Here is a 57,671-nt window from a genome sequence, read left to right as displayed (position 1 = left end):
ACAGTGGTGCGTATGGAGGATCGCAGTAAACCACACAGCCTTTGCGCGCGCGGCTAAAGGTTTCATGGTATCCCTCACAGACGAAGGTGGCTTTTTTCGCTTTCTCGGCAAAAAATTCCAGCTCAGCTTCTGGGAAGTAAGGTTTTTTATAAGAACCAAATGGAACGTTAAAACCGCCCTTCTTGTTGTAACGACATAGGCCATTGAAGCCAAATCGGTTCATATACAAGAAAGCCAATGAACGATACATGACGTTATCTGTACCATTGAACTCAGCGCGAATATCTAAGAAGGCTTCTTTACGGTTGTTCTCAGGACAGAACCAGCGCTTCGCTTCCGTGATATAAGTTTCAGGATCGGTTTTAAGCAGGTTGTACAGGTTGATAAGATCGGGATTGATATCTGCAAGCAGGTACTGTTCAAAGTCAGTATTCAGAAATACTGAGCCGGCACCGACAAACGGTTCTACCAATTTACGAGCAGGTGGCAGGTGACGTTGGATGTCTTCAACTAGGCCATATTTACCACCAGCCCATTTTAGAAAGGCACGCTGCTTTTTCATTTACTGCTCTATCTATCAACTCAAAAATAAGGCTGCGGAATGTAACATATTTTGAGGCTAAGCTCAGGGTTATTTCGCACGTTCTATCTCTCGATGCACTTGATTCATCGATTTTGCCCAAGGTTCCAACTGTTGAAGGGGTTTTGATAACGCACTTACCGCGTCTCTCGCCACTTGAATCGTTGGGTAATCTTGATAAGTGATAATAAACCACTTGGTGTCGTTGCGAAGTGTTGGGTAAATACGAACCTTGTTCTCAAGGTCATACTCTTCAATGAAAGACTGTACGTCGTCCAATGAGGTCATCGCACTCAACTGCAAAGTATAAGCTCGCGGAGAGATAGCTTGTAACTCTTCGCGAGAAAATGAGAATGTAATTTTCTTAGTCGGTGGCGTGGACTGTGTTAGGTCTGTTGCTTCATCGGCTGAAGGCTGTGACTCCACTTTGTCTGCATCTGATTGCGAACTCACCGCGGCACCTGTGTTTTCTTCAACAGCAGCATCAATCGCACTGGTATCGGCACTTTCAGGTTTATCATCAAGCAAGGCATCAACCACATCAGAGGTGATTACGACACGCTGCTGATCTTGTTCGACTTCCCCAACACTCGCGGTATCTTCAACGACAGTCGGTGGCAAAGATGAGCTGTCGTCATCAGCACCTTGATAACTCATGTCAGCTTCGGCTTCAGAATCGTCCATTCCGTCGATTCCAGCTTGCTCGGTACCACTTTCCACTTCAAAAGTTGGGATAGCTGTCTGTTCAATCGGAGCGATAAGAGATTGCGCTTTATCGTCAGGGGTTGGTTGACTGAACATCCACCAATAACCACCACCAATTAAAATCAACAGCAAGGCCACCACAATCGCGATATTGATGGGTGAGCCAATAATTGAGCGAATAATAATCCTTTTTTCCACTTTCAATTCTCCTAAAGCCATTAACTCACCGGGCAGAGGTTGCGCTTTATTAAACGCACGTCGCACGCAAGTTTCAGACTCATCATCAACATATCGAATCACCAGTGATTCAAAGAAATGTTCAGCTTCTGGTTGCGAAAGGTCATCGATCTCAAGATCGATAGGTTTGTGTTGTTGACCGTAGCTCAAACGCGTTAATAACGTATCTAAGTGGCCAGGTTCCGAGAAGAGAACGATATTGATCGTCCATTGAGGGTTTGATTGAGCTTCCAGTACCAACATCCATAATTCGGATACCAATAGCTCAGAAAGTCGTTGGGCATCATCAACGACGATAACCACATTACACGGTTCTCCATCCAGTAACCTTGTTAGGCTATCCGATAAAGAATCATGTTGATTAAACAGGGGATCAGAAACAATTTGGCTAAGAATGAGCGCACGGCGTTGTTGATCGTCTTGGCTTGGATGACAAAGCAGTAAACACTGATTTTTTTCTGTCGACCATGCTTCAAGATAACGCTGAGCCAACCAAGATCGGCCAGAGCCAGCTTTGCCCGCCACCGTCACAAGGTTTGAACCAAAGTTAGTCAAAAGCTGTAAGCGCTCTAGCAGCTCAACTTGAGATTCTAACTCTAATACTCTTAATTCATGAGCCAAACTCATTGGGGATCCCTACTGATAAGATCGATCAGTAAAACGCTTCAGTTGCCTAGAGTTTAGCTAGGCAACCTCACAACCAAATTTAAAGAGTACGGCAGAAATCGATCGCTTGTTTAATGATGTCTTGAGGCACATCAGCAACCACTTCAGCAGTACCAATACTTGTTGGTAATACCAAACGCAACTGACCAGACAGCACTTTTTTATCGCGCATCATGTGCTTCATAAAGTCTTCAAAAGACATGCTTTCTGGCGTATGGATTGGTAGTTTCGCATTCTTGAGTATAGAAATAATTCGCTCAAGTTGCTGCTGAGAGATCAGTCCCTGTAATTGAGCTGTTTTAGCTGCCATTACAGTGCCTGACGACACAGCTTCACCATGTAGCCAATTACCATAGCCTAGTTCTGCTTCAATCGCATGACCAAATGTATGACCTAGGTTCAATAACGCTCTGATTCCTGACTCTTTTTCATCTAGAGCCACCACTTCAGCCTTAATTGCACAACAACGAGCAATCGCGGTAATCAGTGCTTCTTCATCAAGTTGATAAAGTTTCTCTAGATTCTGCTCCAACCAATCAAAGAAGGCTTCATCGTAAATGATGCCGTATTTGATCACCTCAGCAATGCCCGCTGCAAACTCACGCTCTGGAAGCGTTGATAAACAGTTGGTATCGATGATCACAGATTTCGGTTGGTAAAAAGCGCCGATCATATTCTTACCAAGAGGATGGTTTACTGCGGTTTTACCACCAACAGAAGAGTCCACTTGAGAAAGAAGGGTCGTCGGGATTTGAATGAAATCAATACCGCGCTGGTAACAAGAGGCAGCAAAACCGACCAAGTCACCGATAACACCACCTCCTAAAGCAATCACCACCACATCGCGGCTGTAATTTCCTTCAAGCATATAGCTCATCACTGAATTGAACGTTTCAAGGGTTTTGTACTGTTCACCGTCTGGCAGCTCGAGAAGAGATGTCTGACAGCCGACTTGATCCAATAGCGATAAAATTTTATCAGCATAAAGAGGCGCTACTGTCACATTACTGATAACAACAACTTTCTGCTTACCTGATAAAAAAGAAAGGTACGCCGGGTCTTCAAATAACCCGGCGCCAATAGAGATAGGGTAGCTACGCTCAGCTAGATTGACCGTAATCCGTTCCATGGGTTTGCTCTCCGAAAAAATGAACTTAACGTTCTTCTAGCATTTTTACGATCTGGTTGGCTACCACTTTTGCACTTTGGTCGTCAGTACGAACTGTGTAGTCCGCCACTTCTTCGTATAGTGCGTTGCGAGATACAGCTAGATCTTCTAGCACATCACGCGGGTTGTCTGTTTGAAGTAGAGGGCGTTTCTTGTCGCGGTTAGTGCGAGCAAGTTGCTTTTCAATTGTTGTCTCTAGGTATACAACAATGCCTCGTGCAGATAGACGGTTACGGTTTTCTTTGCTCAACACTGAACCACCACCTGTCGCAAGAACAATACCTTGTTCTTCTGTCAGATCATTGATTACAGATTCTTCGCGCTTACGGAAACCTTCTTCGCCCTCAACATCAAAAACCCATGCGATGTCTGCGCCAGTGCGCTCTTCGATCACAGTGTCAGAGTCTAGAAACTCCATATGAAGTTGGGAAGCTAGGTGTCTACCAATTGTACTTTTGCCGGCGCCCATTGGGCCAACAAGAAAAATATTGCGTTTCTCAGCCATGTTTTTAGCAGTAATTTACAACGTTAATTCAATGACATCGCCACAAGGTAGGTCAGTACAAGTACTGAAATTAAAAGGCCCGTGGCACCGATTCCTCACAGATAATTCGTGATAAGACCCGAAATTATCAAGGTTAGGTGCCACTAATGCAACTTTATTTTTAATCTAATTGTTCATTACTGAATCACAACTTTGGGTGTGACAAAAATAAGTAGTTCACTTTTACCCACATTTTCATAGCTGCGACGGAACAATGCGCCCAAAACTGGCAGGTCCCCCAACAGAGGAACTTTATCCACTGTACTGCTCACGCTGTGCTGAAATATCCCGCCAAGCACGACAGTTTCACCATTATTAACAAGCACTTGCGTACCTATTCTTTGCGTATCAATGGCGACCGCTTCACCGGTTCCAGTTTTTACCACTTGCCCTGGCCTATCTTGAGTCACGCTCAAATCCAACACCAAACGATTATCGGGCGTGATCTGCGGTGTCACCTTAAGACTCAACACGGCTTTCTTAAATGCAACCGACGTAGCGCCACTTGAAGATGACTCTAAGTAAGGAATTTCAGTACCTTGCTCAATATAAGCCGGCTTTTTATTGGTGGTGATTAAGCGTGGACTAGAAATGATTTCAGCTTTTGACTCTTGTTGCAGTGCCGACAGTTCAAGATCGAGTAAGGTATCTGAACCCAGTTTGGCCACCTGAAACGCAATACTCGAGGCGTTCGGCGATGTTGCCCCTAAATTGACGTTGAGATAGTCATCAATCACGCTGCTGCCGCTATCGTCGTCATACGGCGTAATCGCTGATGGGTGGTTACCTTCGATTGAGCCACCAACGGTGAAGCTTCCGTTGGTTGAGGAAACGCCCCAGCGCACGCCAAGCTCATCAAGATTACCCTCAGTAACCGTGACAATACGTGCCTCTATCTGTACCTGCTTCACGGGAATGTCTAACGATTCAATGATGCCTCGGATCACGGCAATGTTTTCTTCCAATTCACGAATGAGCAGTGAGTTGGTGCGCTCATCAATGGTAATCGAACCACGATCGGACAACATGCTGACCGCACCTTCACCTCCAATCATGTCAGCGATGTCGGTGGCTTTAGCAAAGTTAATCTTGATGATTTCCGATTTAAGCTCCCCTAACTCCTCTTCTAAGCGCGATTTCTCTAACGCTTGTTGCTCTCGAAGGTCGAGCTCCGCTTTCGGCGCGACCAAGATAACATTGCCATCAACACGCTTATCCAAGCCTTTAACTTGCAAGATAATGTCGAGAACTTGCTGCCAAGGTACGCCATCTAAGCGTAACGTCAGGTTTCCGGCTACCGAATCAGACACCACGAGATTGAAGTCGTTGTAATCGGCAATCAGTTGCAGGACATTTCGTACCGGGATATCCTGGAAGTTAATCGATATCAGCTTGCCCTCTTTCTCTAGAACGCTTTTTTCTTTGGTCGCTTCATCGAGCACCGGTTTGCTGATCACCACCTCAATAAAGCGCCCCTTTAGGTTGTATTCATACTGATAGTCATTGCTAATCGTCGCTAGAAGCCGAGTGCTTGGTGTCTCTTTATAGACTTCAATGCCTTCAACCAAGGTAGCGAAATCCTTCACATCCAGCAGGTAGAGCTTGTCATCATCAACTTGAGTATTGATTAGCTCGATACTTAACCCTTCCTGAGCTCGTTGAACATCCACCACTGCTGTGCTGGTCGCCAGCTCAATAATGATGACGGCGTCTTTATCCTTATTGACCCTAAAATCAATATTCTCCAATTTGTTCGGTAAGCTCTCGGCATGGCTGAGCACGCTAACAACCAACATCACAGACACAGCAAAACCTTGTAGAGCCTTGCTCACTAATCCACTTATTCCTTTAATCATATTTACATCTCATATCCACATCATGTGACATTGGTTTACTTCAGAGCCAGCCTAACGTTGCGCTTATGCCAACAACCTAAGCCATCTGGAAGAGTTTCATTAATCTGAACGTATTGGCTCGTCACCTTAGTAACTCGGCCATTGTTTAAGCCGATAAACTGGCCTTTCTTGACGTTTACCACGTTGCCTTTGGGTGTTTGCACTAAGCCAAACACGCTTGAGCCACTGCCCATCACGCCTCTTAAACGAAGCTTACTCAGCGGGTACTTCTCTAACTTGCCATTACGAGAACGGGCGCTGGGTTGCCAACAGTCTTTCTTAACCAAGGGTTGGTTTTGCACAATGGCTTCTTTAGGCAGTTCAAAGGGAGGACGCAAAGATCGGCGCTGATAAGTCGCCGCCGTGAATTCAGTTGCTGGGACAAGTTGCTCGACATCTTTTCTCGCCTTGGCTTCAACCTGCGCCACAAAATCTTGCAGTGAGTCTTGATTAGCTTTGCAGCCTGACAACGCAAGCATCAATACGATTGAGTAAAACGCGCTATTGGGTTTCATCATTAACCTCCGATTTAAACTGGTAGGTATAAGCTCGAACCCTAAAGTGCAGCGTGCTACTTTCTTGACTGACTCGCTGCCAATTCACATCATCAAAGCTAATAATACGCGGCAGCTTGGCGATGGCAGCAGAGAAGTCACCAATCTCGTGATAGTCACCTGTCAGCTCTATATTGAGAGGCAATCGATAGAGAAACTCCTTATTCTGCTTTTGCCCCCAATCGATTCGTGTGAAGGTCAGCGAGTTATCCAAGCCGAGCTCATTCACGGAGGCCAACATGCTCGCTAACTCCTTTTGAACGGGCAGCTGCTCTAATAGATAATCGTAGCGACTAGTTAGCTCATCCAACTGGCTCTGCAACTTAGGCAAGGCTGCAACCTTATTCGCCTTTATCCTCAAGGTCGTTTTTAAGGTCTGCTCCTGTTGCTTCATCTGTTTCAGTTCCTCGTCGAGCGGCAGCAGATACAGCCAAGTGCCAACACCTTGGATTAACACCATCAACACCAGAATCACGAGAAGCTGAGGCAACAATGGCCATTCGGTGATCTCATCAACATCGAGATCTTGCAAGCTCATCCTGTTTTGCCTACTAATCCTATTTTGAAGGTTAGCCATGATGCGCCCCCTTATCTTTTCTGCTCGCGGTTGTGTTTTCTAAAGACACAGGGCTAAACACAAAAGAGACCTTGAAGGTCTGAAACTCTTTATTGAAGCGCTTGCGGTTATGAACGATAGAGTGCATCTCGACCCCTTTCAAAGAATCTGAACGTTCGAGGTTGTCCAACATGGTGGCGAGACGAGCAGTGCTGTCGCTGATGCCCGACATTTCAATCTCCTGACCATTCATCTTTATCTTGTCGACATAGACACCCTCTGGAATCAGCTCCGGCATCAAGTTCATGAAGTCGGTGGTCTTATTACGGCCAAGCTGCAGCGACTCAACCACATCAAGTCGAGTCAGAATGGCTTTGTGTTCTTGCTCTGCGACTTTTAACGACTGAATTTGTCGGTCGAGCTCAGCAATGTACTGATTGAGGTAATTGAGGCGAGCTTGCTGCTTGGCTTGTTGATCGTGAAAATAGTGACCAACCGCCCATTGCCCTATAAGCGCAATGATGACGCCAAGAATGACCAGATGGATAAAACGCTTCTTGTGCTGAGCACGAATCTCATCACGCCACGGCAGCAGGTTAATTTGATGCAACATGCTTCTCTCCCTGCCACTTGAGCCCACTCATCGCCATACCCGCCGCGATACCAAAGTGTTGCCAGTCAATCGGCAGTCGGCGTCTCTTGGCGACCTTATTCTCAAACAGAGACAAAGGATTCAATGACTCGCAGCTCAACTGAAAATGGCGTTCTAGCTCTTCGGTTACCATAGGAATACTGGCGCCCTCGCCCATCAACCAAATCCCAGAAATAGGTTGTTGCGCATTTCCCGATGAATAAAGCTGCAATTGACGCTTGAGCTTCTCAATCAGGTTAACGATGAATTGATGTGTCTCTTCCATCGTACCGAACACGCTCTCGATATCACTCGGGTCATCTGAGCTGCGAAGATCTTGAGTGCCAAAGGCGATGTCTTTATAGAAAGGCGCCGAATTCTGCGGGATAACCCCTAGCGAGGTTTGGTCGATTCCAACATCCACCAGCAACCAGTTTTTCTTATCGGGATACAGGCGCGAGGCCAATTGCCAGATATTAAGTAGCCCATGCGCCTGTGTATCCACCACCACAGGTTTGAAGCCAGCCTTGGTTAATGCATCCGCTCGGCTATCCACAACTTCTTTACGAGTGGCGTATACCTGATAACTGCTTGTCGAACCTTTACCAAATCGTTTGTCTTCCAGCTTTACAAAATCTAAACTCAGCTCCTCGATAGGGAAGGGAGATTGATGGGCGAAGGTTTGATAGATAGAAAACTCTTTTTCTCTGTCTTCTAACTCACTCTCTATTTGCAGTACTTTGCTGATCACCGTGTTATCAGGTACCGAAATGGCGACGTTGCGACAGCCAAAAGGCAGTCCTTTCCTAAGTTCTTTAAGTTTCTTAACAGTTTTCTGATACTCCAAAGTATGGTTAGCTGTAAAAATGTCGTCCGAAATCGGCAGCTCTTTGTATCCCACTAGGGCATACAACTCCCCCACGGGTTTTAGTACCACGGCTTTGATGCTGTGATGATTTATATCTATACCTGTAATTAATGATGAACCCATGTGACCTAGCTCCTGAAGTGCCAAGCATTTCGTTGATTATCTAGGGGTTGTGATTATTAGTTAAATAAGCGTTAATAAACGAAAGCTAAGTTTTTAGCCTAGAGTACAAGGGTTTGCTGCTTATCAGCCTTAACTAATCAGGGATTATCCGGTGAAGTTCATAAAGCGATTATTCATATTTACATTGATTTGCATGATTCTTGGAGTCAGTACAATTTTCGGGTTTTATTTTTACGTAAAACCAGAGTTGCCTGATGTTGCCACTTTGCGCGACGTAGAACTCCAAACGCCGATGCAAGTCTTCAGTCAAGACGGTAAGCTGATCTCTCAATTTGGTGAAAAGCGTCGTAATCCAGTCACTTATGACGAGATTCCTCGCCACTTAGTTGAGGCTCTGATTGCCACCGAAGATAGCCGTTTCTATGAACACCCAGGTATTGACCCAATCGGTATCACACGTGCAGCACTCGTGGTTGCAATGTCGGGTTCAGCCAAACAAGGTGCTAGTACCATTACTCAGCAGCTTGCGCGTAACTTCTTCTTATCTAATGAGAAAAAGATTATGCGTAAGATCAAAGAGATCTTCATTGCGATCCACATTGAGCAACTTCTTAGTAAAGAAGAGATCATGGAGCTTTACGTCAACAAGATCTTCCTTGGTCACCGTTCGTATGGTTTTGGCGCGGCAGCACGTGTTTACTTCGGTAAAGATCTTCCTGATCTCACGCTGAGTGAAATTGCGACCCTTGCGGGTATGCCAAAAGCACCTTCGACAATGAACCCTATTTACTCTGTTGAGCGCGCGACTAACCGTCGTAACGTTGTATTGCGTCGTATGTTAGACGAGAAATACATCACTCAAGCAGAGTTCGATGACGCTCGTAGCGAAGAGCTTATCTCGAAATACCACGGTGCAGAGATCGAACTGAGCGCGCCATATGTTGCTGAAGTTGCACGTGCTTGGATGGTGGAACGCTATGGTGAAGAAGCTTATACATCAGGCATGAAGGTCTACACGACCGTTGATTCGAAACTGCAAAAAGCAGCGAACCAAGCCGCAATTAAGAACCTACTTGGCTACGATGAGCGTCACGGCTACCGTGGTGCTGAAAAAGTATTGTGGCAGACTGCGCAATCAGCGTGGGATCAAGAACAAATCGTTAAACACCTTAAGTCTCAACCAACCTATGGTGACCTAGTCCCTGCTGTTGTTACCGCGGTTGATTCGAAAAGTGCTCAAATTTGGGTTAAGAACCAAGGTGAAGGCACTATCGAATGGCAAGGCATGAACTGGGCGCGTAAATTCCTAACGGATAACCGCCAAGGACCAGCGCCTTCTCAAGCGAAAGAAATTCTGGCGGTTGGTGAACAAATCTGGGTTCGCCATGAAGCCGTTACCGGCGATGAAGTCTCTGAAGAGCCGACAGAAGAGTCAGCGACTGCAGAATCAGAAACACCGATTGTATGGCGACTAAGCCAAGTACCGAATGCGAACACAGCATTTGTTGCAATGAACCCGAACAACGGCGCGGTATTGTCGATGGTCGGTGGCTTTAACTTTGTCCACAACAAGTTCAACCGTGCAACGCAATCTATTCGTCAGGTGGGTTCTGGTATCAAACCCTTTATCTACTCAGCAGCGATTGAGAAAGGCTTAACGCTAGCCTCACTGATCAACGATGCACCGATTAACCAATGGGATAAGAGCCAAGGTACCGCATGGCGACCAAAGAACTCGCCACCGACTTACGTGGGTCCAACTCGTTTACGTATTGGCTTAGCTCAGTCTAAAAACGTAATGGCGGTACGTGTACTGCGCGAAGTAGGTCTAGATGATACTCGTAACTACCTAACTCGATTTGGCTTTGATATTGATGAAGTTCCGCGCTCTGAAACCATTGCCCTGGGTGCGGGTAGCTTAACGCCAATGAAAGTAGCTCAAGGTTACTCAGTATTCGCTAATGGCGGCTACTACGTTGAACCTTTCTACATCAGCCGCATTGAGACACCATTTGGTGAGACTGAATTTGAAGCGACACCAAAAGTGGTTTGTAAAGACGATTGCCAACAGCAAATGACCTCAGACCCAATGGCTGATGAGTTTGCAGAGCAAGATGTGGATGCCAAAGTACAATACGCACCTCAAGTTATCTCTGAACAGAACGCATTCCTTGTTCGTGAAATGATGTACAGCAACATCTGGGGTGGCGGTGATTGGAGCGCAGGTACGGGTTGGAACGGTACAGGTTGGCGTGCACAGCCGTTGAAGCGTCGTGACATTGGCGGAAAAACGGGTACCACCAACGATTCGAAAGATACTTGGTACAGCGGTTACGGCCCTGGCATGGTTGCAACGGTATGGGTTGGTTTTGATAACCACAACCGCAACCTAGGCAGAACCAAAGCGAACTCAAATCTTGGTAAGAACCAAATTACGGGTGCAGAAGCTGGCGCGAAAACAGCAGAACCTGCATGGGTTGATTTCATGGGTACGGCGTTAGCGGGTGTTCCTGCTGAGCGTAAAGAGATTCCTGAGAACATCGTCCGTGTTCGTATCGACCGTGAAACTGGCTTACTGACCAACAAGTTCGATAGCTCATCGATGTTCGAGTACTTCGAGAAAGGCACAGAGCCAACTGAGTACATCACTGAACGTTTCAATGATGACATCTACTCAACGTCATCAGGCGAAGCAGTAGAAGAGCTATTCTAGCTAGGGTTTGTTGAACCTAGTAAGATGAACCAACAAAAAAGGGTTGATATGAATTCATATCAACCCTTTTTTTATATCTACATCTGAACGAACTCAACTCTAAACTCGAGTGCTAAGCCGTTTTTTCCAATTGAGTTCGGATAGCCTCAGCCAGTTGCTCAAAACGCCCCTTTAGCGGAGAGCCCGGTCGGTAGGCAACAACAATGCGACGTGAAGGTGTTGGATTCACCGCTGGCACGTAACACACGCCATCTTTCTGTTTTTCCTTTGGAACCGATAACTGAGGTAACAAGGTAATACCCGCCCCTGCCGCTACCATGTTACGCAGCGTTTCTAAGCTGGTCGCTTTAAAGCGCTCATCATCTTTGGCGCCCGCAGCAAAACAGAAGCCCAAGGCTTGGTCTCGTAAGCAGTGACCATCGCCCAGTGCAAGCACGGTTTGTCCATTTAATTGCAACATATCGACAGCGTCCTGCTGTGCCCATTCATGATCACACGGTACGGCAACGCTTAATGGTTCGTCATAGACATCAATCTCTTTGAACGCAGCCGTTTCATCTACCGCAGCCAGCACCAAGCAATCAAGCTTGCCATCTTCTAACTGGCTCACTAACTGATGTGTCTGAGCTTCATGCAGGTAAAGCTCAAGATCTGGGAAGCTCTCTTTTAGATGAGGAACAATCTTAGGCAAGATGTAAGGACCCACGGTTGGAATAAAACCAATGTGCATTGGCCCCGTCATCGCTTCACCGTGTCCACTCGCCATATCTTTAAAAGTTTTCACTTCATTGAGAATACGCTTGGCTTGTTCAACAAGTTGTAACCCTGATTCTGTAAATATTACCTTCCTTGGACTACGCTCGGTTAACTGAAGTCCAATTTCATCTTCGAGTTTGCGTATTTGACCGCTTAGTGTCGGCTGACTGACAAAGCACGCTTCTGCCGCTTTTCGGAAGTGTTTATGCTCTGCGAGCGCCACCAAGTACTCAAAGTCACGAATATTCATGATCAGTCTCTTACCTCAGGTTTTAATAAGAACAAGGGTTCTAATAGAAACATTTAAAAGAAAAAATGCTCTTGATAGAATTTACCTATCAAAACCATAACATCAAACGATTAGAGCTATCAAAGGATTTATCTAATAATGGGCTCAACGAAACGAAACAGAGCGAAGAAAAACGTTAAGCTCTGATAGAACAAAATTAAAAATACTATTTAAGGAAATCAATATGTTTGCATCTAAAGAAGGTCAATCAATCCCTCAAGTAACATTCCCAACTCGCCAAGGTGATGCATGGGTTAACGTAACTACTGAAGAGCTATTCAAAGACAAGACAGTTATCGTATTCAGCCTACCAGGTGCGTTTACGCCAACATGTTCTTCAAGCCACCTACCTCGTTACAACGAACTACATTCAGTGTTCAAAGAAAACGGCGTTGATGACATCCTTTGTGTTTCTGTAAACGACACGTTCGTAATGAACGCATGGAAAGCAGACCAAGAAGCGGAAAACATCACATTCATCCCTGATGGTAACGGTGATTTCACAGACGGCATGGGTATGCTAGTTGAGAAAAACGACATCGGCTTCGGCAAACGTTCATGGCGCTACAGCATGCTGGTTAAAAACGGCGTGGTAGAAAAAATGTTCATCGAAGAAGACGTACCAGGCGACCCGTTCAAGGTTTCTGATGCAGACACTATGCTGAACTACCTTGCTCCTGAGCACAAAGAGCAAGAGTCAATCACAGTGTTCACTAAGCCAGGCTGTCCTTTCTGTATGAAAGCAAAACAGAACCTAATCGACAAAGGTCTGAACTACGAAGAAGTGGTTCTAGGTAAAGATGCAACAACAGTAAGCCTACGTGCAATCTCTGGTCGCACTACCGTTCCTCAAGTATTCATCGGTGGCAAACACATCGGTGGTAGTGAAGAACTAGAAACTTTCCTAGGCTAATCGCTTCATCGCCGATATAGGCTTAGAAGTATCAGCTAACCCACCCTCTAGTGGGTTAGCTATTCCAAACACTCTTATCTGAGTTTTGGGAAAAAGAATATAGCTGGTGACTCGCCTGTCTTTTACTAACCTATAGTTAGCAATAAAAGCAGAGTCACAAGCTAAACCTAATAAAACAGAATCACAAAACTGACCCGTTATCCTGACTCTCAAAAAAATCACCAGAGTTGGAGGGGTTCGTTCAAACTAAATTCAGCCATTGCGAGAAAATTATTATGAAACAAGTCAATGTAGATGTAGCAGTTATCGGGGGCGGTACGGCAGGTCTAGGTTCTTACCGCGCTGCAAAAGCACACACTGACAGTGTCGTGATGATTGAAGGCGGCCCTTACGGTACTACCTGTGCTCGCGTTGGTTGTATGCCATCTAAACTGCTTATTGCAGCTGCAGAAAGCGTACACCAAATCGAGAAAGCTCCGGCTTTTGGCGTTCACCCACAAGGCGATATCGTGATTAACGGTCGTGAAGTGATGGAGCGAGTGAAGTTTGAGCGTGACCGTTTTGTTGGTTTTGTTTTAGAAGGCGTTGATGAAATCCCAGAGCAAGACAAGATCTCTGGTTACGCAAAATTCTTAGACGATAACACGCTACAAATTGATGACCACACGGTTGTCACCGCTAAGCGTATTGTTATCGCGACCGGTTCTCGCCCTGCATACCCTGCCGTTTGGAATGAGCTTGGCGATCGCCTGATCATTAACGACGACGTGTTCAGCTGGGATGATTTACCAGAATCGATTGCGGTATTTGGCCCTGGTGTTATTGGTCTTGAGCTTGGTCAGTCACTGCACCGCTTAGGTGTGAAGACCAAACTGTTCGGTTTGGGTGGTCAAGTTGGCCCAGTAACTGATCCAGAGATCATGGCTTATGCAGATAAAGCTTTCAATGAAGAGTTCTATCTCGATGCCGACGTGAAAATCGAAAGCATGAAGCGCATTACCACTGAATCGGGTGAGCCACGTGTCGAAATCCAGTTCATCAATAAACAAGGTGAATTAGAAACTAACGTCGTTGAATACGTACTAGCAGCAACAGGTCGTCGCCCTAACACTGACAAGCTTGGCTTAGAGAATACCTCTCTAGAACTTGATGAGCGTGGTGTTCCAATCGCTGACCACTACACGCTTCAAACATCGCTTCCATCAGTATTCATTGCGGGTGATGCAAGCAACCAACTGCCTCTACTACATGAAGCAGCTGACCAAGCACGCATTGCAGGTGACAACGCTGGTCGCTTCCCTGAGATTCGTGCAGGCCTACGCCGCTCTAAAATCTCAGCGGTATTCTCTGACCCACAAATCGCGATGGTTGGTGAAACGTACAAAGAGATCACTACCCGCTTAGGCACATGTGGCTGTTTCGCAACGGGTAAAGTGTCTTTCGAGAACCAAGGTCGTTCACGAGTGATGCTACGCAACAAAGGTATTCTGCACGTTTACGGCGAGCAAGGTACAGGCCGCTTCCTTGGTGCTGAGATGATGGGACCAAACGCAGAACACTTGGCTCACTTGTTAGCTTGGGCACACCAGAACAAGATGACGGTTTCTGAAATGCTAGACATGCCGTTCTACCACCCAGTAATCGAAGAAGGTGTACGAACAGCGCTACGTGACCTGAATGCGAAACTGCACCTAGGTCCAGAGATGGTGAAACACTGTCTGGATTGTGGCCCGGGCTGTTAATCTCAGACTAGCGCCAGTCAATTAGCAGTTAACAAACGTTAGATACTAAAAAGGAAAGCCATTGGCTTTCCTTTTTGTTTTTGGCAACGAGTAAACTATAGATTCCCGATTACGCTCCTTCGTCGCTCTCGGGAATGACAGCAATTTTCATACACGTCTAGGCGAAGCTAACCAGAATAACGGTGCTTTTCAAAACGCGTCTAAACTGAAGCAAATCAAAGTGACGCATCAGCTAAACCAAAACTAAACTCGTCATTCCAGAACCGAGGGACGAGGTATCTGGAATCTCTTGAAGCCATTGCGTCACTAAAAGCTTTAAGCAATTACTTCTCAGCAGCAATCACAGAGATCTCAACCAATAGCGCTTCGCGAGCCATGTCGCCTGTCACACATGCGCGAGCTGGAGCGTGGCCTTCTGGAACCCATGCATCCCAAACTGCGTTCATTTCTTGGAAGTCTTTCATGTCTTTCAAGTAAATCGTTGCTGACAGCATGTGCTCTTTGTCGCTGCCTGCTTGCTCAAGTAGCGCTTCCACTTTATCCAGCATCGTCTGTGTTTGCTCAGTGATGTCTTTGGTTGCATCAGCACACACTTGGCCACATAGGTAGATAGTGCCGTTGTGTTTCACAATACGGCTCATGCGTTGTTTGGTTTCTTGGCGCTCAATCATCGACTTTCTCTCTCTGTGTCACCGTGATCCAATATCTTGTGACGTGTTATTATCAGGGCAACAAGCATAACGCGAATCAAACCCAAGATGACATGCATTCATTGCAATAAAAGTGAAAAAATCCGTAACAAACTCGGTCGCTGCCAGCGTTGCATGAATCAGCTGATGGTGTTGTCGATTTTGAGTTGGGGAGTATGGTGGCTATTTTTCAGAGAAGACCCAAAAACCATCAATGCCATCGCGTTGATGATGGCCGCTTTCGCATTCAGTGGCTTGCTGTCGTTACATTGGATAATGAAGTTTGTCGTGCTGCCTTTAAGGAACAAAAAGCGTTAACAGAGAGACTTTGCTAGATAAGTGATAAAGGCTAGATAAGCGATAAAGGCTAGGTGCCCAATTAAATGACCCGACCTAGCAAGCCATCATCATTTCCCGAACAGCAGATAGAAAAAAGCCCCAGAACCAATCGATTCTAGGGCTTTCTTAGAAAATTCTAAGAAAAAGCAGTGGTACTTTAATAGACCGGGCTTTTCTTAGTTTGTTCCCAAAAAAGATCAGATTTTTGATCTTTTTTTTAGGAGCTATAAAATCAATGCCTTATGCAACATTAACCTTAGCAATTATCTGCTCTACCAAGTTCACTTCCAATGCCACTTCATCACACGCATGTTGACGAGGACACTGGTCACAATCTTTCAGTACCTTCTCAGGCAGCAGAGATTTCGATGTTGGTAAGAAATCATGCTTCATAAAGAACTCTGGAGTACGAGTCAGCACAAACACCTTCTTGATGGCCATTTGTCGCGCTTTCTCAACCAAGTGCTGCACAATTGCGGTACCCTGCCCTTGACCTTGCCAGCCAGCTTCGACACCCAGTGAACGGATTTCCGCTAGGCCAGAGTCATACACATAGAGTGATGCACAACCTGTCACCTCACCATGATGCTCTGCGACCGCAAACGAGCCAATATCACGCACCAGTTCATTACGAGAACGAGGTAGGTTTTCACCCATGTTCGCCCAGTAAGCGACCATACCTTCCAACGCTTCAATATCGGTCAGACGAGCAGGACGAACCTTGACGATGGACGTATCACGCTGTGATAAACGTTTCTCAGCTTGGTCAACCGCGTAAGCCACTTGCTGTGGAGATACACCGCCTAGCGCGCTACGTTTTTCAAGACACGATTCAATGGTCAGGATGTCATACACATCTTCCTCAATCACCTCAGAGAACTCTTTCATCTCTGCGATGGTTAATTCTTCTAATGCACAGCCTTTAGCAATCGCCGCCACTACCGTCACACCAACAATATGGTGAGCTTCACGGAAAGGAATCCCTTTCGCTACTAGGTAATCAGCCAATTCAGTTGAGTTCGCGTAGCCTTGTTTCGCGGCTTCAAGTGTACGTTCGCCGTTCACTTTAATGCCGTCAAAACAGAGTGCTGCCATTTCCATACAATCATTCCAAGTATCTAAAGCGTCGAACAGACCTTCTTTATCTTCTTGCATGTCTTTGTTGTACGCCAAAGGCAGAGCTTTTACTGTCATCATCATTGCCGCTAATGAACCGTAAACACGGCCAGTTTTGCCACGGATAAGCTCTAGCGCATCTGGGTTTTTCTTTTGTGGCATCAGAGATGAACCTGACGTCACGGTATCCGCTAACTCGATGAAGTTTGATTCACCTGAGTTGTAGAAAATCATATCTTCTGCAAGACGCGAAAGGTGAAGCATAGAGATAGAAGCAATCGACATTAGCTCCATCACATGGTCGCGGTCAGAAACTGAATCTAGAGAGTTGCGCGTTGCACGACGGAAACCTAAGTTGTGAGCTAACTCTTCACGGTCCATCGGGTAAGCTGTTCCAGCAAGGGCACCAGAACCCAGCGGACATGTGTCTAGACGCTTAATCGCATCATTCAAACGTGAATAATCACGCTCAAGCATTTCAACGTAAGCCAAGCACCAGTGAGCAAAAGTTACCGGCTGAGCACGTTGTAAGTGAGTGTAGCCAGGAAGCACGGTTTCTTGATGCTGAGAAGCAACGTTCACCATTTGGCTTTGTAGGCGATCCAATGCCAGTAGCAGTTGGTTACCTTGCTGACGACACCATAGTTTCAGGTCTGTCGCCACTTGGTCGTTACGAGAACGGCCAGTGTGAAGTTTTTTGCCCAAGTCACCGACTTTGCCGATAAGTTGCTGCTCAACCCAGCTGTGAATATCTTCTGCATCAGAACGTAGAATCTGTTCAGGATCTTCCATCACCTCAAGTTTTAGCTCATTCAGCGCTAACTCAAGCTTCTGTTGCTCTTCTTCTGTTAATACGTTGACCGACAGTAGAGCTTTAGACCAGGCAATTGAGCCCACAATGTCTTGCTCAGCCAATCGGTAATCAAAACGAAGAGAATCGTTAAAATCTTTGAACCGGGTGTCTGCTGCTTGGGTAAATCTACCGCCCCATAATGCCATTGTGTATCTCCTAATTGCACAGTGCTCACTGTTTTTGCAAATGATAATTCTGATTAAGATTCAGTATTTTTCTGATGGTTTAAACTTACGGCAATTCAAAATGAAAATAAAGTATTAATTCATTATTTTCACATATTTATTCACCAACAGTTCAATCCATTGATTATTTTTAGCGTGGAGCGCGAATTATATGCCATCCGATAGGAAAAACCGAAGCTGATTTATTAGGCAAATAGAAAGTAAAAAGCCCACTCACTAATCAATAGTGAATGGGCTTTGCATAATAATGTCTGTTTACTAACTTTCAATCTTTCATCAAAGGCTAGCTCACTAACTCATTGTTAGGATTACTTTTGGCTATTCAAAGCACGGATACGGCTTGATAGCGAGTAAAGGCGGATGAAGCCTTCAGCATGGCTTTGGTCGTAAACTTCATCTTCACCAAAGGTTGCAAACTCTTCTGAGTACAGGCTGTTGTCAGAACGCTTCTGAGTCACCGTTGCATGGCCTTTGTAAAGCTTGATAACCACTTCACCATTCACGTCTTGTGCTAGCTCTTCTGTCGCGGCAAGGATTGACTTACATAGTGGAGTGAACCAACGACCATCGTATACAAGGTGAGAAGCCTTAACACCGAGCTCTTCACGGAATTCGAATGCCGCTTTATCAAGAACCAGTTGCTCTACTGCACGCAGTGCTTCCATCATGATTGTGCCACCCGGAGTTTCGTAACAACCACGAGACTTCATGCCAACAAGACGGTTCTCTACGATATCGATACGACCAACACCGTGCTTAGCACCTTTCTCGTTTAGGTAAACCAGTGCGTTGTATGGCGTCATTGTTTCGCCATCAACCGCAACCACTTCGCCTTTTTCAACTTTAAGCGTCACTGTTTCAGATTCGTTTGGCGCTTGCTCAGGGTCTACAGTCCAAGCCCAGCAATCTTCGTTAGGTGCATTCCATGTGTTTTCTAGAACGCCGCCTTCTGTTGAGATGTGCCATGCGTTTGCATCACGCGAGTAAATCTTAGTAAGAGAAGCCGTACAAGGGATGTTACGCTCAGCCAGGTAATCTAGACACTCTTCACGACTCACTAGATCCCATTCACGCCATGGTGCAATTACGTGTAGATCAGGTGCTAGTGCAGCAAATGCGCCTTCAAAACGAACTTGGTCATTACCTTTACCAGTACAGCCGTGACACAGTGCGTCTGCACCTACTTTACGTGCGACTTCAACCTGTGCTTTCGCGATGATTGGACGCGCCATCGACGTACCTAGTAGGTATTTACCTTCGTAGTAAGCGCCCGTTTTCAGCGTTGGGTAGATGTAGTCAGCAACCATCTCTTCTTTAAGGTCTGCGATGTAACACTCAGATGCACCAGAAGCTTTTGCTTTCTCTTCGATACCAATCAACTCTTCGTCGCCTTGACCAACATCCGCAACAAACGCAACCACTTCACAGTCATAGTTCTCTTTCAACCATGGAATGATTACTGATGTGTCTAGACCGCCAGAGTAGGCTACTACAACTTTCTTTACGTTAACTTTGCTCATTTTCTTTCTCCTAGTTTCCATACTGCACATGGCGGTCAGCGTTGGAAATGACTTCATAATTATATGTTTATTTAATTTGTCTAAATTCTTTAAGTAGTGACTCGTTGTGAGACCTACTGAGGTAAAAACTGTGTTCCTATGCTTTTACCTGAAAACAGTTGTGTTAGCTTTTCTGGGTATCGCCAAGTGGCAACTTCGATTGGTCGTCCAAGGTCGTTAGCGGCTTCTAGTGCAGCTTGAACCTTAACGATCATGCCGTCGGTAATCACTTTGCCGGCAATAAGGTCATCGGCTTGCTGTTGATTAAGACTTGGAATGAGGTGGCCTTTGCCATCCAACACACCACTTACATCAGAAAGCAGTACCAGTTCAGCATCAAGTGCGCCCGCAACGGCAACCGCAGCTTGGTCGGCATTGACGTTCATCAGTTGACCTTGCTCAGTAAGACCAATTGAGCTAATGATTGGCAGTGCGCCCGCATTAAGAATCGCTTGCAGAACGGTTGAGTCGCCCGGCTCCGCTTTTCCTACCGCGCCCAGTTCAGGGTTCAGTTCGCTCACTTTGCATAAACCACCGTCTGCTAGGCTTAAACCAACGGCATTGATACCGTCTTTAATTGCCTGACCTTGAAGTAGTTTGTTGGCCGTGCCCGCTAGTGCACCAGCGATCACAGGGATCTGATCATAAGGAGTAACACGTAGCCCTTCTTTCTTAACGGTTTCTAGATTCAACTTATTCATCAAATCATCAACAAGGTAACCGCCACCGTGAACAATCACGATTGGTCGTTGTGCCTGTTGTTGGTAAGCAGAGATAGCACCAAATAACTTGCTAAGTGTTTCACCACAAGATAGCGCTGCGCCACCTAACTTTATGATTAATGGTTGATTATTAAGGCTCATATCTAGATTTCCTTACACTAACGCAGTTAATGGCGCAAAACCATAACGTAAATTTAAACACTGCATCGCTTGGCTAGATGCACCCTTTAATAAGTTATCAATCGCTGAAACAACGATGATGTGTTGACCTTGAACCTTCCAACCTAAGTCGCAGAAAGGTGTCTGTTCTACATCTTGAATTCTTGGCAGTGTCTCTTCGAGTAGTCTCACTGCTGGTTTACCTTGGTAAGCTTGTTCAAAGGCATCTTGTATCTGTTGTTCTGTCACGCCTTCAGCCAGTTTCATGGTGATGGTCGCTAAAATACCGCGCTTAAAGTTGCCGAGGTGTGGAGTGAAAATCACATCACATCCTAAATGTGCAGCCATTTCAGGTTGATGACGGTGATTGAAGACGCCATAAGCTTGCAGGCTTACTTCGCAGAAGCTGTTAACCATCGTCGCCTTGCGGCCTGCACCAGTCACACCGCTAGTCGCGTTAATCACTGGCCATTGGTTTTCATCCAGTAACTTGGCCTCAACCAAAGGTTTAATCGCCAGTTGTGATGCCGTTGGGTAACAACCCGCGACAGCGACAAGCTGAGCTTCTTTAATTTCTTGTTCGTTCCATTCCGCTAAACCGTAAGCCGCTTTGTCTAGCCATTGTTCGTGTTGATGTTCAAAACCGTAAAACTCTTGATAGAAGTTTTCGCCTTTAACTCTGAATGCTCCCGATAGGTCGAAGACTTGGCAATCGTTCTCTAGAAAGATTGGCGCTAGGTCGTGACTAACCTCGTGTGCCGTTGCTAAGAAAATCACATCAGACTGTTTAGCTACTTCTTCCGGATTTGTTAAAGGTTGTACTGGCATATCAATCAAACCAGCTAACTTACCGTGCAGTGCCGCAATAGGTTTACCTGCGTCTACACTATTGGCTGAGACATATAAACCTGATAGCGTGAGCTCAGGGTGTCTGTTTATCATTAGAGCCAGTTCTGCTCCTGTGTAGCCGCTTGCGCCAATGATCGTGGTTTTCAACATCTCAACACATCCATTTTTGAGGTAAGTTACATTTCAAATTTGACTATTCATACTTAATTTTTAGCTTTATTTGATTTCTTATGCATTAAATATGATTTAATATGTGTTTTACCGACTTATGGTTTTCCTGTCAATAGTAGAAGTGAAGTTATTATGCAATTACCGAGTTTTCTTGAGGTCTACAAAGGCCTAATTTCCACAGACTCTATTAGCTCGACCGATCCAAGCTGGGATCATGGCAACGAGAAAGTGATCGAAAAAATGGCTCAATGGTTTAAAGACGTAGGCTTTAGCGTTGAAGTCGTGGAAGTCGAACCCGGCAAGCATAATATGGTCGCTAAGATGGGATCGGGCGAAGGTGGCTTGCTACTCGCAGGACACAGCGACACAGTGCCATTTGATGAAGGACGTTGGAACTTCGACCCTCACGCACTAACAGAACACAACAATCGCTTCTATGGATTAGGCACAGCCGATATGAAAGGCTTTTTCGCTTTCGTTTATGAAGCGGCAAAGAAGATGGATTGGAGCAAACAGACCAAGCCGCTATATGTATTGGCAACCTGTGACGAAGAGACCACCATGCTGGGTGCGCGTCATTTCACTGAAAATGCACCGTTTAAACCGGATTACTGCATTATTGGTGAGCCAACCAGCCTTGTGCCGATTCGTGGCCATAAAGGCCATGTTGCTAACGCTGTGCGAGTAACGGGTAAATCAGGTCACTCTTCTGATCCTGCATTAGGTGTCAACGCCATCGAGATCATGCATGAAGTGTTGTTCGCTTTAATGCAACTGCGTGACAAGCTAGTCAAAGAGTATCACCACCCGGGTTTCGCAATTCCAAGCCCCACTCTAAACCTTGGCCATATTCACGGTGGCGACAGCGCGAACCGTATCTGTGGTTGCTGTGAGCTGCACTACGATGTACGTCCTTTACCGGGTATCAGCTTAGATGGTTTGGATAACATGCTGCGCAGCGCACTCAAAGAAGTAGAAGCAAAATGGCCGGGCAGAATTGAGATTACGCCACTGCACGAACCTATCCCGGGTTACGAGTGCCAACATGACCATCCATTTATCGGTGGCATGGAATCAGTTTGCGAAACTGAATCACAAACCGTGAACTACTGTACAGAAGCACCTTTCCTTCAAGAACTTTGCCCAACCTTAGTGCTGGGTCCAGGCTCAATCGACCAAGCTCACCAACCAGATGAGTTCCTAAGCTTCGATTTTATCGATCCAACGATTGATGTTCTGAGTAAGTCGATCCGCAAATATTGTTTCTAGTTATTACTTTTCTTCCAATATTTTCGTATAAAAGCTACCCGAAAAGGTGGCTTTTATTCTGTTATCCCAGACACAGCCTGATCTTGTAATTAAATTTCACTTTAATTCCGAACTATTGGGAAATTTACTTCTCCCGCATTTCGAAAACTAATAATTGCAAACTTAGAATGCTTTATTTGACTAGATACAGCACTTTTCGCTAGATTGTGTACTTAACAAGGAACAATGGATGTAATTTTTTTACGAGGCAGGATGACAATGAACGAGAAATACGCCGCTCTCAAGAGTAACGTAAGCATGCTGGGACGCTTGCTAGGTAACACAATCCAAGATGCACATGGTGACGTTATCTTAGAGAAAGTGGAGACTATCCGTAAACTTTCCAAATCCGCCCGCGCAGGCAACAAAGCTGACCGTGACAGCCTAGTTGAAGAAATCAAAAACCTGCCGAACGAACAACTCACTCCTGTTGCTCGTGCATTTAACCAATTTCTCAATCTCACCAACATGGCAGAGCAGTACCACACCATCTCTCGCCACTGTGAGGAGCATGTTTGTGAACCAGACGTGCTGCAATCTCTATTTTCCAAATTAAACCAGAATGACATCAGCAAGCTAGACGCGGCTCAAGCCGTTCGCGACCTGAACATTGAACTCGTTCTGACTGCACACCCAACAGAAATCACTCGTCGCACCATGATCAACAAGCTAGTTAAGATCAACGAGTGTCTGTCTAAATTAGAATTAAGCGACCTATCACACAAAGAGCGCGTGAAAACCGAACGCCGCCTAGAGCAACTGATCGCTCAAGGTTGGCACTCAGATGTGATTCGTCAACAACGCCCAACGCCACTTGATGAAGCTAAGTGGGGCTTTGCGGTTGTAGAAAACTCTCTATGGGAAGCCGTTCCTGACTTCCTACGTGAAATGGATGGCCGACTAAAAGGTTATCTTGGTGAAGGCCTGCCGATCGATGCACGCCCAGTACACTTCTCATCTTGGATGGGCGGTGACCGCGATGGCAACCCATTCGTAACGCACACCATCACTAAGGAAGTTCTGCGCCTATCTCGTTGGAAAGCTGCCGATCTTTACTTAGGCGACGTAAACGAGCTGATTACCGAACTGTCGATGACTAAGTGTAATGATGCCGTTCGTGAGCTAGCAGGTGATGAACACGAAGCTTACCGAGCAATCCTAAAGAGCCTACGTACTCTGCTGAACAACACGTTAGAAGTGCTCGATGCAAAACTGCATGATGCTGAAGTACCGAAGAAAGAAACACTACAGAACATCGACCAACTTTGGACACCGCTTTACGCGTGTTACCAATCGCTGCACGAATGTGGCATGGGCGTAATCGCAGACGGTTCTCTACTTGATACCTTGCGCCGCCTAAAAGCATTCGGTGTACACCTAGTGCGTCTCGATGTTCGTCAAGAAAGTACACGTCACTCAGATGTGCTGTCTGAACTGACTCGCTACCTAGGCATTGGCGACTACGACCAGTGGAGCGAGCAAGACAAGATTGCTTTCTTAACCAATGAATTAAGCTCTAAGCGCCCACTACTTCCTCGTGATTGGGAGCCATCTGAACAGGTTAAAGAGGTTTTAGACACCTGTAAGGTCATCGCTGCTCAACCTCGTGAAGCCTTCGGCGCTTACGTGATTTCTATGGCTCGTACTGCATCGGATGTACTGGCTGTTCACTTGCTGCTGCAAGAGTGTGGTTGCCCGTATCGCATGGACGTGTGTCCACTGTTCGAAACGCTAGACGACTTGAACAACTCAGAAGCAGTGATGAAACAGCTAATGAGCATCGACTTGTACCGTGGCTTTATCCAGAATCACCAAATGGTGATGATCGGATACTCTGACTCAGCGAAAGATGCGGGCGTAATGTCTGCAGGTTGGGCTCAATATGATGCAATGGACAAACTGGTTAAGGTTTGTGATGAAGAAGGCATTGAACTGACTCTATTCCACGGTCGTGGCGGTACGGTTGGTCGTGGTGGTGCTCCGGCGCACGCTGCTCTTCTTTCTCAGCCACCTAAGAGCTTGAAAGGCGGTTTACGTGTAACAGAGCAAGGCGAAATGATCCGCTTTAAACTTGGCTTACCAGACGTTGCTGTAAACAGCTTCAACCTTTACGCAAGCGCGATTCTAGAGGCGAACCTTCTGCCGCCACCTGAGCCAAAACAAGAGTGGCGCGACCTAATGGAAGTGCTATCTCAAGTATCTTGTGAGGCTTACCGCAACGTGGTTCGTGGCGAAGAGAAATTCGTACCTTACTTCCGTCAAGCGACACCTGAACTGGAGCTAGGTAAACTGCCTCTTGGCTCTCGCCCTGCGAAACGTAACCCGAACGGCGGCGTAGAAAGCCTACGTGCGATTCCATGGATCTTCTCTTGGAGCCAAAACCGTTTGGTACTGCCTGCATGGTTAGGCGCTGGTGAAGCGATTCAGTACTCTGTAGATCAAGGCCATCAAGCCCTGCTCGAAGAGATGTGTCGCGAGTGGCCGTTCTTCTCTACCCGTCTCGGTATGTTGGAAATGGTGTACTCGAAGTGCAACATGGAAATCGCTAAGTACTACGACCAACGCCTTGTTGACGAAGAGCTATTACCATTAGGTGAGTTACTGCGTGAACAGCTGCAAAAAGACATCAAAGCCGTGCTAAATGTTGAGAACAACGAGAACCTAATGCAGAGCGACCCTTGGGGACTTGAGTCAATCCGCCTACGTAACATCTACGTTGAGCCACTAAACATGCTTCAAGCTGAACTGCTTTACCGTACTCGTAAGTGTGAAACACCACCAGCAGAGCTTGAAGAAGCGCTAATGGTGACGATTGCAGGCATTGCAGCAGGTATGCGAAATACTGGTTAATTAGTGATTCCTACTATAACCTGATCAGAATTTACATCTTCAAAAAGAACAAAAGGTCGCCATGTGCGGCCTTTTTATTTCGCCAGATAACCACTAGTAAGTATTTTGTCAGTTTTTTGGGTTATTTTGTCCATGTATTCTACTTTATGCTTATTATTTAGATATACTACTGCTCCGCTGCGGAAGCACTCCAAAAAAATAATCTGCAGCAACTTGACCAATAAACTGGTCAACCTAGGTGATAAACGGCTTTGTAAGGTGACATAACCAACCGATGAGTTGGTGCTACTTAGACATAACCAATATAACGTGCCATTAGAAGCACACTTGTTGTTTAAGTATTTGTTTACTGTTTACCATTTGGATTTCAGACATGTCATTACCACACGTAATTCTAACCGTTTTAAGTACACGCGATGCTACTGGTTACGATATCACAAAAGAATTCTCCGCAAGCATTGGTTACTTCTGGAAAGCTAGCCATCAACAAGTTTACCGCGAGCTAAATAAAATGGCTCAGAACGACCAGGTAACTTGCGTGCTTGAGCCTCAAGAAGGCAAACCTGATCGTAAAGTTTACTCTATCACTGATGCTGGCCGTGGCGCGCTAGGTGAATGGTTTGAACAACCAACTGCACACCCAACCGTTCGTGACGAGTTCTCAGCTAAGCTAATGGCTTGTGCTGTACAACCTTCTGACGCTTACCGTGTACAACTTGCTGAGCTAGTAGAAGAGTCTCGCAAACTGGTTTCTCACTACCGTGAAATCGAAGCGGCTTACTACGCAACGCCATCAACTCTAGACAAGCAAGCACGCCTTGAGCGTCTTACTCTTCGTCGTAACCTACTTATCCGTGAAGCATGGATTGTATGGGCTGAAGAAGTACTGCTTGAACTTGGTGCTCTTGCTTAAGTTAAGCTAGAAGCTAGAAGCTAGAAGCTAGAAGCTAGAAAAGCAAAAGGCTTGAACTCTTAGAGTCCAAGCCTTTTTTGTATCTATAGGATTTGAAATGTTACTGCCAGAGGCTTTTTACAAGTGCTTAGGCTTTACTTCTTAGACTTTGCTTAAAGCGCAGCGACTTGTGGACGAACACCTAGCGTATGGCAAAGTGCGTAAGTCATTTCTGCACGATTTAGCGTGTAGAAGTGGAAATCTTTCACACCTTCACGGCTCAGCGTACGAACCATATCAATCGCTTGGCTAGCACCTACTAACTGACGAGTGGTTGGATCATCATCCAAACCTTCGAACTGCTTCGCCATCCAGCCAGGTACTTTTACGTTGTTCATCGCTGCAAAGCGAGACGCTTGCTTGAAGTTAGAAACCGGTAAGATGCCCGGTACAATCTCAACATCCACACCAGCCGCAACACAACGGTCACGGAAACGTAGGTAGCTTTCTACATCAAAGAAGAACTGAGTGATTGCACGGTTAGCACCCGCATCTACTTTACGCTTTAGGTTAATAAGATCAGATTGAGCGCTTTTTGCTTCAGGGTGAACCTCAGGGAATGCCGCTACTGAGATATCAAAATCGTGGCGAGATTTAAGTAGCTCGACTAGATCAGATGCGTACATCTCTGGCGCACCGCCGCCTGCTGGGATGTCACCACGCAACGCAACAATGCTTTCAATACCATTTGCCCAGTAGTCGTCGGCAATTTGAATCAACTCTTCGCGGCTCGCATCAATACATGTCAGGTGTGGTGCTGCCACTAGACCCGTTTGGTTCTTAATTTCTTTAATGATTGAGTGGGTACGGTCACGTTCACCCGAGTTTGCACCGTAAGTTACCGATACAAATTTTGGTTGAAGTGTTTTAAGACGGTGAACAGAGTTCCACAAGGTCTCTTCCATCTTCTCACTGCTTGGTGGAAAAAACTCAAATGACACATTGATGTTGTCAGAAAGTTCAGCGATATTCTGATTTAAAGCGTCGATATGACTAGCGTGTGTGTATCCCATCTTACTCTCCCTGTGGCAAAAGCAACCACTAAAACTCAAATCCTTAAACGACGTTTAGACGTCTATATGTCTGTAGAATGTATTGAATACGATTTAATGTCAACAGATCCATTATGAATTTTTCTCAAGTAGATCGTGAGTAAAACTCAAGTCGTTAGATGGGTCGCAAAGCAGAAATAATGTAGAAAAAAGGCTGACAAACACATCGTGCTTTCAGCCTTATTTATCTTAGTGAATAGTATGCCATTTACGTACTAAAACAATTGATCTGAGTTTCAAACCAACCGATATGAGTATCAGAACAGACTAGACATTCTGTTTAGATCAGATTGAATTGCACCTGCCGTTACTTCACGACCGGCACCTGGGCCACGAATAACCAACGGATTATCTTTGTACCATTTGCTCTCAATCGCAAAGATGTTATCGCAAGGCAGCAAGTTCGCTAGAGCGTGTTCTTTAGATAGGGCTTCAACACCTACGGTTGCCTTACCATTCTTCTCTAAACGCGCTACGTAACGCAGAACCTTCTGTTGAGAGTGCGCTTTCTCTAAGCGCTCCGCCAACTCTTCGCTTAGCACAGAAGCCTTATCAAAGAAGTCATCTACCGACAGGTCTTGCAACTCTTCAGGTACCAGTGATTCCACTTTTACGTTTTCAGGTTCGATATCCAAACCAGATTCACGCGCCAGAATCACCAGCTTACGCATCACGTCTGAGCCATCTAGGTCAGCACGAGGGTCAGGTTCAGTAAGGCCTTGTTGCCATGCTAAGTCAACCAACTCGCTGAACGGCACGGTGCCATCAAACTGTTGGAACAACCAAGACAACGTGCCCGAGAAAATGCCAGACAACGCAATGATGTCATCGCCACTTTCACGTAGGTCACGTACCGTGTGGTTAATCGGCAATCCAGCACCCACTGTCGCGTTGTACAACCAATGACGGCTGATCTTAGCGAAAGCATCTTGTACTTGATGGTAATACTCGCTCGATGCAGAACCTGCCACCTTGTTCGCCGAGATTAGGTGAATACCTTGTTGTGCGATTTGCAGATACTTTGCTGCAAGCACTGGGCTCGCAGTCACATCCAGAACCACTGCTTCGTCATAACCTTGAATAGAGCCCAAACGCTCTAACCAGTCGTTACCATTGTTAGCAATAGCTTCGTCGTCAAAGCGCTTACCTACCGAAGTCGCATCAATGCCTTGATCGTCGAACCAATAGGTTTGGCTATCAACCACGGCAACCAATTCAAAGTTCATTCCACGGCGCTTTTCAAGTTCCGCTTTTTGCTCAGCAAACAGGCTTAACCAGCTTGAACCAATATTGCCCTTACCACACAAGGCAATCGCAACACGCTTCTGCGCTTGGAACAGTTGAGAATGAATGCCTTTCACTAGACTTGATGTTTCACTCTTACGAATCACAGCCACCAAGCTTAAGCCTGAGTTCGCTTCTGAGATGAACTCAACCGGCGAGCTCTTAAGCTGCTGGTAGAAACCGTAGCAATGGTTAGGGTTCTTAGTCACACCCGCACCCACTGCAGCAATCAGAGAGAAACCTTCTTTTAGCTTAATCTCAGCTTCAATCGCATGGTCTTGGAGATATTCTAATGCACCACCAGCGATCTCTTCTGTGTAGGCAAGACGCAAACAGTGTTGATCCGGTTCAAGCTCATAAGCAAGCGGCTCAAGTTGAGCACGCTTAAGCCCTTCAAGCACTTCACTCTCTAGACGGTCGAAATCATGGCCGTGACCAAAGGTCAGTTGCACGATAAGCACTTCATCCAAAGAGGTAATGATTTTTGCGCCACGACCCGATGCCAGTACACGCTCGATCTGTGTAGAGCCCGCCTCCGGCTGATAGCTGCAGCGTAAGCTGAGATCCATAGCACTTTGAGCCACAGGCTGTAGCGTTCGGCTGTGAAGCACTGGAGCGGCAAGACGAGCCAATTCGCTGGCTTCATCAAGGCGAAGTAGAGGCAATAGACACGCATCTGAAACCAGACGAGGGTCAGCGCTGTAAACGCCTGCCACATCACTCCAAATCGTCACGCGTTCAACTTCAGCCAAAGCACCAATCACGGTTGCTGAGTAATCCGAACCGTTACGGCCAAGCAATACCGTTTCACCCTCGCAGTTCTGAGCCATAAAGCCCGTAATCACCACGCGGCAATGTGCATGCTGCGCCAAGGCTTCTTTGATCATAGGGTAAGAACGTGCGCGGTCGACTTCAGGCTGAGCGCCCACTTCTGCACGTAAAAAAGCACGTGCATCTTGAGCAACGGCTTGTAAATCATGCTGGCACAACAAAGCCGCGAGTAGACGTGAAGACCAAACCTCACCGTGTCCAAGCACTTTTGCTTTTTGTGCTTCGCTCAAGGGAGCCGTTAGCTCACCCAAAGCGGTAAATTCTTGTTGAATGGTTGCAGTAAGTTGTGCGGCTGATTCACCCTCAAGCAGTGCTTCAATCAGATCGAGTTGGAACTGACGAAGTGCTTGTAGGCATTCATGGGCAATACGACCATCTTTGTCGAGCGCTTCAACAAATTCAATCAAACGGTTGGTTGTTTTGCCTGCTGCCGATACCACCACCAAATCAGATGCTGATGAGTATTCTCTAAGAATGTTGACCACGCGTTGGTAACATTCAGGATTCGCTAAACTGCTGCCACCAAATTTATGTAGCTGGCGAAAGGTTGCCATTATTAACCCTCCCCTTCAGCGATAAAGCGCTGTGTTCTTTCAAACGCTTGCTTGAGGTCATCGATTAGGTCTTCTGCATCTTCAAGGCCAACAGATAGACGCAGTAGTTGCTGAGAAACACCCGCTTCTGCTAAGGCTTCTTCACCCATCGCGCGGTGAGTCATCGACGCAGGGTGACAAATCAGGCTTTCAACACCGCCCAATGATTCTGCCAAAGAAAACAGCTCTAACTTATCAACAAAGTATTTAAGCGCCTCGAATGAGCCCGCAAACTCAAAACTGAGCATGGAACCAAAGCCCGATTGCTGTTTCTTCGCGATATCATGACCCGGATGTTCAGGAAGGCTTGGGTGGTAAATAGTGCCAACAAGATCTTGTTGCTGCAGAGACGCTAGAATTTCACGTGAGCTTTCTTCGTGAACTCGCATACGCGCACCTAGCGTACGAATACCACGTAAAGTCATGTAGCTATCAAATGGTGTGCCGGTCGCACCAATACAGTTGCCCCACCATGCTAACTCTTCAGCGTGTTCTTCTGTCTTAGTGACCACAACGCCACCAATAACATCTGAGTGTCCATTGATGTACTTAGTGGTTGAGTGGATAACAAAATCAGCACCCAGCTCTAAAGGCTTTTGGAACACAGGTGTCAAAAACGTGTTGTCGACAGCAACCAGAGCACCAACCTCTTTCGCTTTACGGCAAGTTTCTGCAATATCAACCACGCGAACCAGTGGATTCGATGGGGTTTCAATTAAGATCAACTTTGGCTTAAGCGCGAGCGCCGCATCCAGCGCTGCTTGATCCGATTGATCAACGAACAGAACTTTGAAGTCACCTTTTAGCGAGCGAGTGTTAAACAGACGGTAAGTACCGCCGTAGCAATCGTGCGGTGCAATAATAAGATCATCGCCGCCTAAGAAAGCCGAAACCCATAAGTTAAGCGCCGAAGTACCACAGTTAGTCACAACCGCGCCTTTGCCTGATTCAAGCTCAAACAGTGCCGTCTCTAATAAACCGCGGTTTGGGTTACCAGAACGGGTGTAATCGTACTTTGGCACTTCACCAAAAGCGGGAAACCCATAGTTAGTCGAAAGATAAATGGGTGGGACAACGGCATGGTGTTGCGTGTCTGACTCGATACCAGTACGTACTGCGATTGTTGCTGGCTTCCGGCTGCTCATAGGTGCTTCCTTACAAGTTTTGCGTCTGAGAATCACAGCGGCTTGTCGGCATTTTGCGGCTGTGTTAGATATATGTTATTCACTTTACTTTCATAAACGTGAGACGTCAACACTTCTAGACGTCTATATGTCTTTGCTTATGGCAGTAAATCCCGCTAAAATCACCACTATTAATTTATTCTAACAACTAAAGTGATGAAGGTACGCAATGGCCGACTGGAATGGTGAATACATAAGCCCATATGCTGAGCATGGAAAGAAAAGCGAACAAGTAAAGAAAATTACAGTTTCTATCCCTCTAAAAGTGTTAAAGGTTCTTACTGACGAGCGTACTCGCCGCCAGATTAATAACCTACGCCATGCAACAAACAGTGAGCTACTGTGCGAAGCCTTTCTACATGCGTACACAGGCCAACCACTACCAACGGATGAAGACCTTCGTAAAGACCGCCCAGACGATATTCCTGCTGAAGTGAAAAAGCTGATGACAGAGATGGGTATCGAGTTCGAAGCGTTTGACGAAGAATAAAAACAACTCAGTCACTGCCTTCATTATTGATTCGCTCTAGCTGAACCTTATTTATCACATCGCGCATAGCTTTTTATGATTGCGCTGTGAATGATAGACATAAAAAAACCGACTCCAGATGAGTCGGTTTTTTATTATTCTTTTTGGCTCAATAGAGCAACAGCTATTAAGCCATATAGTTAGCAGGCATCTCGATACGAGCTACGCCAGATTCAACAGCCGCTTCCGCAACTGCTCGTGCTACGCGAGGAAGTAGACGTGGGTCCATTGGCTTAGGAATGATGTACCCCTTACCGAACTCCAGTGCAGTCTCGCCCGCAGCTGCTAGTACTTCAGCTGGAACTTCTTCTTTCGCCAGTTCACGAATCGCTTTAACCGCCGCTAGCTTCATTTCGTCATTAATTTCGCTCGCACGCACGTCTAGTGCACCACGGAAAATGAATGGGAAACAAAGTACGTTGTTTACTTGGTTAGGGTAATCACTGCGGCCTGTACCCATGATTAGGTCAGAACGAACTTCGTGTGCAAGCTCAGGCTTGATCTCTGGATCTGGGTTTGAACATGCAAACACAACAGGCTTATCAGCCATCAGCGTTAGTGCTTCAGCAGGCAGTAGATTCGGCCCCGATACACCCAAGAACAGGTCAGCGCCTTCGATAACATCTTCAAGCGTACGCTTATCAGTGTTATTTGCGAACAGCTCTTTGTATTCGTTGAGGTCATCACGACGAGTGTGGATCACACCTTTACGGTCAAGCATGTAGATTTTTTCACGCTGAGCGCCACACTTAATCAGTAGCTCCATACAAGCAACCGCTGCTGCGCCAGCACCTAAACAAACGATCTTACACTCTTCAAGTTTCTTACCTTGAAGCTCGATCGCATTCAGCATACCCGCTGCCGTTACAATCGCTGTACCATGTTGGTCATCGTGGAATACCGGAACATCACAACGTTCAATCAGGCGGCGTTCAATCTCAAAACAGTCTGGTGCTTTGATGTCTTCCAGGTTAATACCGCCGAATGTATCTGCGATATTCGCAACTGTATCAACGAACTCATCGATTGTGCGGTGTTTTACTTCAATATCGATAGAATCTAAACCAGCAAAACGCTTAAACAGGAGCGCTTTGCCTTCCATAACAGGTTTAGAAGCAATAGGGCCAAGGTTACCTAGGCCAAGAATCGCTGTACCGTTAGAGATAACTGCAACCATGTTGCCTTTACCTGTGTACTTATAAACGTTATCAACGTTCTGTGCGATCTCGCGAACAGGCTCAGCCACGCCTGGGCTGTATGCAAGTGCTAGGTCTTCTGCAGAGTTTGCAGGCTTCGTCAGTTCTACGGCAATTTTGCCTGGAATTGGGAACTCATGGTAATCAAGAGCTTGCTGACGGAATTGTTCTTGAGGTGATAATTCTTGAGAGGATTGAGCTTGGCTGCTGTCTTCAGACATAGGTGTAGGTTCCTAGGATATTATTATTTGGGGGATCTTGTTCATGTTAATGGATGTACTTCAAAGTTCCTAGGTGGTTGAAGCCTCTGTCTCATTAAAAAACGAGATTTCACTACTAATAAGACCAGTGAGCAGTTGAAATTACTATCGCTTGTTGAAGTTTCGTGCTGAATTTTGGTGAAGAGAGATACGCAAGGAATTGCCCTGAAATAGAATAGAGAGGCAACTTATCGTTGGGTGAGAGTGATGCTTGAATAGAAGTCAGTGCTTTCTCAAATTACAGGCAACAAAAAAGGACACCGAAGTGTCCTTTTTCATGTCTAAATAGCGAGAATTACTTCTTGCTAGAAAGAGCACCGAAACGCTTGTTGAAGCGATCAACACGGCCGCCAGTATCTACGATACGTTGCTTACCAGTGTAGAACGGGTGACATTTGTCACATACGTCTAGGTGGATTGATTCTTTTGCTAGCGTTGAGTTGAACTCAAATGTGTTGCCGCAAGAACAAGTTGCAGTAACTGCTTTGTATTCTGGGTGGATTCCAGCTTTCATGGGATAACCTCAAGTAGGCCGTGTCGCTATACGATTCTAAGCCGCACACCACACGTAGTTTAAAAAAGAAATAAAGACACCGCATCGACACAAAAGAGTGATGAAGCCATACCTTTAAGGCGCAGTATAGTAATGAATCTATAAAGCAGGATCAACCGATTTGATACATTTTTCACCAATTCTCTCTTTATTTCCTTTATCGGCCTGAGATTTCGGGCTGTCGTTGTCGGTATACGCTAACTCGCCACCTTCATCCAAACTGCTTCTCGAATTTAACCGCCTTATCCTTTAGACTGTTCGCTCTCGTCAACTCAGATAAAGCCGTCCCTTTATGCGTCCAATGATTGCCCGCGTGGCACTGCCTGTTCCACTCGACAAGCAGTTCGATTACAAGATTCCAAACCACCTATTTCCGATTATTGGTGGACGAGTCTCTGTGCCTTTTGGACGACAAACCTTAACCGGCATTGTCACGGCTCTGGTTAACGAATCTGAATTCGAGCTAGACAAGCTCAAACCAATAAAAGCGCTATTGGATAACCAACCTGTTTGGCCGGAATCTGTCTATTCACTATTAATGTGGTGCAGTCAGTTTTATCAGTACCCTCTTGGCGAAACCTTTGCTAACGCCCTTCCGAGCGCTCTAAGAAAAGGCAAAGCCGCCGACTTCGCGACGCTGGTTGAGTGGCAGTTAACGCCATCAGGCAAAGACCAACTGATGCAAGGTTTTGGTCGCGCGGTCAAGCAAGCCAAAGTGATGCACATGCTTGAACACGGCCCGGTTCCTCATCAAGAGTTCATTGATGAAGAAGTTGGCAGCGCCGTACTCAAAACGCTAGAAGAGAAAGGCTGGATTGAATCGGTAGAGAAAAAGCCGAAGCGCCAACCTTGGCCAGTTGAACTTGAGAATGACCAAGACAAACCTAAGCTCAATGCCGAACAAGCCATCGCGATTGCGACCGTAAATAGCCAAACCGACTTTGGTTGTTTCCTGTTAGAGGGCGTTACTGGCTCAGGTAAGACCGAGGTTTACCTGAATATGATTAAGCCGATTCTCGATCAAGGTAAACAAGCGTTAGTGCTCGTGCCCGAGATTGGTCTCACTCCTCAAACGATTAACCGCTTTAAGCGACGCTTTAATGTGCCTGTTGAGGTTATCCACTCAGGTTTAAACGATTCAGAACGCCTGAATGCGTGGTTATCGGCGCGCGATAAAATAGCAGGCATCGTGATTGGTACCCGTTCAGCTCTGTTCACGCCATTTGCTGACCTAGGCATTATCATTGTCGATGAAGAGCACGACGCGTCTTATAAACAACAAGATAGCCTGCGCTACCACGCTCGCGATGTGGCGATCATGCGTGCTCATAAAGCGCAGATTCCAGTAGTGTTAGGCTCGGCGACTCCGGCCTTTGAAACACTGCACAACGCTCAGATCGGCAAATACAGTTATCTCACCCTGACTTCACGTGCGGGTGTCGCACTGCCGACCACCAATAAGGTGTTGGATGTTAAAGGTGAATATCTAGAAAGTGGCCTGTCTGCGTCGTTAATTGCAGAGATGCAAAGACACCTCAAAGCAGGCAACCAAGTGATGCTGTTCCTCAATCGCCGAGGGTTTTCTCCCGCATTGATGTGTCACGATTGTGGTTGGACAGCCGAGTGTAAACGTTGTGATGCTTACTATACTTATCATCAATACAGTAATGAGATGCGCTGCCACCACTGTGGTTCTCAGCAGCATATCGTGCACAACTGCCAAGGTTGTGGGTCTGCGAACTTGGTGACAGTAGGTGTCGGTACCGAGCAGTTAGAAGCTCAGCTTGGCCAACTATTCCCTGAATACAAAACCATTCGTATTGACCGCGACAGCACCCGCCGTAAAGGCAGTTTAGAAAGCGCACTCGAGTCGATTCGTAAGGGTGAATTCCAAATTCTTATCGGCACACAGATGCTCGCTAAGGGTCACCATTTCCCTGATGTGACACTTGTGGCGTTATTAGATGTGGATGGCTCTTTATATAGCAGTGACTTCCGAGCGTCTGAACGTCTTGCCCAGCTATTCATCCAAGTAGCGGGACGCGCAGGTCGTGCTAGCAAGCCCGGTGAGGTGATCTTACAGACTCACCATCCAGAACATGGGTTGCTGCAAGCCTTGCTGCACAAAGACTATAACCACTTTGCTCAGACGGCACTGGCAGAGCGTAAGCAGGCAATGTTACCGCCTTATACCTTTATGACGCTGTTTAGAGCAGAAGCCAATGACACTCGCTTGGTGGAAGAGTTCTTGCGTCAGGTTCGTCACACATTGGAATCACATCCACTGTTTGACCAATATTGCATGGTGTTAGGGCCAACCCCGGCTCCGTTAGCAAAACGAGCGGGCAAATCACGCTGGCAGTTAATCTTACAAACTCAGACGCGCTCGTTAATGCAGAAACTATTAATGAGTGCCAAGCCGGCCATCAATATGTTACCTGCTGCGAAAAAAGTTCGCTGGTCACTCGATATTGAGCCGCAAGATTTGAGCTAAACCCACTTGGGTTAAAACTAATGATAAGTTTGTTCACAAATATTTCATATTTCTCGTGAGCAACTTCACACTAGTCATGTGATTTTTGTTAATCTAGCCGTAACTTTACACGGATTAAACGAATAAAATATTGCAATAAAAAAAGTGTTAGCAACACTTTCATAATATCTATTCGATTACATTTATTATTCACGCCTTAGATACTTAGGCGACAAAGGAACTTAAAAGAGGGTTTAATTTATGGCGACAATGAAGGATGTTGCCCAGCTAGCAGGCGTATCAACAGCCACGGTATCACGTGCATTGATGAACCCTGAGAAAGTCTCAGTTTCAACTCGCAAACGAGTGGAAACAGCAGTACTTGAAGCTGGATACTCACCCAATACATTAGCTAGAAATTTACGTCGCAACGAATCAAAAACCATCATCACTATTGTTCCTGATATCTGTGACCCTTATTTCGCCGAGATCATTCGTGGTATCGAAGATGCCGCAGTAGAAAATGATTACCTTGTTCTGCTAGGTGATAGCGGCCAGCAAAAGAAGCGCGAGTCTTCGTTTGTTAACTTAGTTTTCACCAAACAAGCTGACGGTATGCTGCTGCTTGGTACTGACCATCCGTTTGATGTCAGCAAACCTGAACAAAAGAATTTACCGCCGATGGTGATGGCGTGTGAGTTTGCCCCTGAGCTTGAACTGCCTACGGTACACATCGATAACCTGACCTCTGCCTTTGAAGCGGTTAACTACCTAGCTCAGTTAGGTCATAAACGCATCGCTCAAATCTCAGGCCCAGTATCTGCAACGCTGTGTAAGTTCCGTCAACAAGGCTACCAACAAGCACTGCGCCGCGCTGGAGTCTCTATGAATCCAGCTTACAGTACGGTCGGTGACTTCACCTTTGAAGCGGGTGCTCAAGCGGTTCGTCAATTACTGGCACTTCCTGAACAACCTACAGCTATCTTCTGTCACAACGATGCGATGGCGATTGGTGCGATTCAAGAAACGAAGAAGCTGGGCTTGCGCGTTCCTCAAGACCTATCGATTGTCGGCTTCGATGACATCCAATTCGCTCAATACTGCGATCCACCGCTAACCACCATTTCTCAGCCTCGTTATGAGATTGGACGCCAAGCGATGTTGATGATGCTTGATCTATTAAAAGGCAACGATGTGCAAGCAGGTTCGCGTCTGCTTGAAGCTAAATTAGTGGTTCGAGGCAGTACAGCGCCACCTCGAATATAACCCTTAGAAATACCCTTATAAATCTGCGGCACATTTTGATGTGCCGCTTCCATTTCTGCACTATTATCCTCGCGCAATCTGGATTACCATGAGGGCAGAATCAGCAACTATTGAATTGTCTTGTGGCTAATAGAGATTATGTAAAGCGCGGTCGTGGCACGAAAAAACCGACCAAAAAACAAGCCCCTCGCCGTAAACCTTGGCGCAGTGGTCTTTTGGCGATCCTCCTTGCCGGTGGTTTTGGTTACGGACTTTACCTATTGAGTAATGATCCTGAGCCGCCTGCACCAACGCCTGTGGCAACCAAACCAAAACCTAAGCCAAAACCAGCGAAAGTGATTCCGCCGCCTCCTGAAGAGAAGTGGGACTACGTTGAAACGCTGCCAAGCCGCGAGATTGAAGTAAAAGCCAAAGAGCAACAGATCTCTAAGATCCCTTACATCATGCAGTGTGGCGCTTACAAAACCTCGTCGCAGGCAGAAGCACGTAAGTTGGATATTGCCTTCCAAGGTATCTCAAGTGAGATCCGCAAGAAAGATGGCAGTAGCTGGTACCGTGTGGTTTTAGGGCCATACAAGTTGAAGCGTGACGCAGAACGCGATCGCCATAAGCTGCAACGAGCGAAAATTGAACCTTGCGCTATTTGGAAAGACGGGTCTTAATCAACTCAATATATAATAGGGGGAAGAGGATTCCCCCTATTGCTGTTTGAAAGCGTTCAATAGTTCATCGCACAAGCAATACCAGTATGTTAATCAAAAGAGTGCGTTTTAACGAAACTGAGGTACTTGTTCGTAGTACTCAAGCCCAAAGTCAGTCAGGTAGACCTGCTCCTTATTTATCTCGATGTAACCAAAAAAATCCAAGTGCGCTAAAACGTTAGGAAATGGACGTTTAAGAAAAACGTTAACCGAGTTTTTTAGATGTTCTGTTGAACACTCGCCCGCCTCCTGATACATCAGATGATGCAGTATAGACAGCTCATCCAGATCCATATCTCTATTAAAAAAACTGATATTGTCACTATTCATCACACTACTCCTTATGCAGTGAATACCACTGATTAGTGAACATCATTCCTTATAAATCAAACAAAAAGTGTTAACCATTTCACGTTAGAAATTTGTTTTATCTTTTTTTATATTTATCACAAACTATTAACCCACCAACCCTTGCCACACATAGGCTCAACAGGTAATGGATATTTGAAATAACTGGTAACATTTAGTTTTTTTGATATGACATACCATTAAAAGTGGCACTTGAATTCATGATAGTGGAGCCACATATAAGTAGTAACCATAAATAATAATCAAAAGAGGTCGACTCGTGACTACCATTGTATCTGTACGTCGTAATAATAAAGTCGTCATCGCGGGTGATGGACAAGTATCTCTGGGCAATACAGTAATGAAGGGCAACGCCCGTAAAGTACGTCGCCTATACAACAACAAAGTACTGGCTGGTTTTGCTGGCGGTACGGCTGATGCTTTCACGCTATTCGAAAAATTTGAAAGCAAGCTGCAAATGCACCAAGGCCACCTGACCAAAGCTGCCGTTGAGCTAGCGAAGGATTGGCGTAGCGACCGTGCTCTACGTAAGTTAGAAGCGCTGTTAGCAGTAGCGGATGAGACCGCTTCACTGATCATCACAGGTAACGGTGACGTAGTTCAACCTGAGAACGACCTGATTGCGATCGGTTCGGGCGGTAACTTTGCTCAAGCAGCCGCTACTGCACTGTTAGAAAATACTGATTTAGATGCGCGTGAAATCGCAGAAAAGTCGCTGAACATTGCAGGCGACATCTGTGTCTTCACCAACCATCACCACACTATTGAAGAACTAGAAAGCACCGTTGAGCTGCCAAAGCCAGAGTAACGACCGCTTCCATCAATAACGTTGTATTCAACAGTGATTAAAGAATTAAGGAAAAACCATGTCTGAGATGACTCCTCGCGAAATTGTTCACGAACTCAATCGCCACATTATCGGCCAAGACAACGCTAAGCGTTCAGTGGCTATCGCTCTGCGTAACCGCTGGCGTCGTATGCAGCTTGAAGAAAGCCTGCGTGTTGAAGTATCACCAAAGAACATCCTAATGATTGGCCCAACGGGTGTCGGTAAAACTGAGATTGCTCGCCGTCTAGCGAAACTAGCAAACGCGCCTTTCATCAAGGTAGAAGCGACTAAGTTCACCGAAGTTGGCTACGTTGGTAAAGAAGTAGAGACCATCATCCGTGATCTAACGGACGTTGCAATCAAGATGACACACCAACAAGCGATGGAAAAAGTACAGTACCGCGCTGAAGAACAAGCTGAAGAACGCATTCTTGATGCCCTTCTGCCACCAGCACGTGATGCTTGGGGTCAGAACGAGCAATCAACTGAAGACACCACTTCTTCAAACACTCGTCAGATTTTCCGCAAGAAACTACGTGAAGGTAAGCTAGACGACAAAGAGATTGAAGTTGATGTAGCCGCACCGCAAATGGGCGTTGAAATCATGTCACCTCCAGGCATGGAAGAGATGACAAACCAGCTGCAAGGCATGTTCCAAAACCTAGCGGGCGACACCAAGAAAAAGCGTAAGATGAAAATCAAAGACGCATTCAAAGCACTGACGGAAGAAGAAGCTGCGAAGCTTGTGAACCAAGAAGAGCTGAAAGAGAACGCGATCTTCAACGCTGAAAACAACGGCATCGTATTCATCGATGAGATCGACAAAATCTGTAAGCGTGGCGACAGCTCAGGCCCAGACGTATCTCGCGAAGGTGTTCAGCGTGACCTACTGCCTCTTATCGAAGGCAGCACAGTATCAACAAAGCACGGCATGGTTAAAACTGACCACATCTTGTTTATCACATCAGGCGCATTCCAAGTGGCTAAGCCATCTGACCTGATCCCTGAGCTACAAGGTCGTCTACCAATCCGCGTAGAACTTGAAGCACTATCAGCACATGACTTCAAACGCATCCTAACTGAGCCAAAAGCATCTCTAACAGAGCAATACATTGCCCTAATGAAAACAGAAGATGTCAACATTGAGTTCACTGAAGATGGCATCAACCAGATTGCGGACGCAGCATGGCGCGTAAACGAAACCACTGAGAACATCGGTGCGCGTCGTCTACACACAGTGATGGAGCGTCTAATGGATGAGATTTCATTCGAAGCAACAGACAAAGCTGGCAGCAAGCTAGTGATTGATGAAGCTTACGTAACATCGAAACTTGGCGAATTCGTTGAAGACGAAGACCTAAGCCGCTTCATCCTGTAGCACACGAAACTCTAACTTATTGCTCTATCTCAAAGAAATAGCAGCTAATAAGCGAATTCAAGGCCCACTTTCGAGTGGGCTTTTTATTACCCGAAAAATGGGCGTATACTCAAATCACAGTATGAAACGAAGACTTACAAAGAATTAGACCTACGATGAAACAATCTCTACTGATCTGGCTTGATGCCGCACGACCAAAAACTCTGCCTCTCGCACTTGTCTCTATTCTTACAGGAAGTAGTTTAGCGTTCGCCGGTGGTCAGTTTTCTTTATCGATAGCCCTACTGGCATTTTTAACCGCCACCCTATTACAGATTTTATCGAACCTAGCCAATGACTATGGCGACGCCGTAAAAGGCACAGACAACGAAAATCGTCTGGGGCCAACACGTGCCATGCAATCTGGCGCGGTAACAGCGAAAACCATGAAGCAAGCGATCATCCTCAACATCGTGTTTACTATGGTCGCTGGGCTGATTCTTATTTTTCATGCCTTAACCTCGATTGAAAGTATCTTATCTTTCATTGCGTTAGGCATATTAGCCATTGTTGCTGCCATCGCTTATACCGTCGGTAATAAGCCTTATGGCTATATTGGCCTTGGCGACTTATCGGTATTTATCTTCTTCGGTTTATTAGGGGTTTCAGGGACTTACTTCTTGCACACTGGCCATGTTGAACCAAGCCTATTCCTTCCGGCATTGGGCTGTGGCTTGATGGCGGTTGCGGTACTCAATATCAACAACATGCGTGATATCGAAAACGACAGCGAATGTGGTAAGCGCACCATGGCGGTTCGCCTAGGACAACGCAAAGCCAAACACTATCATTTTGCTCTGCTTGGCCTCGCCCTTGCGTCTTTCGCTATCTACCTGCTTATTCAAGAAAAACCTGTCTGGATCAGCCTGCCGTTTTTGCTGAGCATTATTATTGTTTACAAGCATGGCAAAGCCGTTTGGGAAACCGAAAAGCCAGCGCAAATTGCACCAATGATGCCCGTGATTGTGAAATGCTCACTGGTCACTAACCTATTGTTTGCAGGGGTTGTCGTAGCTCAAACTCTATTGAGTTAAATGAGACTAATCATTGCAAAGGGATCAAGCGCCGATATACTCAAAGTAAGCTCATTGTTCAAAAGGTATACTAATGGAATACAACACTTCAGCACTGTGCGACATATATTTGGATCAAGTTGATGTCGTGGAGCCAATGTTCAGCAACTTCGGTGGACGTGCATCCTTCGCAGGACAGATCACGACATTAAAGTGTTTTGAAGACAACGCTTTGATTCGCTCTGTACTAGAGCAAGACGGTCTGGGGCGTGTGTTGTTAATCGATGGGGGCGGCTCACTACGTAAAGCGCTGATCGATGCTGAGATAGCCCTACTTGCCGAAGACAATGAGTGGGAAGGGATTGTGGTTTACGGGTGCGTTCGTGAAGTCGATGAGCTTGAAGACATGAACCTAGGTATCCAAGCCTTGGCTTCTATCCCTGTTGGTGCGAGCCAAGAAGGTGTCGGTGAATTAGACGTTCCAGTGAACTTTGGCAGCGTGACCTTCTTACCTGAAGATTACCTCTACGCAGACAACACTGGCATCATTCTTTCTGCCGAACCTCTAGATGTAGAACTCGATTTGGATGTCGAGGAAGAAGACGTCGAGTAACTCTCACTCAGCTTCAAATAATAAAACAAATCATAAGAACACAAACAAAAACGCCCGCTACTGAGTAGCGGGCGTTTTTTTAAATCTGAAGAGTCGATTACTCTACTTCATCCATTTTACCAAGAAGGTTACGGATGCGATCTTGCCATGCTGAATGCTCTTCCTGCATTTGCTGAGTTTTTTGCTCTAGCTCGTGACGGCTTGCTTTAAGCTCACCAGCTTCTGTTGCTAGTGCTTGTTTCTCTTCTTTAAGCTCTTCCACTTCCATTTGAAGAAGTGCAATTGTATCTACTGCTGTTTGAATTTTTGCTTCTAGCTGCTCTAGTACTTCAAAAGACATTCTGGCCTACCTTTAAGTTATCCGTTTGATGGTGAAGGTTCACTCCACTTATTTCCCCATTCTACTCAGCAGAGCAAGGATAAACACTCAATATATTCGATATTTTGCGCCATTCGATGAAAAAAACAGCACTTTTTACCGAATATTGACGTGAACGATTACCGCCACAACGGCAAACCGATTATTTTGATGAATAATAACTGTTTTCCACTGCGAATTGATCGAGAGCAATCTCCAAAAAACAAAAAGGCAAACGTTTCCTTTTGGATATGGTAAAATTCGCCGCGAAATTTCTATTCCCCCTTTGAAAATTTTGGAGTCCGCATGAAACGCGATTTAGCAATGTCATTCTCTCGTGTCACAGAAGGTGCAGCACTAGCTGGTTACAAGTGGCTTGGCCGTGGCGATAAAAACGCTGCAGATGGTGCTGCTGTAGAAGTAATGCGTAGCCTATTAAACAAAACCGAAATTAGCGGTGAGATTGTTATCGGCGAAGGTGAAATCGATGATGCACCTATGCTATACATCGGCGAAAACGTAGGTGTGGGCGGCGACGCTGTCGACATCGCAGTTGACCCAATTGAAGGGACACGCATGACAGCAATGGGCCAATCAAATGCATTGGCTGTATTGGCTGCGGGCGAAAAAGGCAGCTTCCTTAAAGCGCCTGATATGTACATGGAAAAGTTGGTTGTTGGCCCTGGCGCTAAAGGCGTGATTGACCTAGAACTGCCACTAACAGAAAACCTAGAAAACATCGCTAAAGCACTAGGTAAAACACTTGATACTCTAGTCGTAACCACGCTTGCTAAGCCTCGTCATGATCAAGTCATCGCCGACATGCAAGCAATGGGCGTTCGTGTATTTGCTGTGCCAGACGGTGATGTTGCGGCTTCTATCTTAACCTGTATGCCAGACAGTGAAGTAGACGTCATGTACTGCATCGGCGGCGCACCTGAAGGTGTGGTCTCGGCGGCGGTAATTCGCGCACTCGACGGCGACATGCACGGTCGTCTTCTACCTCGCCACGAAGTGAAAGGCGACACAGAAGAGAACCGCAAGCACGGTGAACTTGAACTTGAGCGCTGCGCAGAAATGGGCGTAACGGCGGGTATCGTATTGAAGATGGAAGACATGGCACGCAGCGACAACGTTGTATTCTCAGCAACAGGCATCACTAAGGGTGACTTGCTAGAAGGTATTTCTCGTCAAGGTAATATCGCAACCACAGAAACCCTGCTTATCCGTGGCCGCTGCCGTACAATTCGCCGCATCAAATCTATCCACTACCTAGAGCGTAAAGATCCAGAAGTAGTAGGTCATATCCTGTAAGCCTAAATTCGGTGAAACAGAATATTCCAAGGCTGATACCTAGTATCAGCCTTTTGTTTTATTAGCGCACCAGAATCTGACCATGGCAGCCAATAGAGTAAAACGCTATCTATAGAGTAAATTATCATCAATATAGTAAATGGTTTGCTTTATAAACACCTTGCCTCATAATAGTAAGGTTCATTAGGTAGGGATAGTATGAAAACAAGCGACAGAATCTTACAGACCATTAAGCGTCAAGGCGCGGTAACCGCGAAACAACTGTCAGAAGAATTTGGCATGACGACAATGGGGGCAAGGCAACATCTGCAAAGCCTGGAAGATGACGGTATTCTTGCGTTTCATGATGTGAAAGTGAAAGTGGGTCGCCCGACTCGCCACTGGTCTCTGACTCAACAAGGTCATAACCAATTTTCAGACCGACATGGTGAACTCACCATTCAAGTGATTGATGCTGTCGAGAATCTATTTGGTAAAGAAGGGCTGGCTAAGGTTGCTGCCGAGCGTGAACAACACACTCTTAAGCAGTATCAAACTGCGCTGTCTGGCTGTGATTCACTCATCAGCAAGCTTAAAAAACTCACCCAGCTTCGTGAAGACGAAGGCTACATGGCTGAGCTTCAAGAGCATGATGATCACTACATCTTGATTGAGAACCACTGCCCTATCTGTAAGGCTGCAACTCGCTGCCCTAGCCTGTGCCAATCTGAGCTCAACGTGTTTACTGAGTTACTAAAAGATGAGTGTCACGTGAGCCGTACAGAGCACATCATTGCTGGCGAACGACGCTGCACTTACACCTTAACACCCGCCCTTTGATTGCAAAGGTAATCGGCTAATACCGTCTCAATATTGAGAAAATACAAATAGATTAAAATTTGTACAGATTTCTTTCTTAAGCTTAGAGCATATGAAACACGCTTAATGCTAAGGAAGGAATGATGGCGCATCCACAACCCGCTCAAAAACTGCCACCCTTTGATGAACTTGTCCAACTCGCGAAAAGCGACCCGAAAGCATTCAATCAATTCAAACACGAGATGTGCGAACAGATGATTTGTTCGGCTTCAGACGTGATGCAAGACCGACTTCGTGCGCAGCAAAGTCACATCGACTTAGTGGTTAGCCGTTGTAAAAACCCACACCACGCCAATGTCGTACTCATGCAAGAGCTGCGCTGTCAGGTCTGTAAGTTCCAAGATGCACTCGAAGGGCGCTGCGGCTTTGAAGAATCTCTGCCTGAAAATGTCGTGCCTTTTAAGCCGAATACCGAACCTAAAATGTACTGAAATTAGCAAAGCACTAAAAAGAAAAAGGGAGCGTAATGCCCCCTTCTTATTGGTTCGCTGTTCAATATTCACATGGGTCTTCGCCGTAATCATTACGGCCTTCTGTACCTTTCAACAAACCACACTCAATCAGAATCCAGAAACCACACACTAATGCCGCGACGGTTGCCGCCATATGAATTGGCGATACCGGCTCTGTCGTCGTTGCAACCATTGGCGAAGCTAAACGACCCAATACTAATGGCACATTCAATAGTAGCCAGTAATTAGACTTATTGCGGTCGTGCCAGCGCTTAGCGGTTACCGCAAGGTCTGGGATCACAAGCATCAATAGGATGATTGGTAGCAGGATATAAGAGTAAGCAGGGAACAACACAGAGATACCTGAAGCAAAACCGGTAATCGCTATGTAGTAGAAAACATTCCAAATCCAGTAAGTCTTACGACCAATTCTCCCCTTGAAAGAGAGCAGTAATTCTTTCATCGACATCTTAAATACTCAAATTTATACGCCGCTAAAAGTCAGCAGCAATGGTTAGTTTATTACTTTTTGAAAGCAACTTTTATCCATATCACGAATATTCACCGTTAAGCTTCTTACATGACTCGCTTGTTCTTGCAGGATCTGCATTAACGATCGTGACAATTCTCGCTTTTGCTCTTCCGTTCGTCCCGAAAGTAACTCAAAGCTGATATGAATAAAGTCTACACTATCTTCCTCATCACCGACCAACCAATTATGGCAACGCAGTGAACGAGATTTCACTGATGGCACATCAAACAAGCCACATGTGAGAGCGACTTGGTGGAGATCTTCCAGTAAGCCTTGGATATTTACTCGCTCATCCACTGAATTGGAGTACTCTAGAACTAGATTCGGCATTGTTACTTCCTGTTGTTAACGCAATCGTTTGTCCCTTAATAACAACTAACGATGAAAAATCCGAGAAGTTAGCTATTATTCTGTCTGCCGGATCACTGATATATACTCAAAATCTACTCTGACCATTGAGTAAGATCCAAGAAAGTCATGACCACAGTCATGATCTGTTGATATTAATCTGTTATATTATTTCGTAATAAAGTTTACTTTTTTACATTCGATTTATTTAAATACTTTGGAGATATTCCTATGCGTCATCCTGTAGTTATGGGTAACTGGAAACTAAACGGCAGCAAAGAAATGGTTGTTGATCTACTAAACGGTCTTAACGCTGAACTTGAAGGCGTAACAGGCGTAGACGTAGCAGTTGCTCCACCAGCACTTTTCGTTGATCTAGCAGAGCGTACGCTTACTGAAGCGGGCAGCGCGATCATCCTAGGTGCTCAAAACTCTGACCTAAACAACAGCGGTGCATTCACTGGCGACATGTCTCCAGCAATGCTTAAAGAGTTCGGCGCATCTCACATCATCATCGGTCACTCTGAGCGTCGTGAATACCACAACGAATCAGATGAGTTCGTAGCTAAGAAATTCGCATTCCTAAAAGAGAACGGCCTAACTCCAGTTCTTTGTATCGGTGAATCTGAAGCACAAAACGAAGCAGGCGAAACTGTTGCAGTATGTGCTCGTCAACTTGACGCTGTTATCAACACTCAAGGTGTTGAAGCTCTTGAAGGCGCTATCATCGCTTACGAACCAATCTGGGCTATCGGTACTGGTAAAGCAGCTACAGCTGAAGATGCACAACGCATCCACGCTCAAATCCGTGCACACATCGCAGAGAAATCTGAAGAAGTTGCTAAGAAAGTTGTTATCCAATACGGCGGTTCTGTTAAGCCAGAAAACGCAGCAGCTTACTTCGCACAACCAGACATCGACGGTGCTCTAGTTGGCGGCGCAGCTCTAGACGCGAAAAGCTTCGCAGCTATCGCTAAAGCAGCAGCTGAAGCAAAAGCTTAATTTAAACCTCACCGTTTAGATTAGATGAAAGGTCAACTTAGGTTGGCCTTTTTTATTACCTGTCGTTTCTGAAACCCAAACGGCAGGCACAAAAAAACCGCTGAATAATCAGCGGTTTTTAAATTCTTTAAGAGAACGCTAAGCGTGGCTTAGAACAACTCTTCTGCAACGCGGAACAGCTCAGAACGGTCTGGATTCTGCATGTTCTCGATACAATCGATGATGTCGTGGTGAACAAGTTCTTCTTTCTCGATACCCACACAACGACCACCGTGACCTTCTTGAAGAAGGTGAACAGCGTAGTTACCCATGCGAGAAGCCAATACACGGTCAAATGCAGTAGGACGACCACCACGTTGGATGTGACCAAGAACCGTTGCACGAGTTTCACGACCTGTTGAAGATTCGATCTCTTTAGCCAGTTCGTTAGCATCCATCATTAGCTCAGTTAGAGCGATGATTGCGTGCTTCTTACCTTTCGCAATGCCATCTTGGATGTTGCTGATAAGCTGTTCTTTATCTAGGCCAGTCTCTGGAGTAATGATGTACTCACAACCACCCGCGATTGCTGACATAAGCGTAAGATCACCACAGTGACGGCCCATGATTTCAACAATAGAAATACGTTGGTGAGAAGAAGACGTGTCACGTAGACGGTCAATTGAATCAATAACAGTGTTAAGCGCTGTTAGGTAACCGATTGTGTAGTCAGTACCCGCGATATCGTTATCGATTGTGCCTGGAAGACCGATACATGGGTAACCCATTTCAGTCAGCTTCTTAGCCCCCATGTAAGAACCATCACCACCGATAACAACAAGTGCTTCGATACCGTGCTTCTTAAGGTTCTCAATGCCTTTCTCACGAACAGCAACGTCTTTAAATTCAGGGAAACGTGCAGAACCTAAGAAAGTACCACCACGGTTGATCACGTCAGATACGCTTGAACGGTCAAGCTTTTCGATACGGTCTTCAACAAGGCCTTGGTAGCCATCGTAAATACCGTAAACTTCAATGCCAACTGATAACGCAGTACGAACAACGCCGCGAACTGCTGCGTTCATACCTGGAGCGTCACCACCACTGGTCAAAACACCGATCTTCTTAATCATGCTCACCCTCGATTTTTGGGAATCTATTATTCAATTCTTGTTCTTGCTGATTGTATATCAACAAGATTTTAAATCTATATTTGTGCGTTATGTTACATTTCCTCAACAGGAATAGCACTCAAATCGCGTAAAATTATGTAACATTTCTACTTCTGTAAGAGTATTACAGTTTTACTCAATAACTTTGTTGATTCACATCAGAATCAACATTAATTGTTACTAAGGTGGTTTTTGAATCACCTAACAGTTAATAATTTTTACTCACTTTAGTTCAAAAGCCACTCACTTACCATTTGCCCGCTGATTTTTAGCACGCATTACCACGAGTGGAATTTCTGCTGCTTCTCTGGTCCAAATACGACCGAATACGGGTCTTGGTGAATTAATACATCAGCATCAGGGAACACGGAGATAAGCTTAGCCTCTACTTCGTCAGAAATGCGATGCGCTTCAATAAGTGGGATATTATCTTCCAATTCTAGATGCAGTTGGATGAAGCGTATTGGCCCCGAGCGACGCGTTCGTAATTGATGCACACCCAACACGCCTTCCACGCTCAATGATGTCTCTTTAATCTGTTTCAGCTCATCATCTGGCAGCTTATGATCAAGCAGAGACTGAACCGCTTCCATCGCCATTTGATAAGCGCTGTACAGAATGTAGATACCTATACCCACCGCAAATACAGAGTCCGCTTGGCCAAGCCCAAACCAACTCAATGCCAGTGCCAGCATAATCGCGGCGTTCATATAAAGGTCTGATTGATAGTGCAATGAATCGGCTGCAATAGCTTGGCTACCCGTTTTGTTGACCACATGTTTTTGGAAGCGAACCAGACCAAAGGTCATCACTATCGCGAACAGGCTGACGTAGATACCAATTTCTGGAGAGTTCAGTTCATGAGGTCGGAAGAAGCGCTCAATACCATTGAGAATAAGGAAACATGCAGAGCCTGAAATAAACATTGCCTGCGCTAATGCAGCGAGAGATTCAGCCTTACCATGACCAAAGGTGTGCTCTTTGTCGGCAGGCTGCAGAGAGTAACGAACCACGATAAGGTTAACGACAGAGGCCGCGATATCCAGCATTGAATCCACGACGGAAGCCAACAGACTCACGGAACCTGTCACCCACCAAGCTGCGACTTTCACTATCAATAAAATAGTGGCGATGGTGGTGGCTGCCCAAGCGGCGAGCGTAACTAAACGTGCGTATTCTTGTTTCATAACTTGGCTATAAAGTGACTGATAGCACAAAGTATAACCTGCAAACCACCAATTGAATATGACAGCCATGATGTAAAACATTCATTTTTAAGGATCAAAAAAAGCGACACTCGGCCGCTTCTTTCTAAACACTTTCATTCAACGCTGATTTTTCAAGCAATGAATTACTTGTCTTGGTTCATGCGTTTTCCCATTTTGTCAGCACACTTAGTCATGCGCTCTTGTTGGATTTCTTTCAGTTGAGTCTTTTGCTCAGCCGTTAGTACGCTCATCATTTGGTGTTGCTTCTTAAGCATTGCTACGCGACGCTCAGTTTGCTTCTCAACCATTTGGCTTGCTAGGTCGTTTGCTGCTGCTTCGTCAAAGTTGTCAGCAAGTACCAATGCTTGAACCTTTTCGTGATGCGCTTTCATTTGCGCCATTTTTGCCGTTTTGTTTGCACCGCGCTTTGCTTTCATCTCAGCACGGTCTGCTTCACGCATCTCTTTTAACTGTTCTTTTTGAGCGTCGGTTAGGTCTAGTTGGCGCATTACTTTTTTATCGAAACCGCCACACTTGTCGTGCATACCTTTGTGGTCACCTTTATCACCACCACCGTAAGCATACGCGCTTGCTGTACCAAAAATAAGTGGAAGTGCCGCAGCTGCTAGTACAAGTTTCTTAGTCATTTTCATAATTGTTGCCTCAATTCGGTATAATAAGTCATGTGTTGCGTCTGTTTCTCAGCGCTTAGATATAGATTAGTCTTTCCCTCGTAAAGTGACGTTTAGAAAGCGTAAAGAATCGTAAAGAGTGAAAGTTGACGAATAATTAGCAGTATTATTAACCTGTAAATAGTAGATAACCGATTAAGGCTTCCCAATGGCGAACATTCTTCTTATTGATGACGACACCGAGTTAACCAGCTTACTCAAAGACATTCTGAGCTTTGAGGGCTTCACTGTTTCCGAAGCCAATGATGGCTATGCAGGGCTGGAAGCTATCAATGATGAGATTGACCTGATTCTTTTGGATGTGATGATGCCGCGTCTTAATGGCATGGAAACACTAAAGAAACTGAGAGAAAATTGGGAAACACCAGTGCTGATGCTGACCGCAAAAGGCGAAGAGATCGACCGTGTGATTGGTCTTGAACTTGGCGCGGATGATTACCTGCCTAAACCTTTCAGTGACCGAGAGTTGTTAGCTCGTATTCGAGCTATCTTGCGTCGTACTCAAACCAACACCGCACCTAAGGCGGCCAGTGATAGAGTTCAATATCAAGACATCGAAGTCTTCCCGGGCAAACAAGAAGCCTACTGCAATGGGGAGCTCATCGACCTCACCACAACCGAGTTCGCCCTACTGAGTCACCTTATCCAAAACCCAGGGCAAGTGATCACCAAAGAAGCATTGAGTTTGGATGTGCTGGGTAAAAGGCTCGCAGCGTTTGACCGCGCGATAGACATGCACATCTCTAATCTACGTAAGAAGATTCCTGAGCGCACTGACGGCAAATCACGCATCAAAACCTTACGAGGCCGTGGCTACTTATTGGTAGAGGAAGATTAATGCGTATACCTAAAATCACCAGCTTATATGGACGTATCTTTGCTATCTTTTGGTTCACCATGTTACTGGTGCTTTTGTCGGTGCTGTCACTTCCCCATTTAGACCCTCGAGTCGCGCGAGATGTGCCCGCAGATCACCTCGATAAACTCGAGCGTATCGCTAAAATCACAGAGAAACGCTACGCCAAAGAACCTAATCTGGGCAAGATTGTCTTCCAACTGGAGGCACCACGCAGCCGCAAGGATTCTAGAGCTCGCATCTACCTGACCGATCTTGAGGGCGCAGTCCTTACCTCGAAAAGGCATTCAGACTATAAGCTAAAGGCGATTCGTAACTTTGTTACCTCGATTGATAACCCTGAGATACCGAAGCAAAAACTCTACGGACACTACATGGTCGCAGGGCCAGTGCCAATTACTCTCGCTGGTGAAGAGTTGCTGATGTATGCCGGAGTGAAGTGGAACCAACCACCGCCATTCTTACTGCGCCTGTTTGATAGACCTCTGCAGCTATTGCTTGCCGTGATGTTGGCGAGTACCCCGCTATTACTTTGGTTAGCTTGGGCACTGAGTCAACCCGCTCGCAGGCTAGAACGCGCGGCACAACGCGTGGCGAAAGGTCAATTCGAGGTCGATCCAACACTCGAAAAAGGTACTTCAGAGTTCAGACAAGCTGGTGAAAGCTTTAACCAGATGGTAGAAGCGGTAAACCAGATGATTTCGGGGCAACAACGCCTGCTCTCTGATATCTCACACGAGCTCCGCTCGCCACTGACACGTCTTCGCATGGCCAATGCACTGGCGATTCGTAAACAAGGCGAGAGCCAAGAGTTAGAACGCATTGATACCGAAGCACAGCGTTTGGAACAGATGATCAGTGAGCTGCTAACGCTATCTCGTATGCAGGTCGACAGCCATATTACTCGTGAGGTTCAGCCTATCTCGAGCCTATGGGAAGAGATCTTAAAAGACGCAGAGTTTGAAGCCGAACAGATGGGCAAACAACTGACGTTCTCGGAGATCCCAGAACGCTCTATTTCGGGGAACCCTAAACTGCTGATGAGTGCGCTAGACAACATTACACGCAATGCCATCTACTACGGTAAAGACCAAGTGGATGTACAGTTCCATGTGGTTCAAGATCAGCTAACAATTTGCGTCAATGATAATGGTGATGGTGTTCCAGAGGATGAACTCGATTCTATCTTCAGACCTTTCTACCGTGTCTCAACAGCGCGTGACAGAAACTCTGGCGGCACAGGGCTTGGATTAACCATTACTGAAAGTGCGATTCGCCAACACAGCGGAACCATCACCGCAACCCGCAGCCAGCTCGGTGGATTACAACTCGAAATCACGCTGCCTATCTTACCGGTGTAATACCCCCACAAAGATCACAGTTGATAATGATTGTTATTATCATTATGGTGAATCCTCTAATTAAGGAGGATTTACCATGTCGCACACTTTCCCTGCTTTACCCTACGCTTACGATGCCCTAGAGCCTTACATTGACGCTAAGACAATGGAAGTGCATTACAGCAAGCACCATAGAACCTACTACGATAAGTTTGTTGCGGCAGTGTCTGGCAGCGAGCTAGAACAGCAATCTCTGACCGAGATCTTTGCCAACATATCTCAGCACAGCCCTGCCGTGCGTAACAATGGCGGCGGCTACTACAATCACATCTTGTATTGGAATTGCATGTCGCAAGACGGTGGTGGTGAACCTACGGGCGAGCTTGGTGAGGCTATCAAGAGTACCTTCGGTGATTTCGAGACATTCCAAGATCAGTTCGCCCAAGCGGCGATCAATACCTTTGGCTCCGGCTTTGCTTGGCTAGTGGTAGAGCAAGGGCAACTGAAGATCATCTCAACCTCGAACCAAGATAATCCGTGGATGGATACCGTGGCGAGTGATGGCGAACCGATTCTCGCGCTCGATGTTTGGGAACACGCCTACTACATCAGCTACCAAAACCGTCGTCCTGATTACATCAACGCATGGTGGAATGTGGTGAATTGGAAGGCGGTTGCTGAAAACTACGCACAAGCACTCGCGAATAAAGCGTAAGCGAATGGTGGTGAACTGTACTCACTCAGCTTGCCACCGTATACTCGGGCTATCTTTGATTACTCTTGTGAACCAACATGTTTGATATCGCTCTATACGAACCAGAAATTGCACCCAATACGGGTAACATCATCCGCCTATGTGCTAACTGCGGCGCAAACCTGCACCTGATTGAACCGCTTGGCTTTGATTTTGAAGAGAAGAAGGTTCGTCGTGCTGGCTTGGATTACCACGACCTTGCGCGAGTTAAGCGTCACAAGAACCTAGAAGCTTTCCTTGAGTATCTTGAGAATGAACGCGAGGGTGACTTCCGCATCTTTGCCTGCACCACTAAAACGACAGGTCACCACGTTGATGCAAAATTCCAACAAGGTGATGTGTTGATGTTTGGCCCAGAGACTCGCGGGCTGCCTGCTGAATTCATCGAAAGTATGCCAATGGAACAACGCATTCGTATTCCAATGATGCCAGACGCGCGCAGCCTGAACCTGTCTAACGCAGTGGCAATCATTGCTTTTGAAGCATGGCGACAAATGGGTTTTGAAGGCGCGGTATAACCGAACACTCAAGCTTATCTTTTATCTGTTATCTGTTATCTGTTATCTGTTATCGATAGTAAACAGTAAGTAACAGCTAGCGACAGACAATAAAAAAGGCTCTTACCATTATCACTTTCTTGCGAAGGATAAAGGTAAGAGCCTTTTCTGTTTTCCCTCTATATAAAGAGAGAAAAAATTAATTAGTTTAAGCGGTTACGATCGTTGTCGTCGTCTTTCTTCTCAAACTCACCTTCAAAGGTGTTGCCGTCTTTTGATTGGTCAGATGGATCGCGATTGAATGGGTCTTGTCCAAATGGGCTCTGGCCAAAATCAGCTTGTCCACCGGCATGGAAACCACCAGACATGTTGGTCACCACCATTTTTTCCATCATTTTCTTGGCAATCATCGCTCTTGGTGCTGGCAATAATACCAACATACCGAGTGCGTCCGTCATAAAACCCGGAGTCAGCAGCAATACACCGGCAACTGCAAGCATCACGCCTTCAAGAATCTGTTGTGCTGGCATTTCGCCTTGTTGCAAGCGACCTTGCACAGACATAAGTGTCTGAATGCCTTGGCTACGAACCAGCGATGCACCCACAAATGCAGTGATCAAAACCAACGCAATAGTTGGCCACAATCCTAAGAAGCCACCAACTTGAATAAATAGCCCAATCTCAATGATGGGTACGAAGATAAATAGTAATAATAAGATAGGAAACACACGCCCTCCTTTGTTACTTGCAGTTTACGCTGAAAGCCCTAACAATCTCAAATTTATCCTGTAAATAAGCGTGTTTATTGACCAAGAATAACTTTGCAAAATATTGACGAAACAAAACCGAAAAAGGTGATCCACTTAATATTTTTATGCGCTAAGTACAGTATCATGTGCCACATAAGTCAGGACGGATTTATCAGCCCAATATTCTAGCGAACGGAGTATTTGCACACAGAATAGGCTAATAACTAACTATATAATCAGAATAATTCTCTAAGGATCCTGTTATGGCTACTCAATCAGAAGCTCAAGTTGAAGCTCCTCAAGCTACTCGTCTCGAAGAAGATCTATTAGGTCAACGTCATGTTCCGGCTGATGCTTACTACGGCATCCACACTCTACGCGCAGTTGAAAACTTCAACATCTCAAATGTAACGATCTCAGATGTACCTGAATTCGTTCGCGGTATGGTGATGACTAAGAAAGCAGCGGCTTTAGCAAACAAAGAGTTAGGTGTAATTCCAAGCGAAGTGGCTAAATACATCATCCAAGCTTGTGACCTAATTCTAGACACGGGTAAGTGCATGGATCAGTTCCCATCGGACGTTTTCCAAGGTGGTGCTGGTACTTCTGTAAACATGAACGCAAACGAAGTTGTTGCGAACGTGGCTCTTGAACTTATGGGCAAAGAAAAAGGCCAATACGAGTTCATCAACCCGAACGACCATGTAAACCGCAGCCAATCTACAAACTGTGCTTACCCAACTGGCTTCCGTATCTCTGTTTACAACAGCGTTCGTAAACTGATTGATGCGATCGAATACCTAAAAGGTGCATTCGAGCTTAAGAGCCAAGAATTCAACACGATTTTGAAGATGGGTCGCACTCAGCTTCAAGACGCAGTTCCAATGACGGTTGGCCAAGAGTTCCACGCTTGGGCTGTAACCATCAATGAAGAAATCAAAAACCTAGAATACACTTCAAAACTACTGCTTGAAGTAAACCTAGGCGCAACGGCTATCGGTACAGGTCTGAACGCAGCACCGGGTTACCAAGGCCTAGCAGTGAAACACCTAGCAGAAGTAACAGGCCTAGAGTGTGTAGCGGCTGAAGATTTAATCGAAGCAACGTCTGACTGTGGCGCATACGTAATGACGCACGGCGCACTTAAGCGTCTAGCAGTTAAGCTATCTAAGATCTGTAACGACTTGCGTCTACTTTCTTCAGGTCCACGTACTGGTTTGAACGAGCTAAACCTACCTGAACTGCAAGCAGGTTCTTCAATCATGCCTGCTAAAGTAAACCCAGTTGTACCTGAAGTAGTAAACCAAGTTTGCTTCAAAGTTCTAGGTAACGACAACACGGTTTCTTTCGCTGCGGAAGGTGGTCAACTTCAACTGAACGTAATGGAACCTGTTATTGCACAAAGCATGTTTGAGTCTCTAGACATTCTGACAAACGCTTGTGTGAACCTGCGCGACAAGTGTGTAGACGGCATTACGGTAAACAAAGAAGTATGTGAAGCGCACGTATTTAACTCTATCGGTATCGTCACTTACCTAAACCCATACATTGGCCACCACGAAGGTGACATTGTTGGTAAGATCTGTGCAGAAACAGGTAAGAGTGTTCGTGATGTAGTTCTAGAACGCGGTTTATTGACCGAAGAAGAACTTGATGACATTTTCTCTGTTGAAAATTTGATGCATCCTCAGTATAAAGCGAAGCGCTACGAATAAAGTTAGCGAGAAAGGGTTCCAAACGGAGCCCTTTTTTAGGCTCCAATACGGTTAACCATGATTATTTTGTGGATTTCCGTTGGTTGCGCTTTTGCCAAATTGAATCTAAACCATAGAACTATTATGTGAACATTCCAGCGGCGAATGTTCACATAATAAAATCTAAATGAGGTGTTACTTATGATTGCAGTAGAACTGTTTGTCGTCCTGCTCTTTATCTTTTTGGGGGCCAGAATTGGCGGTATCGGTATTGGTTTTGCCGGTGGTGCTGGTGTTATTGCCCTTTCACTTATTCTTGGCGTTCCAACAAGCCAATCTTTCATCCCGATCGACGTAATCTTGATCATCATGTCAGTTATCACCGCAATTGCTGCAATGCAAGTTGCTGGCGGTATGGACTGGTTGGTACAAATTGCCGAAAACTTTTTGCGTAAACACCCTGAACGCATCACCTTTTACGCGCCGATTGTGACCTTTGTAATGACATTAATGGCGGGTACTGGTCATACAGCATTCTCTACGCTTCCTGTTATTGCAGAAGTAGCGAAAGGCCAAGGTGTTCGTCCTTCTCGTCCACTGTCTATCGCAGTTGTCGCTTCTCAAATTGCTATCACAGCTTCGCCAATCTCGGCTGCAGTTGTGGCTTTCGCAGCAATGTTGGCACCATTTGGTGTTGATTACCTAACGCTATTGATGGTTTGTATCCCAACAACCTTCATCGCTTGTATGGTTGGTGCGGTTGTTGCTAACTACATGGGTAGCGAATTGAAAGACGATCCTGTTTATCAAGAACGTCTAGAGAAAGGTCTAATCAAGCTAGCAACAGAAGAGAAACGCGAAATTCTACCTACAGCGAAGAAAGCAACGTACATCTTCCTAGCTGCAATTGGTTTCGTGGTTTGTTACGCAGCGGCTATCTCTAGCTCTGTTGGCCTAATTGAAAACCCGGCGCTAGGTCGTAACGAAGCGATCATGTCTGTAATGCTGGCA

General features: G+C 45.9%; 53 protein-coding genes and 1 pseudogene (2 of these 54 cut by a window edge). 26 read left to right on the top strand and 28 right to left on the bottom strand.

Annotated elements, in window-relative coordinates; all coding sequences use genetic code 11:
• The 9 genes from AB4138_RS03310 to pilM all read right to left on the bottom strand — a co-directional run.
• Nucleotides 1–562, bottom strand: the 5' portion of a protein-coding gene (locus tag AB4138_RS03310) for a Dam family site-specific DNA-(adenine-N6)-methyltransferase (protein ID WP_017061122.1). The gene continues 287 nt to the left of window position 1, outside the view; only the first 562 of its 849 coding nucleotides appear in the window; it begins with the start codon at nucleotides 560–562; its stop codon lies beyond the left edge, outside the window.
• Between the two features lie 69 nt (nucleotides 563–631).
• Entirely contained in the window at nucleotides 632–2,149 is a 1,518-nt protein-coding gene (locus AB4138_RS03305) for an AAA family ATPase (protein ID WP_017068836.1), read from the bottom strand.
• Nucleotides 2,150–2,228: 79 nt separating this feature from the next.
• Nucleotides 2,229–3,317, bottom strand: coding sequence for a 3-dehydroquinate synthase (gene aroB / locus AB4138_RS03300; RefSeq protein ID WP_017061124.1), 1,089 nt, complete (start codon nucleotides 3,315–3,317; stop codon nucleotides 2,229–2,231).
• 25 nt (nucleotides 3,318–3,342) lie between these two features.
• The gene (gene aroK, locus AB4138_RS03295) at nucleotides 3,343–3,861 is read right to left on the bottom strand and encodes a shikimate kinase AroK (RefSeq protein ID WP_017061125.1); all 519 of its coding nucleotides are present in this window, start codon (nucleotides 3,859–3,861) and stop codon (nucleotides 3,343–3,345) included.
• A 176-nt stretch (nucleotides 3,862–4,037) separates the two neighbouring features.
• Nucleotides 4,038–5,756, bottom strand: a complete 1,719-nt coding sequence (locus AB4138_RS03290; RefSeq protein WP_032545762.1) for a type IV pilus secretin PilQ — start codon at nucleotides 5,754–5,756, stop codon at nucleotides 4,038–4,040.
• Nucleotides 5,757–5,791: 35 nt separating this feature from the next.
• Entirely contained in the window at nucleotides 5,792–6,310 is a 519-nt protein-coding gene (locus tag AB4138_RS03285) for a pilus assembly protein PilP (protein ID WP_017063694.1), read from the bottom strand.
• Nucleotides 6,297–6,926, bottom strand: a complete 630-nt coding sequence (locus tag AB4138_RS03280; RefSeq protein WP_017061128.1) for a type 4a pilus biogenesis protein PilO — start codon at nucleotides 6,924–6,926, stop codon at nucleotides 6,297–6,299. The genes AB4138_RS03285 and AB4138_RS03280 overlap by 14 nt, the downstream gene beginning before the upstream one ends.
• Nucleotides 6,919–7,518: a PilN domain-containing protein gene (locus AB4138_RS03275; RefSeq protein ID WP_017061129.1), complete on the bottom strand. Its 600-nt coding sequence runs from the start codon at nucleotides 7,516–7,518 to the stop codon at nucleotides 6,919–6,921. Before AB4138_RS03275 ends, AB4138_RS03280 begins: the two co-directional genes overlap by 8 nt.
• A complete protein-coding gene (pilM, locus tag AB4138_RS03270; RefSeq protein ID WP_017061130.1) occupies nucleotides 7,502–8,527 on the bottom strand; it encodes a type IV pilus assembly protein PilM in 1,026 nt (341 codons plus the stop codon). Before pilM ends, AB4138_RS03275 begins: the two co-directional genes overlap by 17 nt.
• A 151-nt stretch (nucleotides 8,528–8,678) precedes the next feature.
• Here pilM and AB4138_RS03265 point away from each other — a divergent pair, with 151 nt between their 5' ends.
• The gene (locus AB4138_RS03265; protein ID WP_032546261.1) at nucleotides 8,679–11,240 is read left to right on the top strand and encodes a penicillin-binding protein 1A; all 2,562 of its coding nucleotides are present in this window, start codon (nucleotides 8,679–8,681) and stop codon (nucleotides 11,238–11,240) included.
• 112 nt (nucleotides 11,241–11,352) lie between these two features.
• On the opposite strand, the gene oxyR is transcribed toward AB4138_RS03265, so the two are convergent.
• A complete protein-coding gene (oxyR, locus tag AB4138_RS03260; RefSeq protein WP_372304967.1) occupies nucleotides 11,353–12,246 on the bottom strand; it encodes a DNA-binding transcriptional regulator OxyR in 894 nt (297 codons plus the stop codon).
• On the opposite strand from oxyR, the pseudogene AB4138_RS03255 reads away from it, so the two are divergent.
• The 3 genes and pseudogenes from AB4138_RS03255 to AB4138_RS03245 all read left to right on the top strand — a co-directional run bounded on the left by AB4138_RS03255 (nucleotide 12,245) and on the right by AB4138_RS03245 (nucleotide 14,940).
• Nucleotides 12,245–12,425 (top strand): annotated as a pseudogene (locus AB4138_RS03255) (hypothetical protein). The gene oxyR and the pseudogene AB4138_RS03255 overlap by 2 nt on opposite strands.
• A 44-nt stretch (nucleotides 12,426–12,469) precedes the next feature.
• On the top strand, nucleotides 12,470–13,198 hold the full coding sequence (locus tag AB4138_RS03250) for a glutathione peroxidase (protein ID WP_017061133.1): 729 nt from the start codon (nucleotides 12,470–12,472) through the stop codon (nucleotides 13,196–13,198).
• A gap of 275 nt (nucleotides 13,199–13,473) precedes the next feature.
• Complete coding sequence (locus tag AB4138_RS03245) at nucleotides 13,474–14,940, top strand: dihydrolipoyl dehydrogenase (RefSeq protein ID WP_372304965.1); 1,467 nt, start codon at nucleotides 13,474–13,476, stop codon at nucleotides 14,938–14,940.
• 323 nt (nucleotides 14,941–15,263) lie between these two features.
• On the opposite strand, the gene AB4138_RS03240 is transcribed toward AB4138_RS03245, so the two are convergent.
• Entirely contained in the window at nucleotides 15,264–15,611 is a 348-nt protein-coding gene (locus AB4138_RS03240; protein WP_004729674.1) for a RidA family protein, read from the bottom strand.
• A gap of 87 nt (nucleotides 15,612–15,698) precedes the next feature.
• Here AB4138_RS03240 and AB4138_RS03235 point away from each other — a divergent pair, with 87 nt between their 5' ends.
• Nucleotides 15,699–15,947, top strand: a complete 249-nt coding sequence (locus AB4138_RS03235) for a DUF3624 domain-containing protein (protein WP_050642919.1) — start codon at nucleotides 15,699–15,701, stop codon at nucleotides 15,945–15,947.
• 261 nt (nucleotides 15,948–16,208) lie between these two features.
• On the opposite strand, the gene argH is transcribed toward AB4138_RS03235, so the two are convergent.
• The 4 genes from argH to argC all read right to left on the bottom strand — a co-directional run bounded on the left by argH (nucleotide 16,209) and on the right by argC (nucleotide 21,561).
• On the bottom strand, nucleotides 16,209–18,083 hold the full coding sequence (gene argH / locus AB4138_RS03230; RefSeq protein ID WP_017061136.1) for an argininosuccinate lyase: 1,875 nt from the start codon (nucleotides 18,081–18,083) through the stop codon (nucleotides 16,209–16,211).
• A 347-nt stretch (nucleotides 18,084–18,430) separates the two neighbouring features.
• Nucleotides 18,431–19,642 carry an argininosuccinate synthase gene (locus AB4138_RS03225; RefSeq protein WP_017061137.1) on the bottom strand — a complete coding sequence of 404 codons (1,212 nt, stop codon included), beginning with the start codon at nucleotides 19,640–19,642 and terminating at the stop codon, nucleotides 18,431–18,433.
• 113 nt (nucleotides 19,643–19,755) lie between these two features.
• A complete protein-coding gene (argB, locus tag AB4138_RS03220) occupies nucleotides 19,756–20,544 on the bottom strand; it encodes an acetylglutamate kinase (RefSeq protein ID WP_017063686.1) in 789 nt (262 codons plus the stop codon).
• 12 nt (nucleotides 20,545–20,556) lie between these two features.
• Nucleotides 20,557–21,561: an N-acetyl-gamma-glutamyl-phosphate reductase gene (argC, locus tag AB4138_RS03215; RefSeq protein ID WP_017063685.1), complete on the bottom strand. Its 1,005-nt coding sequence runs from the start codon at nucleotides 21,559–21,561 to the stop codon at nucleotides 20,557–20,559.
• A 153-nt stretch (nucleotides 21,562–21,714) separates the two neighbouring features.
• On the opposite strand from argC, the gene argE reads away from it, so the two are divergent.
• From argE to AB4138_RS03200, 3 genes are all read left to right on the top strand, one after another.
• Entirely contained in the window at nucleotides 21,715–22,851 is a 1,137-nt protein-coding gene (argE, locus tag AB4138_RS03210; protein ID WP_009848891.1) for an acetylornithine deacetylase, read from the top strand.
• A 252-nt stretch (nucleotides 22,852–23,103) separates the two neighbouring features.
• Complete coding sequence (gene ppc, locus AB4138_RS03205; protein ID WP_017063683.1) at nucleotides 23,104–25,740, top strand: phosphoenolpyruvate carboxylase; 2,637 nt, start codon at nucleotides 23,104–23,106, stop codon at nucleotides 25,738–25,740.
• Nucleotides 25,741–26,113: 373 nt separating this feature from the next.
• On the top strand, nucleotides 26,114–26,653 hold the full coding sequence (locus AB4138_RS03200; RefSeq protein WP_017061141.1) for a PadR family transcriptional regulator: 540 nt from the start codon (nucleotides 26,114–26,116) through the stop codon (nucleotides 26,651–26,653).
• A 152-nt stretch (nucleotides 26,654–26,805) separates the two neighbouring features.
• Here AB4138_RS03200 and metF read toward each other — a convergent pair whose 3' ends face one another.
• From metF to AB4138_RS03185, 3 genes are all read right to left on the bottom strand, one after another.
• Entirely contained in the window at nucleotides 26,806–27,705 is a 900-nt protein-coding gene (gene metF / locus AB4138_RS03195) for a methylenetetrahydrofolate reductase (RefSeq protein ID WP_004729683.1), read from the bottom strand.
• A gap of 296 nt (nucleotides 27,706–28,001) precedes the next feature.
• The gene (locus AB4138_RS03190) at nucleotides 28,002–30,413 is read right to left on the bottom strand and encodes a bifunctional aspartate kinase/homoserine dehydrogenase II (protein ID WP_372304962.1); all 2,412 of its coding nucleotides are present in this window, start codon (nucleotides 30,411–30,413) and stop codon (nucleotides 28,002–28,004) included.
• A 2-nt stretch (nucleotides 30,414–30,415) separates the two neighbouring features.
• On the bottom strand, nucleotides 30,416–31,597 hold the full coding sequence (locus AB4138_RS03185; protein WP_017063681.1) for an O-succinylhomoserine (thiol)-lyase: 1,182 nt from the start codon (nucleotides 31,595–31,597) through the stop codon (nucleotides 30,416–30,418).
• Between the two features lie 208 nt (nucleotides 31,598–31,805).
• Between AB4138_RS03185 and metJ the strand changes: the two genes are divergently transcribed.
• Nucleotides 31,806–32,126, top strand: coding sequence for a met regulon transcriptional regulator MetJ (metJ, locus tag AB4138_RS03180; protein WP_004415993.1), 321 nt, complete (start codon nucleotides 31,806–31,808; stop codon nucleotides 32,124–32,126).
• Nucleotides 32,127–32,292: 166 nt separating this feature from the next.
• Here metJ and AB4138_RS03175 read toward each other — a convergent pair whose 3' ends face one another.
• Nucleotides 32,293–33,582, bottom strand: coding sequence for a malic enzyme-like NAD(P)-binding protein (locus tag AB4138_RS03175; RefSeq protein WP_017061144.1), 1,290 nt, complete (start codon nucleotides 33,580–33,582; stop codon nucleotides 32,293–32,295).
• A 334-nt stretch (nucleotides 33,583–33,916) separates the two neighbouring features.
• Entirely contained in the window at nucleotides 33,917–34,135 is a 219-nt protein-coding gene (rpmE, locus tag AB4138_RS03170) for a 50S ribosomal protein L31 (RefSeq protein WP_004737142.1), read from the bottom strand.
• A 331-nt stretch (nucleotides 34,136–34,466) separates the two neighbouring features.
• Here rpmE and priA point away from each other — a divergent pair, with 331 nt between their 5' ends.
• The 3 genes from priA (at nucleotide 34,467) to AB4138_RS03155 (ending at nucleotide 38,575) form a co-directional block, all read left to right on the top strand.
• Nucleotides 34,467–36,668, top strand: coding sequence for a primosomal protein N' (priA, locus tag AB4138_RS03165; RefSeq protein ID WP_102429021.1), 2,202 nt, complete (start codon nucleotides 34,467–34,469; stop codon nucleotides 36,666–36,668).
• 240 nt (nucleotides 36,669–36,908) lie between these two features.
• Entirely contained in the window at nucleotides 36,909–37,913 is a 1,005-nt protein-coding gene (gene cytR / locus AB4138_RS03160) for a DNA-binding transcriptional regulator CytR (RefSeq protein WP_017061147.1), read from the top strand.
• A gap of 122 nt (nucleotides 37,914–38,035) precedes the next feature.
• Entirely contained in the window at nucleotides 38,036–38,575 is a 540-nt protein-coding gene (locus AB4138_RS03155; RefSeq protein WP_017061148.1) for an SPOR domain-containing protein, read from the top strand.
• Between the two features lie 108 nt (nucleotides 38,576–38,683).
• On the opposite strand, the gene AB4138_RS03150 is transcribed toward AB4138_RS03155, so the two are convergent.
• Nucleotides 38,684–38,944, bottom strand: a complete 261-nt coding sequence (locus tag AB4138_RS03150) for a hypothetical protein (protein ID WP_017061149.1) — start codon at nucleotides 38,942–38,944, stop codon at nucleotides 38,684–38,686.
• A 298-nt stretch (nucleotides 38,945–39,242) separates the two neighbouring features.
• On the opposite strand from AB4138_RS03150, the gene hslV reads away from it, so the two are divergent.
• From hslV to rraA, 4 genes are all read left to right on the top strand, one after another.
• Nucleotides 39,243–39,791 (top strand): ATP-dependent protease subunit HslV, encoded by a 549-nt coding sequence (hslV, locus tag AB4138_RS03145; protein WP_004729692.1) that lies wholly within the window; start codon nucleotides 39,243–39,245, stop codon nucleotides 39,789–39,791.
• Nucleotides 39,792–39,849: 58 nt separating this feature from the next.
• The gene (hslU, locus tag AB4138_RS03140) at nucleotides 39,850–41,190 is read left to right on the top strand and encodes an HslU--HslV peptidase ATPase subunit (RefSeq protein ID WP_017061150.1); all 1,341 of its coding nucleotides are present in this window, start codon (nucleotides 39,850–39,852) and stop codon (nucleotides 41,188–41,190) included.
• Nucleotides 41,191–41,345: 155 nt separating this feature from the next.
• Nucleotides 41,346–42,263 (top strand): 1,4-dihydroxy-2-naphthoate polyprenyltransferase, encoded by a 918-nt coding sequence (locus AB4138_RS03135; RefSeq protein ID WP_017061151.1) that lies wholly within the window; start codon nucleotides 41,346–41,348, stop codon nucleotides 42,261–42,263.
• 73 nt (nucleotides 42,264–42,336) lie between these two features.
• Nucleotides 42,337–42,855 carry a ribonuclease E activity regulator RraA gene (gene rraA / locus AB4138_RS03130; RefSeq protein ID WP_017061152.1) on the top strand — a complete coding sequence of 173 codons (519 nt, stop codon included), beginning with the start codon at nucleotides 42,337–42,339 and terminating at the stop codon, nucleotides 42,853–42,855.
• Nucleotides 42,856–42,952: 97 nt separating this feature from the next.
• Here rraA and zapB read toward each other — a convergent pair whose 3' ends face one another.
• Entirely contained in the window at nucleotides 42,953–43,195 is a 243-nt protein-coding gene (gene zapB, locus AB4138_RS03125) for a cell division protein ZapB (protein WP_008219652.1), read from the bottom strand.
• A 324-nt stretch (nucleotides 43,196–43,519) separates the two neighbouring features.
• Here zapB and glpX point away from each other — a divergent pair, with 324 nt between their 5' ends.
• From glpX to AB4138_RS03110, 3 genes are all read left to right on the top strand, one after another.
• Nucleotides 43,520–44,527, top strand: a complete 1,008-nt coding sequence (glpX, locus tag AB4138_RS03120; protein WP_017061153.1) for a class II fructose-bisphosphatase — start codon at nucleotides 43,520–43,522, stop codon at nucleotides 44,525–44,527.
• A 198-nt stretch (nucleotides 44,528–44,725) separates the two neighbouring features.
• On the top strand, nucleotides 44,726–45,346 hold the full coding sequence (locus AB4138_RS03115; protein ID WP_017063674.1) for a metalloregulator ArsR/SmtB family transcription factor: 621 nt from the start codon (nucleotides 44,726–44,728) through the stop codon (nucleotides 45,344–45,346).
• Between the two features lie 122 nt (nucleotides 45,347–45,468).
• Nucleotides 45,469–45,816, top strand: a complete 348-nt coding sequence (locus AB4138_RS03110; protein ID WP_017061155.1) for a DUF3135 domain-containing protein — start codon at nucleotides 45,469–45,471, stop codon at nucleotides 45,814–45,816.
• Between the two features lie 61 nt (nucleotides 45,817–45,877).
• Here the strand turns inward: AB4138_RS03110 and AB4138_RS03105 are convergent, their stop codons facing one another.
• On the bottom strand, nucleotides 45,878–46,306 hold the full coding sequence (locus AB4138_RS03105) for a DUF805 domain-containing protein (RefSeq protein WP_017061156.1): 429 nt from the start codon (nucleotides 46,304–46,306) through the stop codon (nucleotides 45,878–45,880).
• Between the two features lie 45 nt (nucleotides 46,307–46,351).
• The gene (locus AB4138_RS03100) at nucleotides 46,352–46,699 is read right to left on the bottom strand and encodes a 5-carboxymethyl-2-hydroxymuconate Delta-isomerase (RefSeq protein ID WP_017061157.1); all 348 of its coding nucleotides are present in this window, start codon (nucleotides 46,697–46,699) and stop codon (nucleotides 46,352–46,354) included.
• 249 nt (nucleotides 46,700–46,948) lie between these two features.
• Here AB4138_RS03100 and tpiA point away from each other — a divergent pair, with 249 nt between their 5' ends.
• A complete protein-coding gene (gene tpiA / locus AB4138_RS03095) occupies nucleotides 46,949–47,719 on the top strand; it encodes a triose-phosphate isomerase (protein WP_017061158.1) in 771 nt (256 codons plus the stop codon).
• Between the two features lie 149 nt (nucleotides 47,720–47,868).
• Here tpiA and pfkA read toward each other — a convergent pair whose 3' ends face one another.
• From pfkA to AB4138_RS03080, 3 genes are all read right to left on the bottom strand, one after another.
• On the bottom strand, nucleotides 47,869–48,831 hold the full coding sequence (gene pfkA / locus AB4138_RS03090) for a 6-phosphofructokinase (protein WP_017061160.1): 963 nt from the start codon (nucleotides 48,829–48,831) through the stop codon (nucleotides 47,869–47,871).
• 317 nt (nucleotides 48,832–49,148) lie between these two features.
• Nucleotides 49,149–50,057, bottom strand: coding sequence for a CDF family cation-efflux transporter FieF (gene fieF / locus AB4138_RS03085; RefSeq protein ID WP_017066567.1), 909 nt, complete (start codon nucleotides 50,055–50,057; stop codon nucleotides 49,149–49,151).
• A 164-nt stretch (nucleotides 50,058–50,221) separates the two neighbouring features.
• Complete coding sequence (locus tag AB4138_RS03080) at nucleotides 50,222–50,731, bottom strand: CpxP family protein (RefSeq protein WP_372304959.1); 510 nt, start codon at nucleotides 50,729–50,731, stop codon at nucleotides 50,222–50,224.
• A 187-nt stretch (nucleotides 50,732–50,918) separates the two neighbouring features.
• On the opposite strand from AB4138_RS03080, the gene AB4138_RS03075 reads away from it, so the two are divergent.
• The 4 genes from AB4138_RS03075 to trmL all read left to right on the top strand — a co-directional run bounded on the left by AB4138_RS03075 (nucleotide 50,919) and on the right by trmL (nucleotide 54,238).
• Complete coding sequence (locus AB4138_RS03075; protein WP_017061163.1) at nucleotides 50,919–51,608, top strand: response regulator; 690 nt, start codon at nucleotides 50,919–50,921, stop codon at nucleotides 51,606–51,608.
• The gene (cpxA, locus tag AB4138_RS03070) at nucleotides 51,608–52,987 is read left to right on the top strand and encodes an envelope stress sensor histidine kinase CpxA (protein ID WP_017068848.1); all 1,380 of its coding nucleotides are present in this window, start codon (nucleotides 51,608–51,610) and stop codon (nucleotides 52,985–52,987) included. The genes AB4138_RS03075 and cpxA overlap by 1 nt, the downstream gene beginning before the upstream one ends.
• A 76-nt stretch (nucleotides 52,988–53,063) precedes the next feature.
• Complete coding sequence (locus AB4138_RS03065) at nucleotides 53,064–53,681, top strand: superoxide dismutase (RefSeq protein ID WP_372125067.1); 618 nt, start codon at nucleotides 53,064–53,066, stop codon at nucleotides 53,679–53,681.
• Nucleotides 53,682–53,758: 77 nt separating this feature from the next.
• Nucleotides 53,759–54,238, top strand: coding sequence for a tRNA (uridine(34)/cytosine(34)/5-carboxymethylaminomethyluridine(34)-2'-O)-methyltransferase TrmL (trmL, locus tag AB4138_RS03060; protein WP_009844716.1), 480 nt, complete (start codon nucleotides 53,759–53,761; stop codon nucleotides 54,236–54,238).
• A 182-nt stretch (nucleotides 54,239–54,420) separates the two neighbouring features.
• Here trmL and AB4138_RS03055 read toward each other — a convergent pair whose 3' ends face one another.
• The gene (locus AB4138_RS03055) at nucleotides 54,421–54,945 is read right to left on the bottom strand and encodes an FxsA family protein (protein ID WP_372304955.1); all 525 of its coding nucleotides are present in this window, start codon (nucleotides 54,943–54,945) and stop codon (nucleotides 54,421–54,423) included.
• 284 nt (nucleotides 54,946–55,229) lie between these two features.
• Here AB4138_RS03055 and aspA point away from each other — a divergent pair, with 284 nt between their 5' ends.
• Both aspA and AB4138_RS03045 read left to right on the top strand, forming a co-directional pair.
• Complete coding sequence (gene aspA, locus AB4138_RS03050) at nucleotides 55,230–56,681, top strand: aspartate ammonia-lyase (protein ID WP_017063668.1); 1,452 nt, start codon at nucleotides 55,230–55,232, stop codon at nucleotides 56,679–56,681.
• A gap of 180 nt (nucleotides 56,682–56,861) precedes the next feature.
• Nucleotides 56,862–57,671 carry the 5' portion of an anaerobic C4-dicarboxylate transporter gene (locus tag AB4138_RS03045; protein WP_017061168.1) on the top strand. 498 nt of this gene lie beyond the right edge of the window, so only the first 810 of its 1,308 coding nucleotides appear in the window; it begins with the start codon at nucleotides 56,862–56,864; its stop codon lies off the right edge, out of view.

The organism is Vibrio sp. 10N.286.52.C3 (assembly GCF_041468865.1).
Classification (GTDB): Bacteria; Pseudomonadota; Gammaproteobacteria; order Enterobacterales; family Vibrionaceae; genus Vibrio; species Vibrio crassostreae_C.
Note: the sequence above shows the minus strand (reverse complement) of the source record. Positions and strands in the feature narration are given on the sequence as shown.

Bases quoted from the DNA above. Each gene is read 5' to 3' on its own strand.
- AB4138_RS03305 (WP_017068836.1), bottom strand. From the start codon at position 2,149: ATGAGTTTGGCTCATGAATTAAGAGTATTAGAGTTAGAATCTCAAGTT.
- aroB (WP_017061124.1), bottom strand. From the start codon at position 3,317: ATGGAACGGATTACGGTCAATCTAGCTGAGCGTAGCTACCCTATCTCT.
- aroK (WP_017061125.1), bottom strand. From the start codon at position 3,861: ATGGCTGAGAAACGCAATATTTTTCTTGTTGGCCCAATGGGCGCCGGC.
- AB4138_RS03290 (WP_032545762.1), bottom strand. From the start codon at position 5,756: ATGATTAAAGGAATAAGTGGATTAGTGAGCAAGGCTCTACAAGGTTTT.
- AB4138_RS03285 (WP_017063694.1), bottom strand. From the start codon at position 6,310: ATGAAACCCAATAGCGCGTTTTACTCAATCGTATTGATGCTTGCGTTG.
- AB4138_RS03280 (WP_017061128.1), bottom strand. From the start codon at position 6,926: ATGGCTAACCTTCAAAATAGGATTAGTAGGCAAAACAGGATGAGCTTG.
- AB4138_RS03275 (WP_017061129.1), bottom strand. From the start codon at position 7,518: ATGTTGCATCAAATTAACCTGCTGCCGTGGCGTGATGAGATTCGTGCT.
- pilM (WP_017061130.1), bottom strand. From the start codon at position 8,527: ATGGGTTCATCATTAATTACAGGTATAGATATAAATCATCACAGCATC.
- oxyR (WP_372304967.1), bottom strand. From the start codon at position 12,246: ATGAATATTCGTGACTTTGAGTACTTGGTGGCGCTCGCAGAGCATAAA.
- AB4138_RS03250 (WP_017061133.1), top strand. From the start codon at position 12,470: ATGTTTGCATCTAAAGAAGGTCAATCAATCCCTCAAGTAACATTCCCA.
- AB4138_RS03245 (WP_372304965.1), top strand. From the start codon at position 13,474: ATGAAACAAGTCAATGTAGATGTAGCAGTTATCGGGGGCGGTACGGCA.
- AB4138_RS03240 (WP_004729674.1), bottom strand. From the start codon at position 15,611: ATGATTGAGCGCCAAGAAACCAAACAACGCATGAGCCGTATTGTGAAA.
- AB4138_RS03235 (WP_050642919.1), top strand. From the start codon at position 15,699: ATGACATGCATTCATTGCAATAAAAGTGAAAAAATCCGTAACAAACTC.
- argH (WP_017061136.1), bottom strand. From the start codon at position 18,083: ATGGCATTATGGGGCGGTAGATTTACCCAAGCAGCAGACACCCGGTTC.
- AB4138_RS03225 (WP_017061137.1), bottom strand. From the start codon at position 19,642: ATGAGCAAAGTTAACGTAAAGAAAGTTGTAGTAGCCTACTCTGGCGGT.
- argB (WP_017063686.1), bottom strand. From the start codon at position 20,544: ATGAGCCTTAATAATCAACCATTAATCATAAAGTTAGGTGGCGCAGCG.
- argC (WP_017063685.1), bottom strand. From the start codon at position 21,561: ATGTTGAAAACCACGATCATTGGCGCAAGCGGCTACACAGGAGCAGAA.
- argE (WP_009848891.1), top strand. From the start codon at position 21,715: ATGCAATTACCGAGTTTTCTTGAGGTCTACAAAGGCCTAATTTCCACA.
- ppc (WP_017063683.1), top strand. From the start codon at position 23,104: ATGACAATGAACGAGAAATACGCCGCTCTCAAGAGTAACGTAAGCATG.
- AB4138_RS03200 (WP_017061141.1), top strand. From the start codon at position 26,114: ATGTCATTACCACACGTAATTCTAACCGTTTTAAGTACACGCGATGCT.
- metF (WP_004729683.1), bottom strand. From the start codon at position 27,705: ATGGGATACACACACGCTAGTCATATCGACGCTTTAAATCAGAATATC.
- AB4138_RS03190 (WP_372304962.1), bottom strand. From the start codon at position 30,413: ATGGCAACCTTTCGCCAGCTACATAAATTTGGTGGCAGCAGTTTAGCG.
- AB4138_RS03185 (WP_017063681.1), bottom strand. From the start codon at position 31,597: ATGAGCAGCCGGAAGCCAGCAACAATCGCAGTACGTACTGGTATCGAG.
- metJ (WP_004415993.1), top strand. From the start codon at position 31,806: ATGGCCGACTGGAATGGTGAATACATAAGCCCATATGCTGAGCATGGA.
- AB4138_RS03175 (WP_017061144.1), bottom strand. From the start codon at position 33,582: ATGTCTGAAGACAGCAGCCAAGCTCAATCCTCTCAAGAATTATCACCT.
- rpmE (WP_004737142.1), bottom strand. From the start codon at position 34,135: ATGAAAGCTGGAATCCACCCAGAATACAAAGCAGTTACTGCAACTTGT.
- priA (WP_102429021.1), top strand. From the start codon at position 34,467: ATGCGTCCAATGATTGCCCGCGTGGCACTGCCTGTTCCACTCGACAAG.
- cytR (WP_017061147.1), top strand. From the start codon at position 36,909: ATGGCGACAATGAAGGATGTTGCCCAGCTAGCAGGCGTATCAACAGCC.
- AB4138_RS03150 (WP_017061149.1), bottom strand. From the start codon at position 38,944: ATGAATAGTGACAATATCAGTTTTTTTAATAGAGATATGGATCTGGAT.
- hslU (WP_017061150.1), top strand. From the start codon at position 39,850: ATGTCTGAGATGACTCCTCGCGAAATTGTTCACGAACTCAATCGCCAC.
- AB4138_RS03135 (WP_017061151.1), top strand. From the start codon at position 41,346: ATGAAACAATCTCTACTGATCTGGCTTGATGCCGCACGACCAAAAACT.
- rraA (WP_017061152.1), top strand. From the start codon at position 42,337: ATGGAATACAACACTTCAGCACTGTGCGACATATATTTGGATCAAGTT.
- zapB (WP_008219652.1), bottom strand. From the start codon at position 43,195: ATGTCTTTTGAAGTACTAGAGCAGCTAGAAGCAAAAATTCAAACAGCA.
- glpX (WP_017061153.1), top strand. From the start codon at position 43,520: ATGAAACGCGATTTAGCAATGTCATTCTCTCGTGTCACAGAAGGTGCA.
- AB4138_RS03115 (WP_017063674.1), top strand. From the start codon at position 44,726: ATGAAAACAAGCGACAGAATCTTACAGACCATTAAGCGTCAAGGCGCG.
- AB4138_RS03110 (WP_017061155.1), top strand. From the start codon at position 45,469: ATGGCGCATCCACAACCCGCTCAAAAACTGCCACCCTTTGATGAACTT.
- AB4138_RS03105 (WP_017061156.1), bottom strand. From the start codon at position 46,306: ATGTCGATGAAAGAATTACTGCTCTCTTTCAAGGGGAGAATTGGTCGT.
- AB4138_RS03100 (WP_017061157.1), bottom strand. From the start codon at position 46,699: ATGCCGAATCTAGTTCTAGAGTACTCCAATTCAGTGGATGAGCGAGTA.
- tpiA (WP_017061158.1), top strand. From the start codon at position 46,949: ATGCGTCATCCTGTAGTTATGGGTAACTGGAAACTAAACGGCAGCAAA.
- pfkA (WP_017061160.1), bottom strand. From the start codon at position 48,831: ATGATTAAGAAGATCGGTGTTTTGACCAGTGGTGGTGACGCTCCAGGT.
- fieF (WP_017066567.1), bottom strand. From the start codon at position 50,057: ATGAAACAAGAATACGCACGTTTAGTTACGCTCGCCGCTTGGGCAGCC.
- AB4138_RS03080 (WP_372304959.1), bottom strand. From the start codon at position 50,731: ATGAAAATGACTAAGAAACTTGTACTAGCAGCTGCGGCACTTCCACTT.
- AB4138_RS03075 (WP_017061163.1), top strand. From the start codon at position 50,919: ATGGCGAACATTCTTCTTATTGATGACGACACCGAGTTAACCAGCTTA.
- cpxA (WP_017068848.1), top strand. From the start codon at position 51,608: ATGCGTATACCTAAAATCACCAGCTTATATGGACGTATCTTTGCTATC.
- AB4138_RS03065 (WP_372125067.1), top strand. From the start codon at position 53,064: ATGTCGCACACTTTCCCTGCTTTACCCTACGCTTACGATGCCCTAGAG.
- trmL (WP_009844716.1), top strand. From the start codon at position 53,759: ATGTTTGATATCGCTCTATACGAACCAGAAATTGCACCCAATACGGGT.
- aspA (WP_017063668.1), top strand. From the start codon at position 55,230: ATGGCTACTCAATCAGAAGCTCAAGTTGAAGCTCCTCAAGCTACTCGT.